Source organism: Scytonema sp. UIC 10036 (assembly GCF_009725235.1).
The window spans coordinates 1-57671 of the sequence record NZ_WJFC01000036.1 but is presented as its reverse complement, the minus strand read 5'-3'; the positions used below and the strand labels follow the sequence as shown (position 1 = coordinate 57671).

Below are 57671 nucleotides of genomic sequence, written 5' to 3'. Positions count from 1 at the left end.
GAGAAATCTCACCGTGAAATGCATTCAACCAATAACGCAGTTCTGATTTCAAGACTTCTGTTTGCGCGTGTTCTAGTAGCCGATTAGCCCAATCTTTGAACGATGTCGTTTTTGCAGGGAGTTGAATGGCTTGACCTGTTTCTAGTTGCTGATACCCTGTGAGCAAATCTTCTAACAATATCCGCCAAGACACACCGTCTACGACTAAGTGGTGAATCACTATGAGTAATCGTGCTGGCACATCATTCCCCAACCAGAAAAAGCCGACAGCCACCAAATTTTCTGACAGATTTAAACTCGCCTGTAATTCATTGACAGTGGTTTCAATGGTAGTTGATAGCTCACTTTGTGGAACTGTGGATAAGTCGAAACGAGAGATAGCAACTTGCTCTGTTGGTTCTGCATGAGTCTGGTGCCAAGTTCCCTCTTCAAGAGTAAATCGCAAGCGCAGGGCATCGTGATGTAAGAGTAATTTCTGCCAGACTTGCTCTAATATCTCTAGCTTGAAATTGGAGGGGACTGTCAGCAGAAATGATTGGTTAAAGTGGTGCTTTTGTGAGAAGTCTTGCTCAAAAAACCACTGTTGAATTGGTGTTAACGGTAATGCCCCACTCACTAATCCTTGATCGATTTCGAGAACTTTTGTTGTGAAAGCAACTGTTGCTAGTTCGGCAATTGTTTGATGGGCAAAGAGTTGTTTGACTGTCAGTTCTATTCCAGCCAGTTTTGCGCGAGTGACGATTTGAATGCTGAGAATAGAATCTCCACCGAGTTCAAAGAAGTTATCGTGTATCCCTACCACCTCTACTCTAAGGACTTGCGCCCAAATCTGTGCCAATTTTTCTTCTATTGGGGTGTGGGGTAGTACTAGATCTTCTTCTATTCCAGTGCGGGATTCTGGTACTGGTAAGGCGCGACGGTCGATTTTGCCGTTGGGGGTGAGTGGTAATGACTCCAAAATGACTATTGCCTTTGGAACCATGTAATCTGGTAGCTTTTCCTTTAAGAACTCACGGACTTGGCTGACTGTGAGTGTCTGCTCTGGTTGCGGTACGATGTAGGCGACTAGGCGCTTATCTTGGGGATTATCTTCACGGGCGATGACCACACATATTTGCACTTGGGAATGTTGGCTCAGACAAGCTTCGATTTCTCCCAATTCAATGCGGAAGCCACGAATCTTCACTTGATTGTCAATGCGCCTCAAGTATTCTATGTCGCCATTCGGTAGATAACGGGTTAAGTCTCCGGTTTTGTAGAGGCGGGAACCAGGGTCAGTGCTGAATGGGTTAGAGATGAATTTCTCTTGTGTCAATTCGGGACGGTTGAGGTAGCCAACAGTCAAGCCAACACCCGCGATGTGTAACTCTCCCGGCACACCAATCGGTACTGGTTGCAGATGAGAGTCTAAAATGTAAACTTTTGTGTTGTCAATTGGGCGACCAATGGTGGGCGAGTTCTGCTTTTGGTTATGCATTACCAACCCAGAAGTTGTAACTACACTATTCTCAGTCGGACCATAATTATTCACTACCTCAAACAGGATTGCATCCGAGCGATAGTGATGAAGCTTATCCCCGCCAGTCAAGATGCAACGCAAAGCTAAACTTTGGGTCGTCCATTCCAAAGACAATAACTCCTGTGCCACTGGCGTTGGCACAAAAGCGATGGTAATTTGATTTTCGATTAACCACTCACGCAGATTGACTGGCGAGGTCAAGAGATCGGATTTGACCAGGTAGATACAAGCACCTGCACTCAGGTACGGCCATAATTCCCAGATCGCCGCGTCAAATGCCGTGCCTGCCATTTGGGTGGCTTTGTCGTTGTTGGTGACGTTAAACGCACGCTGATGCCATTTGACTAAATTTAACAATCCGCGATAGGCGATGGGTACTCCCTTGGGTGTGCCTGTTGAACCAGAAGTATAAATGACATAAGCCAAATCAGTTGCTTGTCTGCTCGTGAGGGGGTTCTCTTGGCTTAACTGAGAAATAAAGTGCCAATCGGTATCTAAACAAACAACTCGTGCCGCATGCTCGGGTAATCTGTCCGCGAGTCTTTGCTGTGTCACGAGCACCTCAAGCCTTGCATCCACAAGCATGAAATTCAGACGCTCAATTGGGTACTCAGGAGCGAGTGGCAAATAAGCACCACCCGCCTTGAGAATGCCAAGTAATCCTACTACCATCTCAATGGAGCGCTCCATGTAAATACCCACCAGCATATCGCCGGACACTCCCAACGACTGTAAGTAATGTGCTAACTGATTGGCACGACTATTCAATTGCTGGTAGGTAAGAAGTTGATTTTCAAACACCACTGCTACTGCATCTGGGTTGCGCTTGACTTGCTCCTCAAATAATTGATGGATACAGAGATCTTGGGGGTAGTCTACTTCAGTGCGATTCCACTCCACCAATAACTGCTGTTGCTCAGATGGTGTCAGTAAAGGCAATTGAGAGATTCGCTCAGTTGGATTCGCCACAATGGCCGAGAGTAAAGTGACAAAATGACCCGCCATCCGCTCAATCGTGCTGCGCTCGAACAAGTCACTGTTGTACTCCCACCCGCCCACAAGTCCGGTGTGAGTATTCTCCATCACTAAGGAGAGGTCAAATTTGGCTGTCGCGCTTTCCATGGGCAAATGAGAGATTGTTAACCCACTTAACTCGACGTTCGACATGGGGGCATTTTGAAGGGCAAACATCACCTGGAACAGTGGCGTATGACTCAGGTTTCGTTCTAGCTGCAATGCTTCTACAAGCATTTCAAACGGTAAGTCTTGATGAGCATAAGCATCAAGTGCCATTTCCCGAATCTGGGGCAGTAGTTCATCAAACTTAGGGTCTCCGGAGACATCAGTACGCAACACTAAAGTATTGACAAAAAAGCCAATTAACCCTTCTATCTCTGAGCGCTCGCGGTTGGCAATGGGCGAACCCACCAAAATGTCTGTTTGTCCCGTGTAGCGGTACAGCAAGATATTAAACGCCGCTAACAGGGTCATGAACAGCGTCACTCCTTGGGACTGACCTAGCTGAGTGAGTTTTTGAGTTAACTCCATTGACAGTTCAAACTCAATATATGCTCCTGCAAAGGTCTGTACCGCAGGTCTGGGTCGGTCTGTGGGTAGGGGCAAGAATGTGGGTGCTGAGGCTAATTGTTCGCGCCAGTAGGAGAGTTGACTTTGCAGGACTTCCCCAAGCAACCACTGTCTTTGCCACAAAGCGAAATCTGCGTACTGAATTGGTAGTGGCACTAAGGGAGAAGGTTGACCTTGAGAGTAAGCATTGTACAGTGCTTTGAATTCAGCAACCAACACTCCCATTGACCAACCATCACTGACAATGTGATGCATACACCCTAATAACAGGTGTTTTGTCTCGGACAGTACGACTAATGTTGCTCTGATTAATGGTTCTGTTGCTAAATTGAATGGTTGAAGTGCTTGTTGTTGCGTTAATAACCCAGAAGTGATTTGTTGTTCTGTGGGTGGCAAATGCTGCAAGTCAACAATTGATACTGTCCAATTTGTTGCAGTATGAATGACTTGTGATGCTTGTCCATCTACTGTGATGAAGTTGGTGCGTAATGCTTCATGACGATGAATGATTTCAATGAAGCTTTGTTGTAGCGCTTCAACTTGGAGTGTTCCTTCTAAGCGCAAAGCAAAGGGAATGTTATATGAAGCTCCTTGAGGCTCGAATTGGTCTAAAAACCACAACCTTTGCTGAGCATAAGACAGTGGGAGTTCTGCATTTGTTTTTCTGGGCTTGATGGGTGGTGCAGAAGCTGAGTCTTGTTGCTGCAACTGTTGAATGTTTTGCGACAAGGAAGCGATCGTTGGTGCCGCAAATAAGCTCCGCAGTGGCAGTTCTACTTTGAAGCTATTACGCACGCGGGAGATCAGTTGCGTTGCGAGTAGCGAGTGTCCCCCCAGTTCAAAAAAGTTGTCGTGTATGCCTACACGCTCGACTTTCAGGACTTGTGTCCAAATCAGTGACAGGATTTCTTCAACCGGAGTCCGTGGGGCAATATATTGGTCAGAGAATTCACGACTGATGTCTGGTGCTGGTAGAGCCAGACGGTCTACTTTGCCGTTGGGGCTGAGCGGTAAGAACTCCAGAATCACTATTGCACTTGGAACCATGTATTCCGGTAACTTTTCCTTCAGGAAGTTACGGACTTGGCTGATTGTCAGTGTCACCTGTGGCTGGGGAGCGATGTAAGCAACGAGACGCCGATCGCCTGGAGTTTCTTCACGGGCGATGACACAAGCGGCTTGCACATCTGCGTGTTGGCTCAGAACTGCTTCAATTTCGCCTAACTCAATCCGGAAACCACGAATTTTTACCTGGTTGTCAATGCGCCCCAAGTATTCGATGTTGCCATCTGGCAGATAACGGGCTAAGTCCCCAGTTTTGTACAGACGTTCTTCACCTCTACTCCCCTGCTCCCCTACTCCCCTGCTTTTCGAGAAGGGGTTGGGGATGAATTTCTCCTGTGTTAACTCCGGTCGGTTAAAGTAGCCCCGTGCTAATCCCGCACCACCAATGTACAATTCTCCCGGTACACCTACGGGTACGGGCTGTAAATTCCCATCCAAAATGTAGATTTGGGTATTGGCAATCGGACGACCAATCGGCGGCAGTAACGGCCAGTTGTCCATTGAATGAGTCAACGAAAAAGTCGTGACAACATGGCTCTCCGATGGACCGTAAAAATTGTGCAAATTACACTCAGTTAGCTGACTCAACCACTGGCGGATGATGGGTGTCATTTGTAATTGTTCGCCACCCGTCATTATCGAGCGCAGACTATGAATCACCGAGCGAGTCCCAACTGCTACCTCAGCTAGCTGCTGTAGACCAACTAACGGCAGAAATAGTCTTTCCACCTTTTGTTCGGTGAGGAAATTTAATAAAGCCAGTGGTTCTCGGCGCAATTCCTCCTCAACCAACAGCAATGTGCCGCCAGCAAACCAGGTAGAAAACATTTCTTGAAAGGAAGCATCAAAGCTAATTGGCGCAAATTGCAGGGTTTTGACTCCACTATGAATGAGTGGATTTTGCAGTTCCCACAAGATGAGATTGCAAAGGGCAAACTGATTCATGGCGATGCCCTTAGGTTGACCTGTAGAACCCGAAGTGTACATGACGTAACCTAAGTTATCCCCTTTGACGCCAGAGATGAGATTCTCCTGACTCCACTGGGAAATTTCTTGCCAATCGCTATCCAACAAAACAACTTGTGCTTGATGTGGAGGTAATTTTTCCACAAGATGCTGTTGAGTGAGCAGCACATTAACCCGTGCATCTTCCACCATAAAGTGCAAACGTTCGGTGGGATACCCAGTGTCAAGTGGCACATAAGCACCACCCGCTTTGAGAATACCAAGGAGTCCCACCACCATCTCAATGGAGCGCTCCGCATAAATACCCACCAGCACATCGCCGGACACTCCTAACGACTGTAGGTAATGCGCTAAAGAGTTGGCACGATTATTTAATTGCTGGTAAGTCAGTTGTTGCTCGTGAAAAATCACTGCGCTCGCATCTGGAGTCCGCTCTACCTGTTGTTCAAATAAGGAATGGATACACAGATCGCGAGCATAGTCTACTTCAGTGCGATTCCACTCAACTAGTAACTGCTGTTGCTCAGATGGTGTCAGTAAAGGCAATTGAGAAATGCGCTCAGTTGGATTCGCCACAATGGCCAAGAGTAAAGTGACAAAATGACCCGTCATCCGCTCAATCGTACTGCGCTCGAACAAGTCACTGTTGTACTCCCACCCGCCCACAAGTCCGGTGCGGGTATTCTCCATCACTAAAGTGAGGTCAAATTTAGCTGTGGCGCTTTCGATGGGCAAATGACCAATTGTTAACCCACTTAACTCGACGTCCGACATCGGCGCATTTTGAAGGGCAAACATCACCTGGAACAGTGGTGTATGACTGAGATCTCTTTCTGGCTGCAATGCTTCCACAAGCATTTCAAACGGTAAGTCTTGATGAGCATAGGCATTGAGCGCCATTTCCCGAATTTGGGGCAGTAGTTCGTCAAAGCTGGGGTCTCCGGAGACATCAGTACGCAACACCAAAGTGTTGACAAAAAAGCCAATTAACCCTTCTATCTCTGAGCGCTCGCGATTGGCAATGGGCGAACCCACCAAAATGTCTGTTTGTCCCGTGTAGCGGTACAGTAAGACCTTAAACGCCGCTAACAGGGTCATGAACAGCGTCACTCCTTGGGACTGACCTAGCTGAGTGAGTTTTTGAGTTAACTCCATTGAGAGTTCAAACTCAATATATGCTCCTGCAAAGGTCTGCACTGCTGGTCTGGGTCGGTCTGTGGGGAGTGGCAAAAATGTGGGCGCATCGGCTAATTGTTCGCGCCAGTAGGAGAGTTGGCTTTGCAGGACTTCCCCAAGCAACCACTGTCTCTGCCACACAGCGAAATCTGCATATTGAATTGGTAGTGGTGTCAACGGACAAGGCTGACCTTGAGAGTAAGCACCGTACAGTGCTTTTAATTCTTCGACCAACACACCTAATGACCAGCCATCACTGACAATGTGGTGCAGACATACTATTAACTGGTATTCTGTCTCGGATAGTACGACTAATGTGGCTCTGATTAATGGTTCTGTTGCTAAGTCAAATGGTTGAAGTGCTTGTTGTTGCGCTAATGACCCAGAAGTGATTTGTTGTTCTGTGGGTGGTAAATGCTGCAAGTCAACAACTGATAATCGCCAATTCGGTGCGGTATGAATGACTTGTGAAGCTTGTCCATCCACGGTCATGAAGTTGGTACGTAATGCTTCATGACGATGAATGATTTCAATGAAGCTTTGTTCTAAGGCGGCTACTTGGAGAGTTCCCTGCAAGCGTAAAGCGCCAGGAATGTTGTAGAACGCACTGTTAGGTTCTAACTGGTTTAAAAACCACAACCTTTGCTGAGCATAAGACAGTGGGAGTTCTGCATTTGTTTTTCTGGGCTTGATGGGTGGTGCAGAAGCTGAGTCTTGTTGCTGCAACTGTTGAATGTTTTGCGACAAGGAAGCGATCGTTGGTGCCGCAAATAAGCTCCGCAGTGGCAGTTCTACTTTGAAGCTATTACGCACGCGGGAGATCAGTTGCGTTGCGAGTAGCGAGTGTCCCCCCAGTTCAAAAAAGTTGTCGTGTATGCCTACACGCTCGACTTTCAGGACTTGTGTCCAAATCAGTGACAGGATTTCTTCAACCGGAGTCCGTGGGGCAATATATTGGTCAGAGAATTCACGACTGATGTCTGGTGCTGGTAGAGCCAGACGGTCTACTTTGCCGTTGGGGCTGAGCGGTAAGAACTCCAGAATCACTATTGCACTTGGAACCATGTATTCCGGTAACTTTTCCTTCAGGAAGTTACGGACTTGGCTGATTGTCAGTGTCACCTGTGGCTGGGGAGCGATGTAAGCAACGAGACGCCGATCGCCTGGAGTTTCTTCACGGGCGATGACACAAGCGGCTTGCACATCTGCGTGTTGGCTCAGAACTGCTTCAATTTCGCCTAACTCAATCCGGAAACCACGAATTTTTACCTGGTTGTCAATGCGCCCCAAGTATTCGATGTTGCCATCTGGCAGATAACGGGCTAAGTCCCCAGTTTTGTACAGACGTTCTTCACCTCTACTCCCCTGCTCCCCTACTCCCCTGCTTTTCGAGAAGGGGTTGGGGATGAATTTCTCCTGTGTTAACTCCGGTCGGTTAAAGTAGCCCCGTGCTAATCCCGCACCACCGATGTACAATTCCCCCGGTACACCCACGGGTACGGGCTGTAAATTCCCATCCAAAATGTAGATTTGCGTGTTAGCAATCGGACGACCAATCGGCGGCAGTAGCGGCCAATTGTCCATTGAATGAGTCAACGAATAAGTCGTGACGACATGGCTCTCCGATGGACCGTAAAAATTGTGCAAACTACACTCAGTTAGCTGACTCAACCACTGCCGGATGGTAGGTGTCATTTGTAATTGTTCGCCACCCGTCATAATCGAGCGCAGACTATGAATCACCGATTGAGTTCCAACCGCTACCTCAGCTAGCTGCTGTAAACCAACTAACGGCAGAAATAGTCTTTCCACCTTTTGTTCGGTGAGGAAATTTAGTAAAGCCAATGGTTCTCGGCGCAATTCCTCCTCAACCAACAGCAATGTGCCGCCAGCAAACCAGGTAGAAAACATTTCTTGAAAAGAAGCATCAAAGCTAATGGGCGCAAATTGCAGGGTTTTGACTCCACTATGAATGAGCGGATTTTGCAGTTCCCACAAGATGAGATTGCAAAGGGCAAACTGATTCATGGCGATGCCCTTAGGTTGACCTGTAGAACCCGAAGTGTACATGACGTACCCCAAGTTATGCCCTTGCACGCCAGAGATAAGATTCTCCTGACTCCACTGGGAAATCTCTTGCCAATCGCTATCCAACAAAACAACTTGTGCTTGATGTGGAGGTAATTTTTCCACGAGATGCTGTTGCGTGAGCAGCACATTAACCTGTGCATCTTCCACCATAAAGCGCAAACGTTCGGTGGGATACTCGGGGTCAAGTGGAACATAAGCACCGCCCGCTTTGAGAATACCAAGGAGTCCCACCACCATCTCAATGGAGCGCTCCGCATAAATACCCACCAATACATCGCTGGAGACTCCCAACGACTGCAGGTAATGCGCTAAAGAGTTGGCACGATTATTTAATTGCTGGTAAGTCAGTTGTTGCTCGTGAAAAATCACTGCGCTCGCATCTGGAGTCCGCTCTACCTGTTGTTCAAATAAGGAATGGATACACAGATCGCGAGCATAGTCTACTTCAGTGCGATTCCACTCAACTAGTAACTGCTGTTGCTCAGATGGTGTCAGTAAAGGCAATTGAGAAATGCGCTCAGTTGGATTCGCCACAATGGCCAAGAGTAAAGTGACAAAATGACCCGTCATCCGCTCAATCGTACTGCGCTCGAACAAGTCACTGTTGTACTCCCACCCGCCCACAAGTCCGGTGCGGGTATTCTCCATCACTAAAGTGAGGTCAAATTTAGCTGTGGCGCTTTCGATGGGCAAATGACCAATTGTTAACCCACTTAACTCGACGTCCGACATCGGCGCATTTTGAAGGGCAAACATCACCTGGAACAGTGGTGTATGACTGAGATCTCTTTCTGGCTGCAATGCTTCCACAAGCATTTCAAACGGTAAGTCTTGATGAGCATAGGCATTGAGCGCCATTTCCCGAATTTGGGGCAGTAGTTCGTCAAAGCTGGGGTCTCCGGAGACATCAGTACGCAACACCAAAGTGTTGACAAAAAAGCCAATTAACCCTTCTATCTCTGAGCGCTCGCGATTGGCAATGGGCGAACCCACCAAAATGTCTGTTTGTCCCGTGTAGCGGTACAGTAAGACCTTAAACGCCGCTAACAGGGTCATGAACAGCGTCACTCCTTGGGACTGACCTAGCTGAGTTAATTTTTGAGTTAACGACCTTGAGAGTTCAAACTCAACATATGCTCCCGCGAAAGTCTGTACTGCTGGTCTGGGTCGGTCTGTGGGTAGGGGCAAGAATGTGGGCGCATCGGCTAATTGTTCGCGCCAGTAGGAGAGTTGGCTTTGCAGGACTTCCCTTTGCAACCACTGTCTCTGCCACAAAGCAAAATCCGCATATTGAATTGGTAGTGGTGTTAAGGGACAAGGCTGACCTTGAGAATAAGCATTGTACAGTGCTTTGAATTCTTCGACCAACACACCTAATGACCAACCATCACTAATAATGTGGTGCAGGCACACTATTAACTGGTATTCTGTCTCGGATAGTACGACTAATGTTGCTCTGATTAATGGTTCTGTTGCTAAGTCAAATGGTTGAAGTGCTTGTTGTTGCGTTAAAAGCTGAGATTGTCTTTCCTTCTCGCTTGTCGATAAATGTTGCAACTCAACAACTGATAATCGCCAATTCGTTGCGGTATGAATGACTTGTGAAGCTTGTCCATCTACGGTAACGAAATTGGTGCGTAATGCTTCATGGCGATGAATAATTTCAATGAAGCTTTGTTCTAAGGCGGCTACTTGAAGCGTTCCTTCCAAGCGTAAAGCGCCAGGAATGTTGTAGAACGCACTGTTAGGTTCTAACTGATCTAAAAACCACAACCTTTGCTGAGCATAAGACAGTGGGAGTTCTGCATCTGTTTGTCTGGGCAAAATGGGCGGTGCAGAAGCTGAGCCTTGTTGCTGCAACTGTTGAATGTTTTGCGACAAGGCAGCGATTGTTGGTGCTGCAAATAAACTCCGCAATGGTAGTTCTACTTTGAAGCTGTTACGCACGCGGGAAATCAGTTGTGTTGCAAGAAGCGAGTGTCCTCCTAGTTCAAAAAAGCGATCGTGAATACCTACACGCTCGACTTTCAGGACTTGCGTCCAAATCAGTGACAGGATTTCTTCAACTGGAGTGCGAGGTGCGACATACTGGTCGGAGAATTCGCGACTGATGTCTGGTGCTGGTAGGGCGCGGCGGTCTACTTTGCCATTGGGGGTTAACGGTAGGGACTCTAAGATGACTATTGCTCTTGGAATCATGTATTCCGGTAACTTGGCAGAAAGGAACTCACGGATTTGGCTGATTTTTGGCGTCTGTTCTGGTGGCGGTACAATGTAGGCGACTAAACGTCGATCGCCTGGATTGTCCTCACGGACAATAACGCAACAGACTTGCACATCAGAGTGTTGGCTCAGGACTGCTTCAACTTCGCCCAACTCAATCCGGAAACCTCGAATTTTTACCTGGTTGTCAATGCGCCCCAAGTATTCAATATTACCATCTGGTAAATAACGGGCTAAGTCCCCGGTTTTATAGAGACGTTCTCCCCCCCTGCTCCCCTGCTCTTCTGCTCCCCTGCTTTTCGAGAAGGGATTGGGGATGAATTTCTCCTGTGTTAACTCCGGTCGGTTGAAGTAGCCCCGTGCTAATCCCGCACCACCAATGTGTAATTCTCCCGGTACTCCAATCGGTACTGGTTGCAAATGAGAGTCGAGGATATAAAATTGCGTGTTGGCGATCGCACGCCCGATGGAAATTACGCTCTGTTCGGATTCGAGTTGATAGACTGATGACCAAATTGTGGTTTCTGTCGGTCCGTAAAGGTTCCAGACACCAGCACTCACACCACGCAATTGCTCGGCTAAATCTTTTGGTAACGCTTCACCCCCGCAAAGTATTTTCAGATTTGGCGATTGGTAAGGGGTTTCTAAAATTAATCTCCAAGTTGCTGGAGTTGCTTGCACCATTGTCGCTTGCGACTTCTCTAATAAATCTACTAACTGTCTTCCATCTTGAGCCTGGTCACGACGGGCGAGCGCTAATTTAGCACCCACAATCAGTGGCAGAAAAATTTCTAATGCCGCAATATCAAAGGCAATAGTCGTGAGTCCAAGGAGCACATCTTGTTGTGTAATTCCTGGTTGCTGTTTCATGGCATAGAGGAAATTACCAACAGACCGATGGGAAATTTGTACACCTTTGGGCTGACCTGTTGAACCGGAAGTATAAATCACATAAGCCAGGTCAGCCGAATCTCTTGTTGTACTCGGATTCTCCTGACTCCACTGAGAAATTTGTTGCCATTGAGTATCCAAACACACAAGTTGTGCGGCACTGGTTGGGAGAAAGTCCACAAGATGCTGTTGTGTGAGTAGCACGCTCACTCGCGCATCTTCTAAGATGAAGCGCAAACGCTCGGTGGGATACTCGGGGTCAAGGGGAACATAAGCCCCTCCCGCCTTGAGAATACCTAGTAGTCCCACGACCATCTCTATTGAGCGCTCAACACAAATCCCAACTAGTACATCGCTGGACACTCCCAATGACAGCAAGTGATGCGCTAACTGATTAGCACGACAGTTCAACTGCTGATATGTCAGTTGTTGGTCTTCAAACACAACAGCCACAGCGTTGGGGGTACGCGCCACCTGCTCTTCAAATAAGTCTGAGATACATTTATCGCTGGGATAGTTTTTGCTCGTATTATTCCACTCAACTAATAACTGCTGTAACTCCAATTCTGTCAGCAAGGGAAGAGAGGAAATGGGTTGCTGTGGATTGGTGACAATTGCCTGTAGCATTGTGACAAAATGCCCCAGCATCCGGCTAATCGTCGAATCCTCAAATCGGCTCTTCTGGTAGCTCAACTTCAGCAACAATTGCTTACCAGAAGTAGCGACAACTGTCAGAGGATAATTTGTTTGTTCGATGACATCAAAATTTGAGATAGAAAAACTGCGATGTTCTTCTAGAACAGCATCATCTACCGGATAATTTCCAAAGATGACAATGCTTTCAAATAAAGACATTCCTCTGGGAACATCACTTAGACCCTGAATTTCTACTAATGAGCTATAAGAAAATTGCTCTGACTCTAACTGTTGCGCTTGTAAATCCTTCAATAAACTCAGCAGTTCAGTCTCTTGAGCGAGCTGCATCCGCACTGGCAGAGTATTAATAAATACTCCTACTATCGACTCTACATCCATAATAGAGGGCGGACGACCGGAGACAGTGACACCAAACACCACATCTGTTTGAGAACTATAGCGCGATAGCAGTAATCCCCAAGTTGCCTGCACCAGATTACTGATGGTCAATTGATGTTGTCGTGCAAAAGACACGACTGCATCTGTTTGTGATACCGTTAACTGAATTTGTTGTTCGCCATAACTTGAATTGTTTTCCCGCATTAACAATGGTTTATCCACAGTCAAAGGTGTGGGGGAAGTGAAAGCAGTCAGTTTTTGTTGCCAAAATTGAGCAGCAAGAGATTTATTTTGTTGCTGTAACCATGCGATGTAGTTGCGGTAGTTGTTGATTCCAAGCTGAGGTAAACTTTCTTCTTGAGAAATTGCTTGATAACACTCCAATAGGTCTTTGAACACCAAAGGTAAAGACCAACCATCCAGTAGTATGTGATGATGACACCAAACAAACTGATAAGTATTCTCATCCATCTGTAGCAGATGTAGGCGCATCAATGGCGCTTCCGACAATTGGAAACCCTGTTGCCTCTCAGAATCAAGAAAAGTCTCTAATTGCTGTTGCTGCTCCACAGTAGATAGCGATCGCCAGTCATAGGTTTCAACCTTCACTTGAACCTGTCGATAAACCACTTGAATTGGCTGGCTTAAAGACTCCCAAACGAAAGCTGTACGGAAGATAGAATGCCTTGCTACCACTTGTTGCCAAGCTTGCTCGAAGGTTTTTACATCTACAGAACCTGTTAAAGTGCAAATTGCCTGCTGAAAATACACCCCTGAATTGGGAGCTAACAAACTTTCAAATAGCATCCCCTCTTGCATTGAAGATAAAGGATAAATATCCTCAATCTTTTGCCAGTTGCTTTGTAGTTGTGGTTTGAATGCAAGACTTGCCAATACTCCATCAAGCTCGGGCTGGTTAAGTTTGATTAATGGAAAATCTGTTGGCGTATAACCTGCATTTTCCGACGTTAAACAATGAGCAATTAAAGAGCGCAACGTGGCGACAAATTCAAGGGCAATATTCTCAATGGTTTTGTGGTGATGGACATTGCTACTGTATTCCCAATCTATCTGTAGCTGTTCGTTTGTGATGATGGCATTAATCTCTACTAGACTAGGGCGTAAATCTTGTAAGCTCTGAGTTTGTCCGCTAGACTCAGTTGCCAATTGAATCACAGATGATGTATTCAGAACTTGAGCAAATTGACCCAAATAATTGAAGGTAATCTCTGGAGTCGGTATTGTCTGCAATTGGTCGCTAATTTGCGGCTCTACATTCAGATAGCGCAATAACCCGTAGCCAATGCCTTTGTTAGGTATTGCCCGTAATTGTTCCTTGACAGATTTTAACGCTTGACCAATATTGTCTAAGCCGCCCTCCACTTTTAGAACTACCGGGAAGAGCGTTGTAAACCAACCAACTGTGCGTGATAAATCTAGACCCTCGACAATATCTTCCCGCCCGTGACCTTCTAAGTTGAACAACACTGACTTAGAGTGAGTCCGTTGACTGAAAACCAGCACTAAAGCTGTTAACAAGACATCATTAATCTGTGTTTTATAAGCTTTGGGAACATCAACTAACAGAGAACGGGTTTCTTGTGAGGTTAATGACACTGATACTGTACTAGCAGAGGCTACTGTGTTTGCTCCTTGTGCTATGTCTACTGGGAGTGGAGCGATTTCAGACTCAGATGCTCTCAACCAATAACTCAGTTCTGACTTCAATTCTTCTGTTTGGGCATATTCCAGCAGCTGGTAAGCCCAATCTTTGAACGATGTCGTTTTTGCTGGTAGTTGAATGGCTTGACCTGTTTCTAGTTGCTGATACCCGGTCAGCAAATCTTCTAACAATATCCGCCAAGACACACCGTCTATAACTAAATGATGGATCGCTATCAGTAATCGTGCTGGTAAGTCATTTCCCAACCAGAAAAAGCCAACAGCTACCAAATTTTCTGACAGATTTAAACTCGCTTGTAATTGATTTGCAGTGGTTTCAATTGCCTTTGTCAACTCGTTCTCTGGAACTGTGGATAAGTCGAAACGAGAAATAATAATCCTATCAGTAGGAGCCTTATGAATCTGCTGCCAAATCCCCTTCTTAAAGGTAAATCGTAAGCGCAAAGCATCGTGATGTAAGAGCAATTTCTGCCAGACTTGCTCCAATCTTTCTAGATTGATATTAGATGGAACTGTCAGTAAAACTGATTGATTAAAGTGGTGTTTTTGTGAGAATTCTTGCTCAAAAAACCACTCTTGAATCGGTGTTAACGGTAATGTCCCACTGACTAATCCTTGATCGATTTCGAGTGCTTTTGTTGTGAAAGTGGCTGCTGCTAAAGAGGCAATTGTTTGATGGGCAAAGAGTTGTTTGACCGTTAGTTCTATTCCGACAAGCTTTGCTCGAGTGATGATTTGAATACCGAGGATGGAATCTCCACCCAGTTCAAAGAAGTTATCGTGTATGCCTACAACCGGAACTCTGAGAACTTGCGCCCAAATCTGTACCAATTTTTCTTCAATCGGGGTACGGGGTGGCACTAAATTATTTTCTATTCCAGTGCGTAATTCTGGTACTGGTAAGGCGCGACGATCTATTTTGCCGTTAGGGGTAAGCGGTAATGACTCCAAAATGACTATTGCCTTTGGAATCATATAATCTGGTAGCTTTTCCTTCAGGAAGCTCCGCAGTTCAGTAATTGAGGGTTTTTGTGGTTGCGGTACAACGTAGGCGACGAGACGCTTATCTCCGGGATTGTCTTCACGGGCGATGACTACAGATGTTTGCACTTGGGAATGTTGGCTCAGACAAGCTTCGATTTCTCCCAATTCGATGCGGAAGCCCCGAATTTTTACCTGATTGTCGATGCGCCCCAAGTATTCTATGTTGCCATTAGGTAGATAACGTGCTAAATCCCCGGTTTTGTAGAGGCGGGAATCTGGGTTAGTGCTGAATGGATTGGGGATAAATTTTTCTTGTGTCAATTCCGGGCGGTTGAGGTAGCCCCGTGCTAATCCTTCTCCACCGATGTGCAATTCTCCTGGTACACCAATTGGTACTGGTTGAAGATATTGGTCGAGGATATAGATTTGCGTGTTTGCGATCGCTCGCCCAATGGTCACTGAGGCAGTTGTCCCTTTTTCGATCGCGCTAAATGTCGAGTAAGTGGTGTCTTCTGAAGGTCCATAGAGATTGAAGACACGCTCTACTTGACTGTGCTGATAGATTTGCTGTACCAGTTGATTTTGCAGAGCTTCCCCTGCTAAATTCACCGTACAGATTTGTTTGGGGAAATTCTTCTCTTGAATTAACTGTGCGATCGCACTAGGAACTGTATTAATGAGAGTGACAGAGTTGGCTGCGGCAATGGTAGGTAAATGCAATGCATTTTGAGCTAAGATGACTGTCCCGCCAGTGCTGAGAGTCACAAACAATTCAAAAACCGAGAGGTCAAAACAAATCGAGGTAGAAGCTAAGACACCTGCGAGCTCGTGGGGTGTAAAAACCGATTGCGCCCAACTCACCAAAGCGACTGGACTGTGATGCTCAATGGCTACCGCTTTTGGTTTTCCTGTAGAACCAGACGTATAAATAATGTAAGCCAGATTACCACCTTGTACGGTAGTCAAAGAATTTCTCTGAGGATACTGAGATATCTTCTGCCAGTCAGTATCCAAACAGACAAGCCGCGCCCCGTGTCCGGGCAGCCTATCAATCAGTGACTGTTGGGTCAACAGCACCGAAACCCCAGAATCTTCGAGCATAAAGCTCAAGCGATCGGTAGGATAATCGGGTTCCAGTGGTACATAAGCACCACCTGCCTTGAGAATTCCCAGTAGTCCTACTACCATGTCCAAAGAACGCTCTACGCAAATTCCTACCAACACTTCCGGACCCACTCCAAGAGTGTGGAGATAATGGGCGAGTTGATTGGCTTTGAGGTTTAACTGAGCATAGCTCAACTGTCGATCCCCAAATATGACCGCCGTTGCATCAGGTGTTCGTTCTACTTGCGCTTCAAACAACTGATGGATGGTTTGGTCGCAAGGGTAATTCGTTTCTGTATTATTCCACTCAACTAATAACTGATGGCGTTGATTTTCATTCAGTAGAGGTAATTCCCTCAAATGTTGTTTTGGTTCAGTGACAACTGCTTCTAGTAAAGTCTGGAAATGGCTCAGCCAACGGTTAATAGTATCTGCATCAAATAAGTCAGTATTGTAATCGCATTCAATGAATAGCTCACCTGCTATTTCTATTACATTTAAATGCAGATCCCGATCCTTAAAATTAACGGCTTGAGGAAATAAGCTAATCTCAAGTTGAAAAAACTCTGGCACAATAGCAGGTGGTTCTAAATTAAAACTGACACTAACCAGAGGAGATCGACTATTGTCTCTTGGTAAATTCAGTTGATTTAACAATTCGGCAAAGGGGTAATCTTGGTGTTCGTAAGCTGACAATAAAACACCCCGCATCTGTTTGAGATATTCTTCAAACGTAGGATTCCCCGATAACTCACTACGTATTGGCAAGAAATGGGTACAGTAACCAACTATCTCCTCACTCCCTGACAGCGATCGCCCAGATGTCGGTAGCCCAATAATAATATCATCCTGTCCGCTAAGGCGGTGAATTAACGTCATGTAAACTGACAGCAAGGTCATTAATAAGGTACAACGCTGTTGGCGACCGAACAGTTTGAGTTTGTTAGTTAATTGAGCATCAAACTTTATAGTTCCCCGACTACCGTTGTATGTTTGGATGGGTGGACGAATGCGGTCAGTAGGTAAGTTTAATACAGGAGGTGCTGTCAATTTCTCCAACCAGTAAGATCGATCGGCTTGCATCTCCTGCGTCTGGCTGCGCTGATCTTGCCACTCTATAAATTCCCGAAACTGTTTGGGAGGATTCATCTGGCAAATTATCCCTTGACACTCAGATGAATACAGAGCACCTAATTCTCGGAGCATCACTCCTATTGACCAGGCATCAACTACTATGTGATGGGCACTCAAAAATAATAAGTGAAGTTCTGGTTCTAATTTGAGAATATACAGACGCAACAGAGGACATTGAGTCAGATCGAAGGGTTTTTGGCTTTGTTCTTCAAACCACTCTGCTAATCGAGCGTTGCGTAGACGCATCCTGCTTTCGGCATCGCCTTCTAAGCTACTGAAGTCTACTACAGGACAATCAATTTTGACTGAGGATAAAACTTCTTGCACATCTCCCTGCGGACTGATTTTTGTCCTTAGTGCCTCGTGACGGTCAACTAATTTCTGTAGCGCCCTGCTCATTGCCGTCACGTTCAAATCACCTTGCAATTGCAAAGTGAGATATTCATTATAGGTAACTGAACGATCTTCTCCCAACTGAGCGATTATCCAGAGTTGCTTTTGGGCTTCAGTTAAAGGAATTGCATAGGTATCAGAAGAGACATGGTTTTCCTTTGTTTGTTGAAAAAACTCTTTGAGAGCATTCAGGTGGGGTAAATTTGCTAAAACCTCTTTTTCATCTATACCAAAGTCAATAAAACAGGCGATTTCGTCAACACCGATCGCTCGCAAATTATCAATAACGCTTACACAAGAAGCGGGAGTACCAATCAAAGCACCTATCTGTACATAACGTTGATAAGCAGAGGAAATGATAAAGTCTCGATCTTCTTCTGTGAGTTTATCAAAATCGACTTGCAAACCTTGGCTTTTAACCATATTCTGCATAAGCCCAAAGGAGGATTTGAGGTAATTGGCAAAAGGCTTTCTTGCTCGTTCGCGGGTTTGCTCTAAATCCTCGCCAACAAAAGTATGCAGTAATACGGTGACATTTCCCGCTTCTGGTGCGTAACCGTGCTTTGCCAAAGATTCACGGTAAAGGGCTATATTCCGGGCTAAATCTTCAACAGTTTGCCCCATGAGATTAGTTAAAATGCCTGCACCGATTTCTCCTGCCCTAATATAGGTATCTGGATTGTTGACGATGGTAATCCAAATCGGTAAATTGGATTGCATCGGCATGGGGTAAGTCTTGACCCTAATATTTTTTCCTGTCCCATCAGGTACTTCAATAGATTCACCTTGCCAAAGCTTTTGGACAGTCTTAATTTCTTGGAACATCAGTTCGCGATGTTTGCCAAAAGACTGGGGAGCAAGGACAAAATCATGGGGATGCCAACCGGAAGCAAAAGAAATACCGACTCTGCCTTGAGAGAGATTATCAACCACTGCCCATTCTTCTGCTACACGAATTGGGTGATGCAGGGGCAAAACTACACTACCAGAGCGTAATTGAATGTGCTGAGTTTCTCGCGCTAAAGCAGCAGCAATTACCGAAGGATTTGGAGAAAAACCGCCAAAGGCATGAAAGTGCCGTTCGGGAATCCAAATTGCAGTAAAACCGTGGCGATCGCCAAACCGAGCGCCTTCAAACAATAGGTCGTACTTATTGGTGCTAAATTCCGCCTCATAGCTACCAAAGTAGTACAAGCTAAATTGTAAAGTTTTTTGACTATTGGAACTGGTTTTGAACTCTACATTAGATGGCGTAAATCGATGTCCTTCCTCAAATCCTTTAGCCGTGTTTTTTGCCACTAAACCCACTTGGGTTGTTGTGTCATACTCTGTGCCATTAGTAGTTTGAGAGGACACCCGAGACTTTTTTGCGGGTAAAAAACCTCCAGAGCGAAGTTCTTCAACGCTATCCTTAACGACTTGGATAAATTGGGAAATATCTGCTTCGGTATGAGCTGTAGAAAGAAAATGCTTGCGCCATTCCCAAACATAAATCCCCTTTTCTACCATGTGATAGAAAAGCAAATCCAAATTTCCAGTTAGATAAAAGCGGAAGAAAGAGCTAAAATGTTCGATTTTAATAGGAACTTCATTCTCAAGAAAATAGGTGTTCAGAGTAGCAGCTAATTTAGAGGTGCGATCGTTTAATTGTTGCTGAAGGCTTGGTCCTTGCGCTTTTAGATGCTTGAGTACAGCCCGTGCTGCGACCATAGCTAGGGGATGTTGACAAAAAGTGCCACCGAAGAAAGTTCTTTCTATTTGAGGATAGGAACTATCTCCATAGTTCCACATACCACCGTCAATACTATCTAGGTATTGAGATTTACCAGCAAGCGCACCGATGGGCATACCACCACCGACCACCTTGCCATAAGTGGCAATATCTGCTTGAACGCCAAATAAAGCCTGCGCCCCGCCGGGATGAGCGCGGAAACCAGTAATCATTTCATCGAAAATTAATGCCGTTCCCGCTTGTGCGGTGATTTGCCTGAGACTGTGCAGAAAATCTTTGGGTTGCAAAATAGGTTGACCGCTTTGCACGGGTTCAACAAGCACCGCAGCCAGTTCGCGAGCATGGATTTGCAAAAACTCTAGGGATTGCTCGCTACCGTAGTCAAGTACAATGACATCTTCAACAACACCCGCAGGCACACCTGCACTGAGAGGCAAAGAACGGTACTCGTTGTTAATAATTTGCTTTCTAGCTAAAGTTCCATCGGCATGTCCGTGGTAAGAACCATCAAACATAGCAATCTTGGTTCGACCAGTCACAGATCTTGCTGCTCTGATTGCTGCCATTACAGCTTCTGTTCCAGAATTACAGAAACAAACTCGCTCCATCCCTGTAAGTTCGGCGAACAATTGAGCCACTTCACCAACTAATGGAGAGCGAGGATTTAGATGGATTCCTTGCTCAATTTGTGCTTCTAGGGCTTCCATAATGAATGGGGGTTTATGCCCGAAGAGAGTTACCCCTTGCCCCATTGTCATATCAATGTATTCGTTGCCATCTACATCCCAAATTCTAGAACCTTGAGATCGTTCGGCAACGATCGGGTAAAGCATTTCTTTTATTGACAAACGAAATCCCACTGAGGCTCTGCTATCAGCTAAGAAAGGACGAGCGCTTTCAACCAGTTTTTTTGAAGTTTTGGTTCGCTGGGTATAACGCTGAATTAAAGCCTCTAAGTGTTGCAGCTGCTGAGGAGTTAGCCCACCAGTGGGAGGCTTTTTCGGTCCCCAAGGTGAAGAAACTGCTGGTGCTATTTGCTTAACTGGGGGAACCGTCTGACCATTTTGGCTAGTTGGGTTCTGGGATGCAGGTAGGACAGGTTGTGGGGGGGTATGTGTATTATTACCATAGTTTGTTGCAGGCAAAGCTGATTTGCCATTTTCTATGACTTCTAATGGTTGGGCAACGTTCTTGTTTTGCAAAACCTCCAACTGTTTAGACATTAATTGGAATTGATACTGGAGTTGTTGACCCATGATTTTTTCCAGCCCTGTTAAGGAGGCTTCTACCTGTGGCTGTGGCTGGTGAACCGTTAAAGGTGGTTCTATTTGTGGTTGGTGTGTAGAAATTTGGGGTTGTACAAAGGTTGGAGGAGTTGCGATCGCTGGAGTTGGTGCTACTTCAGGAGTAGATGGAGGAGTTGCGATCGCTGGAGTTGGTGGTACTTCAGGAGCAGGTAGCGGTGGAGATACCGTCTTGATATGCTGGTCTAGATAAATTGCTAAGGCATCTAGAGTGGCTAACTCTTCAAATAACTGACGAAGAGAAATTTTTAACCCATAAATGTTTTCAATCCGTTGCACCGCCTCAACCATCATAATGGAATCAGCACCCATTTCCAGAAAAGGAGCATGAATATTGACATCTGTTGGTGAAACGTGCAATAACCTTCCGACTAAATCCTGCAATGTTCCTAGAATTTCTTCATGTCTGCTGTCTGTAAGGGCTACATCCATCTGTGTCTTCGGTTCTTTTCCATTCATAATCAAATCTTTTCCATTTATCTTAGTATTTACTGTATCTGCTTGTTGAATCCAATAACTTTGGCGCTGGAATGCATAGGTAGGCAGGGATAATAAACTGCGGGAGTAGTCTTGGTCAAATCCGCGCCAGTGAATATCGACTCCGTGTAAATATAAAGTTGATAAGCTCTTGAGTAATAATAGCCAGTCTGACTGCTGCGGTGCCAAGGAAGAGAGCCAAATTGCATTTTTTTCTTGCTGGGACTGCTGCCCCAACCTAGATAAAGTCGGTTTGGGACTAATTTCCAAAAAGATATCAAAGCCTTTGTCTAAAAGTGTATCGATCCCCGCCATGAACTGTACTGGTTCTCGGGCGTGATTTCGCCAGTAACGGGCATTGAGCATTTCTCCTGGTTGCAGCATCTGACCTGTGAGGTTGGAAATTAGGGGAATTTTCACAGGTTGGTAAGTCATTTTACTTGCCACTCCCTCTAATGAATCCAGTATCGGCTCTATCAAGGGAGAATGAAAGGCATGGGAGACTTTGAGGTTACGGACTTCTATTCCTTCTGCTTGCAGGTTAGCCGTTACTGTGCGGACTACCTCGGCTTTTCCAGAAATTACGATATTTTTAGGACTGTTGATTGCTGCGATCGCTAAGTGTGGAGCATAAGCTTGAATTGCTGCTCTTACCTGACTTTCAGAGGCAAAAACGGCTGCCATTGCCCCATCAGTCGGCAGAGACTGCATGAGTTTTCCTCTCTGGGCAATCAATTTTAGTCCATCTTCCAGGCTTAAAGCTCCTGCAACAGTGGCAGCGACATATTCTCCTACACTGTGACCAATGACTGCTGCGGGTTCGATCCCCCAAGAACGCCATAATTCATATAGGGCATACTCTAGAGCAAATAAAGCGGGTTGAGTATATGCGGTTTCATCTAAGGTTAAAAACTTCCCAGTTTCTTCTGTTGAGGAGGGATAAAGAATTTCAATAAGAGATTTTTCTAAATGGGGTCGAAGAATTTCATCACAGCGTTCGAGCGCTTTACGGAAGGTAGGCTGAGTTTCGCTCAGTTGGCGACCCATATTAACGTACTGCGAACCCTGACCTGCGAATAAAAATGCGATTTTTGGAGACTTTTTCTGGGTTCGATGCAATGAACGTTCCGATGTTTCTCCACTACTTGCAAAAGCCTTCAATTGCTCTTTGAAGCTCTCAACAGATGTAGCCATGATAGCAAGGCGATTGTGAAAGTGCGATCGCCCAGTGTTAGCGGTGTAGCACATATCTGCAATTTTGATATCGGGATGCGATTGCAGATATGCTAGGTACTTTTGAGCGAGTTCCCGCAGAGCCGGATCTGTCTTTGCTGATATGGCGAGCAGATGTAAAGGACGTTCAATACCTCCCCTGCTCCCCTGCTCCTCTACTTCCCTGGTCTTTCTAGAGGGGGCTTGTGCCAACACCACATGAGCATTAGTACCGCTATAGCCAAAAGAACTCACTCCTGCCAAGCGGGGTTTTTCTCCTGTGTGCCACTGAGTTCTTTTTATTGGTACTGTCAGGGGTAAATTCTCCCAGTCAATATGGGGACTGGGATGTTCAAAGTGCAAATGGGGCGCAATTTCCTGGTGCTGAAATTGCAGCACTACTTTGATGAGTCCGGCAATTCCGGCGGCTGATTCTAAATGCCCGATATTGGTTTTCAGCGAACCCACAGTGAGAGGCCGATCTTTGGTACGATTCTTACCAAACACTGCGGCCAAAGCTCCTACTTCTATTGGATCTCCTAAAGCAGTTCCCGTACCATGAGCTTCGATATAGCTAACTTCACTCGCTTCTACCCCGCCATTTTCCAAAGCTTGGCGAATAACCGCTTGCTGTGATGGTCCATTCGGTGCTGTTAAACCACTGCTGCGACCATCTTGGTTGACCGCCGAACCGCGAATCAATGCGAGTATGCGATCGTTATCTTTGATGGCATCAGAGAGTCGCTTGAGGATAATCACCCCGCACCCCTCACTCCGGACGTAGCCATCAGCTTTGGCATCAAAGGTTTTGCATCGCCCATCCGGTGAAAGCATCCTCGCTTTCGATAAATTGATACTAATTTCACTGGAAAGCAGCAAGTTAACCCCGCCTGCTAGAGCGAGATCGCATTCACGATTCCGCAGACTTTGACAAGCTAAATGAACTGCTACCAAAGAGGAGGAGCAAGCAGTATCCACTGCCATGCTAGGTCCAGTTAACCCTAGAAGATAAGACAAGCGACCTGCCGCAATACTATGAGCATTGCCTGTAGCTTGGTAAGCATCTAGCTCTGTTATTTCTCTGGTTAACAAGCGTTGAAAATAATCATTACCAGAAATGCCAACGAACACTCCAGTTCGAGTGTCCAGCAATTGAGCGGGGTTGATGTTGGCATTTTCTAATGCTTCCCAACTCACCTCGAGTAGCATCCGTTGCTGAGGGTCGAGGCTCACCGCTTCTCTAGGGGAAATTCCGAAAAACTGGGCGTCGAATTCTTCTAACTGATTGACAAACCCACCGTAGCGAGTATACATTTTGCCAGGAGTTTCTGGATTGGGGTCATACAAAGCATCAATATCCCAGCGATTCGCTGGCACTTCAGTGACTGCATCTACACCATCTCTCAGAAGTTGCCAGAGGGCTTCTGGGTTAAGTACACCTCCAGGAAATCGACACCCCATACCCACAAGGGCAATTGGTTCTTTTTTGGCTCTTTCCACAGCTTCTAGTTTAGCTTGCAGATGCTCTACAGCTAGAAGCGCTCGCTTAATTGGAGAAGTTGACTGGTCTGCTTGGTTCATAATTCGATTCTTCAAAAATTAATACTTGTTAATTTTTCCATCAGCAAGGCTTCAGCTTCACTCTCGGATAAATCTTCTAGATCGGAGGAGGCGATCGCTGGCTGAGGATTCATAATTTGCGAACCCACATCCAGCTCCACGGCTTCATTCCACTTGAGGACTTCTTGTGCTAGATAATCCGCTAGCTTGGAGACTGTCGGATAGTCAAACATCAAACTAGAAGGCAAAGAGCAAGCCAAACTCTTTTGCAGAGCGTTCCTCAATTCTAGAGCCGTTAAAGAATCCATCCCTAACTCCAAAAATCCTTGCTGGATGTCTAGCTCTAGCGAAAGTTTGTGCCCTAGCACTTTAGTTACTTGCGAGCAAACATGGTCAACTAAAAGCTTTTTGCGATCGCTAAGATCGCAAGTCTCCAGGAAAGTGTAGAACTGAGATTTTTCAGTTTTCTTAACAAAATTAATAAAAAATGGTGATGTGGTCGATTTGCTAAATTGCGACCAGTCAATAGGTATTGCCACCACTTGAGCAGAAGATTGGTTTAACAATTGCTCCAGCACAGTCAATCCTTTCAAAGGAGCAATTGTCCCAATACCTAAGCCTTGTAAACGACTTTGATTGTCACTATCCAAGCTAGTCATCATCCCAAGCGACCAAGGTCCCCAATTAATACTCAATCCGGGTAAACCCAAAGTTTGACGGTAATGAACCAAGCTATCCATAAACGCATTCGCTGCTCCATAATTTCCTTCTCCTCCGGAACACAGCAATGCACTCATCGACGAGAAACACACAAAAAACTCAAGCGGCAAATTTTGGGTCAAGCTATGAAGATTCAATGTTCCTGCTACCTTGGGAGCCATCACCCGCTCAAAGCGCTCTAAAGAGAGTTGCTTTAACACTCCAGCATCTCCTACTCCTGCAGCATGAACAATCCCTCGTAGCGGCGGTAGCTCGGAGCTAATTTTCTTGATGACTTCCTCAACCTGAGTCACTTGAGACACATCCGCTTGTACCACCAGCACCCTCACCCCTAATTGCTCAAACCCTGATATTCGCTCTCGTGCAGCAACAGATGCCTGACTGCGTCCGGTTAGTACCAAGTGTCGCGCTCCTTTTTCTACCAACCACCCAGCCACCTCCATACCCAGCGATCCCAATCCACCAGTAATCCAATAACTCGCATCTGGTTTTACTGATAATTGCCCTTGATTCACCTGCAATAAGTTTGCAGAATCTTTTGCCGATTGTTCTTTGGGAGTGGCTCTATGCCCCACCAGTCGCGCCACATATCGCTGCTCTTGACGGATAGCGATTTGATCTTCTGCATCTCGTGTTGCAGACAACTCCAACAGGAGTGCTTGTAGGTACTGTTGTCGCGTTCCAGTCATCGGTAAATCGACTAACACGCATTGAAATTCTGGATACTCTAAGGCAATAACTCGACCCAATCCCCACAAACTACTGCCAGTGAGTTGCAAAGACTCTGATGTGTTTGGTACTGCTTGGGTTCCCTGGGTCACCAGCCACAGATGCGGTGGGATTTGCTCGGGAAATTCCACTAATGCTTGCACCAAATGCAACACACTCCCACAATTGTGGAGTTCGGCTGTAGGGAGATTGCTCAGAGCCGTTTCATTTGAGGGGAGACTCCACAGGTATACGATCCCCAGTTGTTGTGTGCTCCCAATCTCCAAGAGCAGTTTTTGGAAATGTTCTGGTTGAGTGGGGTCTATTTGATAATGTTTTTGGTCGATTTTCTGATACTTAACACCCGCACAGACTAAAGTGCAATCACCTTCCATCTGCTGTAATTGTTCGGCTAGCTCTTCGCCTATTCCTTGTGAGTCTGTGAAAATCAACCAACTCCCACCCTTAACCATAGTCGATTGTTCTAAGTCCACCGCTTGCCAATCTATTTCGTATAACCAATCTGTACTTTCAAGAGCGTCTGCTAACCAATGGCTGACTTTTTTGGCTGACACGCCGACCATTTCTGCGAGGGACTGTCCCGTGAAGTCAAACAGTTTGATGTCTACTATGAACTCGTCTAAATCAGAGTTCTGCTGCTCTCGTCGCCGTGTATGACACCATAACTCCTGAGTTTGAGGTCGTTGATAAAACCGGAAACTCTCAATTGCCAACGGCACAAAAGTTTCTTCTCCTGAAGAGATCGCGTTCATGACTTGCAAGCACGAGTCAATCAAACCTGGATATAACTGATACTCCTGTTGCTCAGAGCCTACCTCCAACCATTTGATTTTCGCTATGGCTTCTCCTTCCCCACACCAGACGCTATCTAGCCACTGAAAGCTTTCACCCAATTGGATCTGTCGCTGCTTACTAGAATAAATTTCGCTTTTGTCTATTTGTTGCGTACAGCGTGCCAGTATTTCTTCGATGGCTGTGCTTTGTGGTGTCGCGTTCGTGCTGGGCGACATCGCACCTTTGGCGAGGACAAGCCATTGACTTTCTTCAGTGGTGCTGTTAGCTGCATCAAAGCCGATGAGTTGGAACAATTTGCCACTTCCTTGTGGGGAAAGTACTAACTGTACTGTGCGTGCTTCTCCAGTGGGGATCGCTAATGCTTGGGGGAATACTATATTTTCTACTCGACATGCTTGGGTTGAGAAAGTTAAGGAAGCTGCTCCCAAGAGCAAGGAAAGATGACAAGCTCCCGGTACGACAACTTGGTTGTCTACTTTATGTTCTGCTAAGAATGGCTTGGTAGCGATACTGAATTCTGATTCAAAGAAAATATCTTGGCTTAAGGGCGATCGCAGCTTTTGGTCAAGTAATGGGTGTAGTTTTGTTGATTTTTGTCCTCGCCGTGTCGAGGTTGAATTTTCAATCCAATAGCGCTGTCTTTGAAATGGATAGGTCGGTAGTGCTACTTTCTTTCGCAGATAATCCCGCTCAAATCCCGACCAATCTACCTCAACTCCTGCTACATATAACTGGCTCAAACTAGACAGGAGTTGTTCCCATTCTGGCACTCCCGGACGTAGAGACGGCAACCACAATCTCTCGCTCTCTGGGATGCATTCACGTCCCATCCCTAATAAAGTTGGCTTTGGTCCTATCTCTATGAACGCTTCACAATCATGCAATACCTGCATACTGGCGGCAAATTGCACTGTTTGGCACACATGATTCACCCAGTATTTGGCTGTACTCATGTTCTCGTCAGCGAGTTGCCCAGTTACATTGGATACAATTGAAATTTGCGGTTGATTGTAGGTAATACGAGCCGCTACACCTTCAAACTCTTCCAACATTGGAGTCATCAACGGCGAATGGAAGGCGTGCGAGACTTGTAACCGCTTTGTTTTTATTCCCTGTTGTTCTAACTGTTGACAAATCACACCGAGCTCTTCACTGGCTCCAGAAATCACCACACTTTCCAAACCATTGAGCGCCGCCAGCGCCACTGTCCGTACATAAGGTGCGAGCGCAGAGCGCACCACTGACTCTGTTGCCCTCACTGAAACCATCTCGCCTTCGGGCAACTGCTGCATCAACTTTCCTCGATGAGCAATCAGGGTTAGACCATCTTCTAGGCTAAACACACCCGCAACAGTGGCTGCTACGTATTCTCCTACGCTATGCCCCATCACCACATCTGGTTCTATTCCCCACGATTTCCATAGTTTATACAGGGCATATTCCACCGCAAACAATGCCGGTTGAGTATATGCTGTTCGATCTAGTCGCGACGAGCACTGCTCGCTGGGCTCGCTAGGATACAGTACCTCTAATAAGGTTGGCTCCAGATAGGGGCGAAGGATTTCATTGCACTGCTGTAGTGTTTCACGGAATATCGGTTGGGTTTCATACAGTTGCCTTCCCATATTGATGTACTGGGAGCCTTGTCCTGTGAATAAGAAGGCTTTCTTCGGCTGCGAGCCTACACGATGAGTGATGGCAGTCTCTTGACTGGTGAGTTTTTCTAATAACTGCTCCTTAGAGTCAGCGACAATTGCCAGACGGTAGTGAAAATGCGATCGCCCTGTATTTGCCGTATAGCATATATCTGCAATTGAGATTTCCGGATGAGTTTGGATGTAGTTTTGATAGCTAAAAGCTAACTGCTCTAAAGCTGATTGTGTCTTAGCTGATAAAGCGAGCAAATGTATTGGACGTTCGAGTTCTGATGTTGGTTGCGGCTGTTGTGGTGGGGCTTGTGCCAATACTACGTGGGCATTTGTACCGCTAAAGCCAAAAGAACTGACTCCTGCTACACGGGGATTTTCTCTAGACCACTGAGTTCTTTGAGTGGGTACTGTGAGGGGCAAATTCTCCCAGTTAATATGAGGACTGGGATGTTCAAAGTGCAAATGGGGTGCAATTTCTTGGTGCTGAAATTGCAGCATTACTTTGATGAGTCCGGCAATTCCGGCGGCTGCTTCTAAATGCCCGATATTGGTTTTCAACGAACCCACAGTGAGAGGCTGGTCTTGGGAGCGATTCTTACCAAACACGGCGGTCAAAGCTTCCACTTCAATTGGATCTCCTAAAGCAGTTCCCGTACCATGAGCTTCGATATAGCTAACTTCACTCGCTTCTACCCCGCCATTTTTCAAAGCTTGACGAATGACTGCTTGCTGCATTGAACCGTTGGGTACTGTCAAACCACTGCTGCGACCATCTTGGTTGACTGCACTGCCGCGAATTAATGCGAGTATGCGATCGTTGTCTTTGATTGCGTCAGAAAGGCGCTTGAGGATAATCACCCCGCACCCTTCACCCCGGACGTAGCCGTCAGCTTTGGCATCAAAGGTTTTGCATCGCCCATCCGGTGAAAGCATCCTCGCTTTCGAGAAATTGATACTAATTTCACTGGAAAGCAGCAAGTTAACCCCGCCTGCTAGAGCTAAATTACACTCATGATTCCGCAGGCTTTGACAAGCTAAATGAACTGCTACCAAAGAGGAGGAGCAGGCCGTATCCACTGCTATGCTTGGCCCTGTCAGACCCAGAATATAAGACAAGCGACCTGCCGCAATACTGTGAGCATTACCTGTAGCATGGTAAGCATCGAACTCTGTTGCTTCTCTGGTCAACAAGCGGTGCAAATAATCAATAGCAGAAATGCCAATGAACACCCCGGTTTGAGAACCCAGCAATTGAGCGGGGCTGATGTTGGCACTTTCTATTGCTTCCCAACTGACCTCCAACAGCATCCGTTGCTGAGGGTCGAGGCTCACCGCTTCTCTGGGGGCAATCCCGAAAAACTGAGCGTCGAAGTCCTCCAACTGACTGATAAACCCACCGTAGCGAGTATACATTTTGCCGGGAGTTTCCGGATTGGGGTCATACAAAGCATTAATATCCCAGCGATTCGCTGGCACTTCAGTGACTGCATCTACACCGTCGCGCAGTAGTTGCCAGAATGCTTCTGGGTTGAGTACGCCGCCCGGAAATCGGCACCCCACGCCCACGAGCGCTATTGGTTCTTTTTTAGTCCTTTCCACAGCTTCTAGCTGAGATTTCATCTCCTTAAGTTCCAGGAGTGCTTTCTTCATCAAGGACTGACGGTCTGTGTTCACTGAATTTTCGGTCATTGACCCTTACTTTCCTCAATAACGGCTAGTTCTTGTGCGAGCAGCTTTTCGATTTCGCTTTCGGATAGCTTATCGAGAGTGGTTGATAAATCTGAGCGATCGCTTGCTTGTTGTTCAATCCCAGATGGTTCTATTGAAAGTACTTCTTTACTTAAATAATCAGCTAACAGTGTGACTGTTGGATAATCAAAAGTCAAGCTAGAAGGTAAAGAACATCCCAGAGAGTTTTGCAATCGATTTCGTAATTCCACAGATGTCAGAGAATCCATCCCTAACTCGAAAAACCCTTGCTGGAGGTTTCGGGTTGAAAGGTTTATCCCCAGTACTTTAGTTAGATGTAAGCAAATGTGGTCGATTAAAAGCTTTTTGCGTTCGCTGGCTTTAGCTGCTGCTAATCGGGTGCGGAACTCAGATTGCTCAACTGTCTTGGTTGAGGTCTGAGTGAAGTTAGCAAAAAACGCTGATGCCATTGATTCGCTGATAAATTGCGACCAGTTAATGGGTATTACCGCCACTTGAGCTGAATATTGGTTTAACAATTGCTCCAGCACAGTCAATCCCTTTAAGGTCGAAATTGTTCCAATACCTGCCCCTTGAATGCGATTTTGGTTGCCACTATCCAAGCTAGCTGCCATCCCCACCTGCGACCAAGGTCCCCAATTAATACTCAATCCGGGCAAACCCAAAGTCTGACGGTAATGAGCCAAGCTATCCATAAACGCATTTGCTGCTCCATAATTACCTTGTCCTCCAGAGCCAAACACCGAACTTATTGACGAGAAACACACAAAAAACTCTATCGGCAAATGTTGGGTCAAGTTATGGAGATTCCATGCCCCTGCCACCTTAGGAGCCATCACCTGCTCAAAGCGCTCTTGAGATTGCTGCTTTAACACTCCATCATCCAATACTCCTGCCGCATGAATTATACCCCGTAGTGGCGGTAGCTCGGAGCTAATTTTCTTTATAACTTCCTCAACCTGAGTCACTTGAGACACATCTGCTTTGACAACCAGTACCCTCACCCCTAATTGCTCAAATTCTGATATTCGCTCTTTTGTGGCAACAGATCCCTGACTGCGTCCAGTCAATACCAAATTTCGCGCTCCTTTTTCTACTAGCCACCCAGCCACTTCTAAACCCAGTGCTCCTAATCCACCAGTAATCCAATAACTTACATCTGGTTTGACTGATAATCGATCCCCATTCACCTTAGGTTTTATGGGTGGCATCGATATCACCACTTTGCCAATATGTTTGGCTGTTGCCATGTACCGGAAAGCATTCACGACTTGCTCCAGTGGAAATACAGTCTGAGGTAAAGGTTTTAAAGTACCTGTGTGCAATTGTGCCATCAACTGCTGCAACATGGAAGGAATTAAATCCGGCTGCTTTTGCTGAACTTCCCCTAAATCAAAAGCAAAATATGAAACATCTTCTCTTATGTCTCTGACTTGGCTTTCATCCCAAATACCAATTTTGCCGATTTCAACAAATCTTCCTCGATTGGAAAGCACCTGTAAGTTTTTGGGGATGAACTCACCATTAAAGCTATTGAGAACAACGTCTACCCCTTGTCCTTGGGTCAAACTCATTACCTCGTCGGCAAAATCTAAACTGCGGGAGTTCATTACGTGCTTAACTCCCATTGATTTGAGAAATTCCCACTTGTGAATCGAAGCGGTAGCGAATACCTCCGCGCCAGCATTCAGCGCTATCTGCACCGCTGCTTGACCCACACCTCCAGCCGCCGCATGAATCAAAACTCGTTCTCCTGGCTGGAGTTGAGCCAATGTATGCAATCCATACTGGGCTGTTAAGAATGCTAAAGGTGTTGTCGCTGCTTGTTGGAAACTCAAATTTGTCGGCTTTTTCACCACCGTCGTTGCGGCTAAGGTGACAAAACTACTCAAAGCATCGTGAGTTGTCACCCATGCTACAACTTCATCCCCTACTTGCAGGTGGGAAACATTTTCTCCTACGGTGGCGATAATTCCCGCACATTCAAATCCAAAAGTCAAGTGACTCGCTTGGGTAATCCCCATCTTTTCGGCATAATACTCTTTAAGCATTCCTAAAGCATTGAGTACATCTCGGAAATTCACTGTGCTTGCTTGCACTTGAATTTCTACCTCATCCATTTGTGGTAAGCGACGCTTCATCTCTAGGAGGGAAAGATTATCTAATAAGCCATATTCAGAGATTTTTAATTGCACTGGCTGGCGTTGCATATTTGCGGGATGAATTTTGTCTTTTTGTGGGATAGGTATCTCGCCCTTCCCTTGTATCTTTGGAGCAGGCATCTTGCCCTCCGTTCCACAAGAATCATCCCTAGATTCTGCAACACCCATCGGCTCATCTGTTGTCAGTTGTTTCTGAGGATAACTGGCAGTATGCCGCACCAGTCGGGCTACGTATCGCTTATCGTCACGGTAGGCAATTTGAGCTTCTGCATATCGGGAAGCTGATAACTCCCACAGTATTGCTTGTGTGTGCTGTTGTCGCGTTCCAGCCACAGGTAAATCTACGAGCACGCATTGAAATTCTGGATACTCTAAAGCAATCACTCGACCCAATCCCCACAAACTACTGCCTGTGAGTCGCAATGGCTCTGATGTTAATGATACTGCTTGGGTTCCCTGCGTTACTAACCATAGATGCGGTGGTCTTTGCTCTCTTATTTGCGCCAATGCTTGCACTAAATGCAAGACACTCCCACAATTGTGGAGTTCGGCTGTGGGGAGATCGCTCAGAGCCGTTTCATCTGGAGCGATACTCCACAAGTGAACGATCCCCAGTGGTTGTGTGCTATCAATCTCCAAGAGCAGTTTTTGGAAGTGTTCTGGTTGAGAGGGGTCTATTTGATAATGCTGTCGATCTCTTTTTTCATACTTCACACCCGCAGAGACTAAGATGCAATCACCCTCAAGCTGTTGTAATTTTTCTGCTAGCTGTTGGCCGATTCCTTGTGAGTCTGTAAATATCAACCAACTCCCACCCTTGGCCTGAGTCGATTGTTCTAAGTCCAATGCTTGCCAGTCTATTTCGTATAGCCAGTCTGTAACATCTAGATTGTGGGAAGGCAGCAACAACTGACGAGTGACTTTTTTGGCTTCCATGCCAATCATCTCTGCAATCAACTGTCCTGTAAAGTCAAACAGTTTGATATCTGCTATGAACTTGTTTATATTAGAGTTTTGTTGCTCTCGTAGCCGTGTATAGCACCATAACTGCTGAGTTTGGGGTCTTTGCTCAAACCGGAAACTCTCAATTGCAAACGGTACAAACGTATCTTCTTGAGGTAACATCATGCCAGTGAGTTGCAAGCACGAGTCGATTAAACCTGGATATAACTGATACTCCTGTTGCTCATCTCCTAGGTCAAGCCATTTAATTTTTGCTAGGGCTTCTCCTTCCCCACACCAGACAATATCTAGCCCCTGGAAGCTGGCACCAAATTGAATTTGCCGCTTTTGTCTACTAGAGTAAATTTCGCTTTTGTCTATTTGTTGCGTACACCGTGCAAGTATTTCTTCGATGGCTATGGTTTGTGGTGTCGTGTTCATGCTAGGCGAGATAAAACCTGTGGCATGAACTAGCAATTTACTTACCTGATTGCTGCTGTCTGTTGCTGCATCAAAGCTAATGAGTTGGAACGATTTGGCACTTCCTTGTGGGGAAAGTACCAATTGCACTGTGCGTGCTTCTCCAGAGGGGATCGCTAATGCCTGGGGGAATACTATATTTTCTAATCGACACGCTTGGGTTGAGAAAGTTAAGGAAGCTGCTCCTAAGAGTAACGAAAGATAAGCTGCTCCTGGTACGACAACTTGGTCGTATACTTTATGTTCTGCTAAGAATGGCTTGGTAGAGGTACTAAATTCTGATTCAAATACAATGTCTTGGCTTAAGGGCAATTGCAGCTTTTTATCGAGTAACGGGTGCAGTTTTGTTGATTTTTGTCCTCGTCTAGCCGGGGAAGAATTCTCAATCCAATAACGCTGTCTTTGAAATGGATAGGTAGGGAGCGCCACTTTCTTTCGGGCATAGCCTCTCTCAAATCCCGACCAATCTACCTCAACTCCGGCTACATACAACTGACTCAAACTCGACAGGAGTTGTTTCCATTCTGCCACTCCCGGACGTAGAGACGGCAGCCACAATCTCTCCCTCTCCGGTATGCATTCACGTCCCATCCCCAATAAAATTGGCTTTGGTCCTATCTCTAAGAACACTTCATAATCCTGCAATGCCTGCATACTGCTGGCAAATTGCACTGTTTGGCACACATGATTCACCCAGTAGTCGGCTGTAGCGATGTTCTCGTTTGCTAGAAGTCCTGTGACATTGGATACTAGCGGTATCTGGGGTTGATTGTAGGCGACACCATTAGCTACACGCTCAAACTCCTTCAACATTGGTGTCATCAACGGCGAATGGAAGGCATGAGATACTTGTAAGCGCTTTGTTTTGATTCCCTGTTGTTCTAACTGTTGACAAATCCCGCTCACATCTTCTCTGGCTCCAGAAATCACCACACTTTCTGAACCATTGATAGCGGCGAGCGCTACATCCTCCTGTGCCAACCCCATTGTGTTTCGCCTTTGTGCTATGATTTCCGCTACCTGCTGTTGTGATGCTTTCACCGAAACCATCTCACCTCCAGGCAACTCCTGCATTAATCGTCCCCGTTGGGCGATGAGTTTCAGACCATCTTCTAGGCTAAACACTCCAGCAACTGTTGCCGCTACGTACTCCCCGACGCTATGCCCCATCACGACATCTGGTTCTATCCCCCAAGACTTCCATAGTTGATACAGAGCATATTCAACCGCAAACAATGCCGGTTGGGTATAAGCTGTTTGATCTAGTAGCGACGAGCGCTGGTGGTCACTTAACTCGGTAGGATAGAGTACCTCTAGTAAGGTAGGCTTTAAATAGGGGCGAAGGATTTCATTGCACTGCTGTAGTGTTTCACGGAATATCGGTTGCGTTTCGTAAAGTTGCCGTCCCATGTTGATGTACTGGGAGCCTTGTCCGCTGAATAAGAAAGCTATTGTTAACTGAGAGCCTACACCATTGGTGATGGTCGTGTCTGGGCTGGTGAGTTGTTCTACTAACTGCTCCCTAGAGTCAGCGACCATCGCCAGACGGTAGTGAAAATGCGATCGCCCTGTATTTGCCGTGTAGCATATATCTGCTATCGATATTTCAGTCTGAGTTTGGATGTAGTTTTGATAGCTAAAAGCTAACTGTTCTAAAGCTGATGGTGTCTTTGCTGATAGGGTAAGCAGATGGAAAGGACGTTCGACTTCAGATGTTGGTTGAGGCTTTTGTGTTGGGGGTTGTGCCAATATCACATGGGCATTTGTACCGCTAAAGCCGAAAGAACTCACTCCTGCTAAACGGGGATTTTCTCCTGTGTGCCACTGAGTTCTTTGAGTGGGAACTATGAGGGGCAAATTCTCCCAGTCAATATAGGGACTGGGATGTTGGAAGTGCAAATGCGGTGCAATTTCCTGGTGCTGAAATTGCAGCACCACCTTGATGAGTCCGGCAATTCCAGCTGCAGACTCTAAATGTCCAATATTGGTTTTTAGCGAACCTACAGTTAGGGGCTGGTCTTTGGCGCGATTGTTGCCAAACACTGCTGCCAAAGCTTCCACTTCAATTGGATCTCCTAAAGCAGTCCCCGTACCATGAGCTTCAATATAACTAACTTCACTCGGTTCTACCCCACCATTTTCCAACGCTTGGCGAATGACTGCTTGCTGCATTAAACCGTTAGGTGCTGTCAAACCACTGCTGCGACCATCTTGGTTGACTGCACTGCCGCGAATCAATGCGAGTATGAGATCGTTGTCTTTGACTGCATCAGAGAGTCGTTTGAGGATAATCACCCCGCACCCCTCACTCCGGACGTAGCCGTCAGCTTTAGCATCAAAGGTTTTGCATCGCCCATCCGGTGAAAGCATCCTCGCTTTCGATAAATTGATACTAATTTCACTGGAAAGCAGCAAGTTAACCCCGCCTGCTAGAGCTAAATTACACTCATGATTCCGCAGGCTTTGACAAGCTAAATGAACTGCTACCAAAGAGGAGGAGCAGGCCGTATCCAATGCTATGCTTGGCCCGGTTAACCCTAAAAGATAAGACAAGCGACCTGCCGCAATACTATGAACAGTGCCTGTACCTTGGTAAGCATCAATCTCTGTTGCTTCTCTACTCACCAAGCGGTGCAAATAATCATTAGCAGAAATGCCAACGAACACCCCGGTTTGAGAACCTAGCAATTGAGCGGGGCTGATGTTGGCACTTTCTATTGCTTCCCAACTGACCTCCAACAGCATCCGTTGCTGAGGGTCGAGGCTCACCGCTTCTCTGGGGGCAATCCCGAAAAACTGAGCGTCGAAGTCCTCCAACTGACTGATAAACCCACCGTAGCGAGTATACATTTTGCCGGGAGTTTCCGGATTGGGGTCATACAAAGCATTAATATCCCAGCGATTCGCTGGCACTTCAGTGACTGCATCTACACCGTCGCGCAGTAGTTGCCAGAGGGCTTCTGGATTGAGTACACCGCCCGGAAATCGACACCCCATGCCCACGAGCGCTATTGGTTCTTTTTTAGCTGTTTCCACAGCTTCTAGCTTGGCTTGCATATGCTCTACAGCTAGAAGCGCTCGCTTAATTGGAGAAATTGACTGGTCTGCTTGGCTCATAATTTGGTTCTTCAAAAATTAATACTTGTTAATTTTTCCATCAGCAAAGCTTCAGCTTCACGCTCGGATAAATTTTCAACATCGGACTTAGCGAGCGCTGGTTGATGATTAATAATTTGTGAACCTACATCCAACTCCACGGGTTCATTCCACTTGAGTACTTTTTGAGCTAGATAATCAGCTAACTTTGTGACTGTCGGATAGGCAAACGTCAAGCCAGAAGGCAAAGAGCAAGCCAAACTCTTTTGCAGAGAATTTGTCAGCTCTATAGCTGTCAGAGAATCCATCCCTAATTCAAAAAATCCTTGCTGGAGGTCTAGTGTTGGCGAAAGTTTGTGCCCTAACACTTTAGTCACCTGCGAGCAAACATGGTCAATTAAAAGTTTTTTGCGCTCCCTAGGATGAGATGTCTCTAGGAGAGTGTAGAATTGAGATTTCTCAGTTTTCTTAACAAAAGTACCAATATTAGCGAAAAGGCGTGGTACGAAAGCCGATTTACTAATAAATTCCGACCATTTGATAGGTATTACTGTCACTTGCGTAGGAGATTGGTTTAGCAATTGCTCCAGCACAGCCAATCCCTTTAAGGTCGAAATTTTCCCAATACCTACCCACTGCATACGATTTTGGTCGGCACTCTCCAAGTTAGCTATCATTCCCACCTGCGACCAAGGTCCCCAATTAATACTCATTCCCGGCAAACCCAAAGTCTTACGGTAATGAACCAAGCTATCCATAAACGCATTAGCCGCCGCATAATTACCTTGTCCCCCATAGCCAAACACTGAACTCATCGACGAGAAACAAACAAAAAACTCAAGCGGCAAATGTTGGGTCAAGTTGTGAAGATTCAATGTTCCTGCCACCTTGGGAGCCATCACCCGCTCAAAGCGCTCCTGAGATTGCTGCTTTAACACTCCACCATCCACTACTCCTGCAGCATGAACAATCCCCCGCAACGGCGGTAGCTCGGAGTTGATTTTTTCTAGGACTTCCTCAACTTGAGTCACTTGGGCGATATCGGCTTGTACCACCAGCACCCTCACCCCTAATTGCTCAAATCCTGATATTCGCTCTAATGCTGCAACAGTTCCTTGGCTGCGTCCTGTTAATACCAAATTTCGCGCTCCCTTTTCTACCAACCACTCAGCCACCTCCAAACCCAGTGCCCCTAATCCACCAGTAATCAAATAACTCGCATCTGCTTTGACTGATAATTGCTCTTGATTCACCTGTACTGGCTCGGCGCAATCCGTTACCAGTTGTTCTTTGGGAGTGGCAGTATGCCGCACCAGTCGAGCTACGTATCGCTTATCGTCACGGTAGGCAATTTGAGCTTCTGCATATCGGGAAGCTGATAACTCCAATAGTATTGCTTGTGTGTGCTGTTGTCGCGTTCCAGCCACAGGTAAATCTACGAGCACGCATTGGAATTCTGGATACTCTAAAGCAATCACTCGACCCAATCCCCACAAACTACTGCCTGTGAGTTGCAATGGCTCTGATGTGAATGGCACTGCTTGTGTTCCCTGCGTCACTAGCCACAGATGCGCTGTTCTTTGCTCAGAGAATTGCACTAATGCTTGCACTAAATGCAAGACACTCCCACAATTGTGGAGTTCGGCTGTGGGGACATTGCTCAGAGCCGTTTCATCTGGAGCGATACTCCACAAGTGAACGATCCCCAGTGGTTGTTTGCTACCAATCTCCAAGAGCAGTTTTTGGAAGTGTTCTGGTTGAGAGGGGTCTATTTGATAATGTTGTCGATCTCTTTTTTCATACTTCACACCCGCAGAGACTAAGATGCAATCACCCTCAAGCTGTTGTAATTTTTCTGCTAGCTGTTGGCCGATTCCTTGTGAGTCTGTAAATATCAACCAACTCCCACCCTTGGCCTGAGTCGATTGTTCTAAGTCCAATGCTTGCCAATCTATTTCGTATAACCAGTCTGTAGTTTCAAGAGTGTCGGGCAACCACTGGCTGACTTTTTTGGCTGACACGCCGTCCATCTCTGCAATCATCTGTCCCTTGACATCCAACAGTTTGATATCTGCTATGAAGTCGCCATCTGAATCCTGCTGCTCTCTTCGCCTTGCATGACACCATAACTGCTGAGTTTCGGGTCTTTGCTCAAACCGGAAACTCTCAATTGCCAATGGCACAAAAGTTTCTTCCCCCGAAAAGACTATGTTCATCAGTTGCCAGCATGAGTCAATCAAACCCGGATATAACTCATACTCTTGTTGCTCATCTCCTAGTAGGTCCTGCCATTTGATTTTCGCTATGGCTTCTCCTTCCCCACACCAGACGCTATCCAGCCACTGAAAGCTTTCGCCCAATTGGATTTGTCTGTGCCTATTAGGAGAAATTTCGCTCTCGTGTATTTGTTGCGTACACCGTGCAAGTATTTCTTCGATGGCTATGGTTTGCGAACCCGTGTTCGTCATCGGCCAGAGCACGCCTGTGGCGAGGACAAGCCATTGACTTTGAGCACTGCTGTCTGTGGCTGCATCAAAGCTGATGAGTTGGAAAGATTTACCACTTCCTTGTGGGGAAAGTACCAATTGCACTGTGCGTGCTTCTCCAGAGGGGATCGCTAATGCCTGGGGGAATACTATATTTTCTAATCGACACGCTTGGGTTGAGAAAGTTAAGGAAGCTGCTCCTAAGAGTAACGCCAGATGACAGGCTCCTGGTACGACAACTTGGTCGTATACTTTATATTCTGCTAATAACGGCTTGGTAGAGGTACTAAATTCTGATTCAAAGAAAACATCTTGACTTAAGGGTGATTGCAGCTTTTTATCGAGTAACGGGTGCAGTTTTGTTGATTTTTGTCCTCGCACACTCAATGATTGATTCTCAATCCAATAACGCTGTCTTTGAAATGGATAGGTAGGCAGTGTCACTTTCTTTCGGGCATAGCCTCTCTCAAATCCCGACCAATCTACCTCAACTCCGGCTACATACAACTGACTCAAACTCGACAGGAGTTGTTTCCATTCTGCCACTCCCGGACGTAGAGACGGCAGCCACAATCTCTCCCTCTCCGGTATGCATTCACGTCCCATCCCCAATAAAATTGGCTTTGGTCCTATCTCTAAGAACACTTCATAATCCTGCAATGCCTGCATACTGCTGGCAAATTGCACTGTTTGGCACACATGATTCACCCAGTAGTCGGCTGTAGCGATGTTCTCGTTTGCTAGAAGTCCTGTGACATTGGATACTAGCGGTATCTGGGGTTGATTGTAGGCGACACCATTAGCTACACGCTCAAACTCCTTCAACATTGGTGTCATCAACGGCGAATGGAAGGCATGAGATACTTGTAAGCGCTTTGTTTTGATTCCCTGTTGTTCTAACTGTTGACAAATCCCGCTCACATCTTCTCTGGCTCCAGAAATCACCACACTTTCTGAACCATTGATAGCGGCGAGCGCCACTGTCCGTGCGTAAGGTGCCATCGCTTCCCTCACCCTCGATTCTGTTGCCATGAGCGCAACCATTTCACCTCCAGGCAACTGCTGCATCAACTTTCCTCGATGAACCATTAGGGCTAGTCCATCTTCCAAGCTAAACACTCCAGCTACAGTGGCAGCAACATACTCGCCGACACTGTGCCCCATCACGACATCTGGTTCTATCCCCCAAGACTTCCATAGTTGATACAGAGCATATTCAACCGCAAACAATGCCGGTTGGGTATAGGCTGTTCGATCCAGCTTAGAATATGAGGCTTGCTCAAGAGCTTTGAGAGGATAGAGTACCTCTAATAACGAATCTTCCAGATAAGGGCGCAAGATTTCATCGCACTGCTGCAAAGTTTGGCGGAAAATGGGCTGAGTGTCGTAAATTTCGCGACCCATGTTGATGTACTGCGAACCTTGACCAGTGAACAAGAAAGCTTTCTTAAGTGGCTTTTTGCTTGCTTGACCACTCATTAAACCTGCTGTGTTCCCAGATGCCACACTGAGTTGCTCAACTAAGTGCTTTCTGGAGTTGGCCATAATAGCAAGGCGGTATTCAAAATGCGATCGCCCAGTATTAGCCGTGTAACAAATATCTTCTAGGGGTATCTTGAGTTCGGAGCTTAAATAAATTTGATATTTCTTTGCCAGTTCCTTTAGAGCGTTCTCAGTTTTCGCCGAAAGTGTCATCAAGTGACTTGGACGCTCGATTTTTGTAGTCACTATTTCTTCTGGTACTGACAACTCTTCCAGGATTACGTGAGCATTAACACCCCCAAAACCAAAGGAACTTACCCCAGCCCGTCTGGGAATAATTTTTCCTTCTTGTGTTTTTAAATGTTGCCAGTTTTTTGTTTCTTTAACTATATAAAAGGGACTACCATCTAACTTGATTCGAGGATTTAATTGCTGAAAGTTATTCATTCTTGGCAATTTTTTATATTTCATTGCCAATAATACTTTTACGATCCCGGCAATACCGGCTGCTGATTCCAAATGTCCAATATTCGTTTTTACTGAACCTAATCCACAATAGCTTTCTGCGGGTAGTTCAATACCATAATGCTGATATAGCTGTGTATATGCTCGTTTTAAAGCATTGATTTCAATTGGGTCGCCTAACGGCGTACCTGTTCCATGAGCTTCTATATAAGATATTGTATCAGGTGTAATATTTGCCCTTATACATGCAGTTCTCACAACTTGTGATTGAGAGTAAGCATTGGGAGAGGTTAAAGTGCGGGCATGACCCCCATGATTTATGGCACTCCCTTTAACTATTCCATAAATATAATTTTTATCCTCTACTGCTTTTCTCAAAGGTTTTAATAAAATGATCCCTGCCCCTTCACCACGCACATAGCCGTTTGCTTCAGCGTCAAAGGTTTTACATTTACCCTCAGGTGATAACATACCCAACTTACTGAAAGAGATATAACTAGTCGGTGTACATAATACGCTAACACCACCAACTAATGCCATCTCACATTCATTTTGATTGAGTGCATTCACTGCTTGATGAATGGCTACAAGCGAACTGGAACAAGCTGTGTCTATAGGAATACTAGGTCCATGAAAATTAAAAAAATAGGAGATTCGATTTGGAATAAGACAAGTATATGTACCTGTAGAATTATGTCCTTCTATAACTTCGCCTTTATCTTGTAATTCTTTATAATCGAAATTACAAACACCAATAAAAACACCTATATTCTTTCCTGATAATTCTAATGGTGAATATCCAGCATCTTCTATGCATGACCAACTCAGTTCTAGTACTATCCTTTGTTGAGGGTCCATTCGCTGAGCTTCTCGATCCGATATCTGAAAAAATTTGGCGTCAAATTTATCTATATCTTCGATAAATCCTCCCCACCTACTAGTACTTGTATTGGGTTCACCATTTAAAGAATAAAAATTATCAACATCCCATCGCTTTTTAGGTATCTCCGTTATACTATCTATCCCTTTCTCTAGATTTTCCCAAAATTCGTTATAACTGTTTGCTCCTGGAAATCTACACCCTATACCAATAACGGCGATCGCCTCTGAATCCGTGTTAATTTGCCACAAATTATTATCCAGTTCCCCTGTAATTTCTGTTTTCTTGTTCATAATTCTTAAGAATTCGGAGTTAAATGTAAGGCATTAAAAATCGCACTAACTTGTACAGGCGAACCATCTCTTTTCTAGCTTTCTCAAAATTACGGATTGTATATTAATTCATAATATATATATCGCTATGTCAACTTCTTTGCAGCAAAAACGTTAAGCCTGGATTCATATAGATTGATGGTTATCATGAACATAGCGAACTTACAGGCTACATTTACAAACATTACTTTATTTTCAAATCATAATAACACATTTTCTTACTATTGATAACCACTTTTCAATTAACAAATGTTACTGCTCACTGGGCGGTAGTAGGTTTCATCTAGTTGAAAATATTAGCGATATTTACCATAATTAAGTACTTGGACAAGTGCTATTGTTAGTGAGCCAATTGCACTTATGCAAGTACTTAATCTGCCCATAATCTAAGTCAAACCATAACAATTGCTTCAAGCTGATTAAGCAACTGTTCTAGTTGCTTAGTTTTGTGTTTGTCACTCCAAAGCATTTGGTTTTTCTTTGCCATCTGGACAGTATTAGTCAAGCGTTGCTTGAGGCTGACCGGTTCTGCGGGTGCTTTGAGCAGATCGTTCAATGCTTTAACCCGTTGTTTAATTTCAGAAAGGCTCAGAGAATCGCTAATTGCATCTTCGAGCAGATTTTGTCTGTGAGTTTCGTCTTTGACACCAGCAATCACGATCCCTTTAGTATACTGAATTTTGCCCAAACGAATTGCATTTAATATCTCTACTGGTTTTTTGCATAAAGGAAGTCGAGTGGTAACGAACGATTGCCAGGTAATTCGCCCCAATGAATCAAATACCTGTTGCACAAGTTCAGCTTCTTTGCTAACCAAAACGTTTTGGTTAGTGTTTCCTTTTGTGGCGTTATTCATCCGGTAGAGAAAACTAACAACTTCTTCTGTGTCATATTCCAGTTTAATTTCCAGTAATCGCAGAGTATTATCTAACTCTTCTAAAGCACTGAAATTTTGACGATTTGTATTTGAAGATATTGCAGCGTGGAAAGCGCTAAGGTCATCCCAATTAAAAACCTTGACTGGAACAGCATCTAGTCCTAAAATCACTGCCGCTTTCAATCGCCGCAGTCCCGCAACCAACTCATATTGTCCTGGTACACTCGGATGGTGACGAACCCATAGAGGGGAAAGAATTCCGTTAAGCTTAATATCTGAGAAAGCCCATTCTTGTAGCTCTTGTGGATCGTAATAATGTCGGAGTGGCTTGCGATCGGGGACAAATGTAAATGAGCAAACTATTTTGTCACCTTTAATGACTTGTTCGATTGAATCTACTATTATTGGCGTCACCCCAAAATGTTCTATCTTCTGGATTTCAACATCTTTGATACTATACATAATCATTGATTTCCCAAAAGCATCCAAGTAATAATTATTACATCTTTTATTAAAGTTAGTGCAAAAAATTTCTGTTTTTACAGGTATTGTCTGATAAAAAATCATATATACTATCCGTGCAACTACCCCCAAATGGTCTATGGTTTGTATGAACATCTTTTCGAAATTCAGATAACTACAAAATTCTCCTAAGCAATTCTGTCTCAATTTTCCATACTCCTTTTGAGAAAACTTAAAATTTTCTATTTCTTTTATTTTTGTCCAAAGTTTAATGATATTGCTTATTAATTACTGGATTTTTGTTGACTCTTCTATAATTTTGATATTGTCCTGAAGATATCAAATTTGTCAATACCTCCCAAACCTGAATCCTTACGTTTACACATACCGCTGATTCCTCATAAAGATAGAGAATATACATAATTATTGATGTGAAAATCAGCGATTTTATATTAAGTGCAAGATGTGAGATTGGTTAAGTATAGACTACCTCTTACTTGGTATCTCCAATTCAATTGTTGATAGCTGTTTTTGAAAATAAGCCCAGTAGAGTTTGCAACGAGGTAAAATGCGATCGCCCTCAAAGCGAATTAATCCCAAACTTTCCAGTTTGTAAGCTTCAATAGGATTAAGAAATATATCTTGCTGGGAAGCCAAAATTTTAGCGTAGGTCTTTGCCAAGCCAGGGTTTTCTTGCAGTTTTATGGAGTATCGCCATAAATGATAGCGATAAATGCCACCATTTGCGATCGCATCCTGTATCAGTTCTTGCATGGTTATTTCTTGACAGCAAAGATAGTAAAAACTCATCTGAATCAGCGCTGGATGTCCCCCTACTAGGGATATCAGTTGCTCAATATCTCTAGGTTTACACAGATTGAACCTATAACGTCTAGCTAAATCTTCTACTTGTGTTTGGGTAAATTCGTTCAAACGAATAGGTAGACCTATATTAAAAGGAGAGAGGTTAATATCTAGAGAGACGTACTCTTCCATTGAGTAAACCATGACTAACCTTAACTTTTGCCAGTTGCGATTGTGTCGTGCTTCCTCACACCACGAGCGCAACAAGGCAAAAAAATCTTGACAAATGTGAGGAGATTCAAAAAAACGGTCAATTTCATTCAATACCAAAACGACTGGTTTTTGACATTGATTGAGTAAATAGTTTTCTAAATAAAAGCTGCTACTCAAGTTATAACCAATATCTTCATCCCATTTTTCCTTGATGTTGGGAGCAATTCCTAATTCTGTTGCAATTCGCCAGCAAAGACGACGCAATAGCTTATTTATATCGGTTAGGCACTCACTGTCAAATTGAAAACAATTCAGATTCACCGTATGATATCCTTGCGTCTGTGCAAAGGCTAACAGTCGCAACACCAAAGAACTTTTACCCATCTGTTTGGGAGCCCGAATCCGAATCACACAACCTGGTTGAGCGACTTCTTGATAAACGCGTTTCTCTAGTGGGGGACGGTCAATATAAAAGGGAGAACCTAGAGGTAAAGGACCATCTGGGTAGGGTCCAAAATTTTCCATCTCTTCAGCTTGTTTGTAATATTTTTGTGCAAAAGAGTTGAATTCGGAAAATTGAGAAGGCTCTTCTATGTATGAATTTTCGGATAAAAATTCCAATGTTTGATTTTCCGCAGATTCACTCACCTCAGTGTAGTCTTCTCTTTGTAATTCCAAATTAAAAGCACTAAAGCAAAGCTTCAATGTTTTTTGGTCTACACCTGCATTTGAAGACCATAATTTACTCACAGTTTTAGTGGAAATACTAATGCGATCGCTTAGCTGTTCCAGGCTCAAGCGATCGCCTTTGTTTTCCGTCATTTCTACGTAAACAATTGCTTCCTGTAACCGTTTAATCCCTATGGAAGTTAATACAACTCCTCGTCTTCTCCTGAGTTTAGATTGTTTTAACATCATAATTTGATACACTTCCATTTGATTTTCTTATGGAATTCATCAAAACTTTATTAAATTACACTACATTAACTTGATAGTAGATGCCTCTTATAAAATTTTCTATTAACTTTGTATAAAATTTTTGATGAATTCTTATTACTTCTGTTACTTTTCCGGCTTTTCCTACTTTTCCTACTTTTCTTACTTTTTGAGTTTTGATGGTTATGTTGCACAGATTTTTTAAAGAAACAATAAAACCTTTGTTTTTATATTTTTATAACAATATAACTAAGCAAGAATATAGCTAAGTTTTCTAAATGAAGTTGTTTGTAGAACTTATGCATTGTCTAAAAATCATCTATGTGTATTGAGCCAACTTTTCGATTTGAACTATTTTTCAAATGCATGACTTCCGTCTCAATGAGAGTTTCAAGTCGAGCCTACATATAAAATGTGAGAAACTAGTGAAGATTTTGTAAAATATTCTCAGTTCGTTGCAAGGCATTACTCAGTAGTTCAACTTCTAAAATGTTCGTAGTTGCGCTTTAGCTCTAAAGCGCAACTACAAGCATAGAAGCATTTTTCATTTAATTTTAGGGCTTACGCAGCATCAACGCTACTTTGGGTGTTGTACACGTTGTCGATCCCTCCAATCCCCCTTTTTAAGGGGGATATTTCTTACACTGGTGAACTTACAATTAACTATCTGCCAAACCCAACCTATCTAAAACAAAGGCGTATTCAAAAGCGAGTTCCTTCAAGCTTTCATAACGCCCGGATGCGCCGCTATGCCCTGCACCCATATTGGTTCTTAGCAGAAGAATGTTACTGTCTGTTTTGAGTTCTCGCAGTTTTGCCGTCCATTTTGCTGGTTCCCAATATTTGACACGAGAGTCATTTAACCCCGCCAAAATTAGCGTATCTGGGTAATCCTTGGCTTCAACATTGTCATAGGGAGAGTAGGATTTTATGTAGTCGTAATAAACTTTATCGTTTGGATTACCCCATTCTTCCCACTCTGTTACTGAGAGGGGTAAGGAAGTATCCAATATGGTTGTCACTACGTCTACAAATGGAACATCCGCAATAACGGCTTTAAAAAGATCGGGGCGCATATTCATGACTGCGCCCATCAATAAGCCACCTGCACTTCCACCAGAGATCGCGAGGCGATCGCTTGATGTCCATTTTTCGCCAATCAAGTACTCAGCACAAGCAATAAAATCGGTAAAGGTGTTCTTTTTCTTCAAAAATTTGCCATCTTCATACCACTTCCTTCCCATTTCACCACCACCACGAATATGGGCAATCGCGAAGACAACTCCACGGTCTAATAATGAAAGTAGATTGGAAGAAAATGAAGAAGATGAAGGATAACCATAAGAACCATATCCTGTTAAGAATAAAGCATTTTTACCATTTTTTTGAATGCCCTTTTTGTAAACAATAGATATGGGAACTTTTGTCCCATTAGCAGAGGTAGCAACTAACCATTCACTTTGGTACTGACTGCGATCGTATCCACCCAGAACTTCTATCTCTTTTTTCAACTCTCGCTGATTTGTTTCCATGTCATAGTCAAATACAGAATGGGGAGTGGTGAAGGAGGTGTAATTAAAACGCAAGGTTGTTGTATGAAATTCAGGGTTACTACTTTCGTAAAAATCGTAAGTTGGTTCTGGAAAGGAAATTTGATAGATGTTTCCTGTCGATAAATTTTGTACTCGTCCTACAGGTAACCCACCTTGCCTTTCATAAATCACCATATGGTTGGCAAACAAGCTAATGCCCGAAAGCATAATATCTTCTCGATGGGGAATAACAGTTTGCCAATGTTCTTTTGCTGGTGAGGCGACAAGAGTTTTCAGGAGTTTAAAGTTAATTCCTTCTTCATTAGTGACAATGTAAAAGGAATCGCTGTGATGGTCAATATCGTATAATACACCTGTCTTTCGTGGGAGAAAAATTTGAAAATTTCCATTGGGCTCGTTGGCATCTAAGTAATGAATTTCTGATGTAATTTGGCTACCCAAACTCATCAAAATGTATGCTTCGCTTCTCGTTTTACCAACTTCTAAAAAGAAAGCATCATCTGGTTCGTGAAAAATGAGCACGTCTTCATCTACAGAAGTTCCTAAAGTATGTCTAAAAAGTTGATATGGACGATTTGCAGAATCAATTTTGGTATAGAATACCGTTTTATTATCATTTGCCCAGGCAAAAGAATAATAAGTTTCAGGGATAGTTTCTGGGTATAGCTTGTTTGTGGTTAGATCGAGAAAGAAAAGCGTGTATTGCTCGGCTCCACTCGTATCAACTGAGTAAGCTAGAATTTTGTGATTGGGGCTAACATTCAAGACGCCCAAACTAAAAAATTCGTGCTCTAGTGCTAATTCGTTTTGGTCTAACAGCACTTCTTCAGGGGCAACAAGGCTACCTCGTTTGCGACAGTGTATTGGATACGCCTTACCTTCTTCAGTACGTGAATAATAATAATAATTATTTTTGCGATAGGGTACTGATAAGTCCGTTTCTTTGATGCGAGCTAGCATTTCCTCATAAAGCTTTGTTTGCAATGCTTCTGTATGCTGCATCATAGCCTCAGTGTAAGCGTTTTCAGCTTCCAAATAAGCGATCGTGTCTGGATTATCAATCTCGCGCATCCAAAAGTAATTATCAATACGACGATCGCCGTGTAACTCTAAGACATGAGGTTTCTTGGACGCAGTGGGTGGAGTGAGTGTTGTTTGCAAAGCATTGTCTTTAGTCATCTTCGTCAATCTGTATCCGGTGTTTTGTTTTTAGGGTACAAAAGCCAATAGCTGGGATAATTCCCAGAATAATAGCTGTAAATCCCTGTCCGCTCAAATACACTACCCGATCTCGGCTCGGTGCTGGAATAAAATCTTGTACAAAAGACAGCAATCCTACCACAAAACTAATCAGTAAAAATGAAACTGAAGGTAAAAAATTCCACCACCAAGCACCTGATGCGTATCGGCGCAGAACGAGCCATTGAAACAGCCCAAGCCAAATCCCCGATAAAATGTACGCAGTCGTTGACAAAATTCCAAAAATCACAGCTTCTTGAAAAGTGAGAGTTCTGTTTAAGGATGCGGCAATAGATGAAATGTAGTCAATCCAAGCTGTAGAAACATTAGTGGAAACCAGCCAGCCCAAACTTGTTGCTATCATCCACAGCCAACCAGATGTATATTGTCTGACCACTAGTGCTTGATCGATCCCATAGATAAGCGCAAACACACAAGTACTGATGTACCTCCCAAAGGCGTTCCATCTTGGTTGCTGAAGAATCTCAGGTGATAGTATTTCTCCCAGGATCTTTTCTATCGCTATACTAGCTATTCCGCCCACAACCCACCCCAAGACAGTCATGAAACAGAATAGTAGGAAAAATTTCTGGCGTTGCGATCGAGCTATCAAATACCTTTGTCCGTTGTCATTTGTCATTTGTCAAAAGTCCTTTGTCAAAAGTCCGTTGTCATTTGTCATTTGTCAAAAGTCCTTTGTAAACAATTTAAAACTAATAACCAATGACACTTGACACTTGACCAATGACACTTGACCAATGACACTTGACCAATGACACTTGACCAATAACTAATGACCAAGTTAAAAATTGTCAAGATTTCCTTCTTAAAACTTTGCATTTGGTCAATAATTTTATAAGAAGTTTTGCGAACAGCCCCAAAAGGTATTTCTCTTGGAAAAAGGACAAACCGGGAATGATAAGCTAAACAATGACAAAAAAGAGTTTAGGATGAATTGTTAAATGGGTGTTTCCTCTAACGATCCATTTCTCCTTAGGGCAGCTCGTGGTGAAGTTTTAGATCGTCCTCCCGTGTGGATGATGCGGCAAGCAGGACGGTACATGAAAGCTTATCGAGATTTAAGGGAGAAGTACCCTTCTTTTCGCGATCGCTCGGAAATACCGGAAGTAGCGATTGAAATATCTTTGCAACCGTGGAAAGCTTTTCAGCCAGATGGGGTGATTTTGTTCTCTGACATTGTCACACCGCTTCCTGGAATAGGCATTGATATGGATATTGCGGAAGGCAAAGGTCCTATTATTTACTCGCCCATCCGTACATCTGAGCAAATTGATAACCTGCATCCTCTAGAACCAGAAGAATCCCTGCCGTTTATTAAACCAATATTAACGGCGTTGCGGCAGGAAGTCGGCAACAAATCAACAGTTTTGGGCTTTGTGGGTGCTCCCTGGACATTGGCAGCTTATGCTGTGGAAGGAAAAGGTTCTAAAACCTACTCCATAATTAAAAATATGGCGTTCTCAGACCCAATCATCCTGCATCAACTGCTAGGAAAATTGGCAGACTCCATCGCCACCTATGTCCGCTACCAAATTGACTGTGGTGCTCAAGTAGTACAAATGTTTGATTCTTGGGCAGGTCAGTTAAGCCCTCAAGATTACGAAGTCTTTGCTCTCCCCTACCAGCAAAGAGTTTTCCAGCAAGTTAAGGCAACTCATCCAGAGACCCCCTTAATTCTGCTAGTCACCGGTAGCGCTGGTTTGCTCGAAAGAATGGCACACTCGGGTGCAGATATAATCAGTGTAGACTGGACAGTAGACATGGCAGATGCACGGGAAAGATTGGGCAGGCAAATGAAAGTGCAAGGCAATCTTGACCCAGGTGTGCTGTTCGGTTCTAAGGAGTTTATTCGCGATCGCATTCTCGATACCGTTCGCAAAGCAGGTAACAAAGGACACATTCTTAACCTCGGTCACGGTGTTTTGCCAGAAACACCAGAGGAAAACGTAGCTTTCTTCTTTGAGACAGCAAAAAATCTTAATGCAGTAGCTGTGTGAGTAAATTATGAAGTTTAAATTATGAATTATGAAACTTTTTTACCATTTATACTTCATAATTCATAATTCATAATTCATAATTTCCTTATGAGTCATAAAAAGATTTTTGTGACTGGTGCAAGCGGTTGTATCGGTCATTATATAAGCGAAACTTTAATACAACACACAAACCACGAGCTGTATCTATTGGTCAGAAATCCAAAAAAACTGCAAGTTGATACGCAAGCACGTCCTGGTATCACTGTACTACAAGGTGATATGCAAGAAATAGGGCAATTTGCTGACTTGTTGAAAACAGTAGATGTTGCCGTTTTAACAGCAACGGCTTGGGGCGGAGAAGGAACATATGAAATTAATGTATCCAAAACTTTAGAATTGCTCAACTTGTTAGATCCACAAAAATGCGAACAAGTTATCTATTTTTCCACGGCTAGTGTTTTAGATAGTAACAACCAACCATTAAAAGAAGCAGGGGAATTAGGGACAGATTATATCCGTTCTAAATATGATTGCTTGCAAAAGATACCAGAGTTAGCGATCGCACATTCAGTTACTTCTGTATTTCCAACTTTAGTATTGGGTGGCGATAGCAAAAAACCTTACTCTCATGCAACATCTGGTATTCCAGAAATAACAAAATATATAAATCTAATCCGCTTTTTGAGTGCTGATGGCAGCTTTCACTTTATTCACGGGCAAGACATTGCCACTGTCGTGAAATACTTGATAGATAATCCTCCAAAAGAAGAAAAAACACGCCGATTTGTGTTAGGTCAGAAGCAGATAACTGCAGACCAAGCTATTCAAGAGGTTTGCAGCTATCTTGGTAAAAAAATTTACTTTCGCATCCCTTTGTCTGTATCGTTAGCCAACTTAATTATTGTTTTGTTCCGAATCCAGATGGCTGCTTGGGATAGGTACTGCATGAACTACCGACATTTTACCTACAACACTGTTGTTAATCCTGCAAGTTTTGCATTACCAAATTACTGCGAAACCATGAGTGATGTTTTGAAAATTAGCTTGGCTAGTACTCCACTGCATTAATTCTGAAAGGAATACCACTAACAGTTGTATAACCAACTAAGAGGATGTTTGAAAAGTGGTTGGCTGTCATTTTAATCACATTATTACCCCCCTTATAAAGGGGGGTAATAAGAAAAATCGAGTTCTCTCCCTTTTATAATTGGAAAACTATGTTCCCGATAGTGTGACGATTTGGTTTTCTGGTAGTGCCTGTGTAAATGGTTTACTCCAACTACCCGCCAGTGCTACCAAAGCAGATCGCGATCGCCTTTTTGCTACGGTTTCCTTGTCTAAAGCAACAGATAAACCGATGTTCGTCGTTTACGTTGTGAACTCTGGGCGTTGTGACATCAGTAGTTTCGGAATGCTCGAGCAATAATAAACATTACTTCGTATTTTTAGCCAAAACCTACGCAGTATTGGGTCTAAAATAATATTTTTGTTTTATTCTTATCAAATTATTGTCAGCAAGTTTTTTAAAAACACAATTAATAATATTTCATAAGCCTAATCTAAATAAATACGCAGTTTTCTTAACCAAACACGTATATTTTTTAACAAATTTTTAACAAAAATTTAATGCATTTCCCCTAAAGTTCCACAAAGAACAGTGTTTTTACATAGGGGATATTGTCAATGAAATTTCTCAAATCTCGTTCTGCCAAAATGCTTGTTAACCTAGCAACGACTTGTGCGATCTTTGTATTTCAAACAAAAGCACAGGCACTTAAAATTATGGTGGTCAATGATGATGGCTATCAAGCAGAAGGGATTGCAGTTTTATTTGATACCTTACAAGCAGCAGGACATGAAGTCACGATAGTTGCCCCAAAACAAGACCAAAGCGGTATTGGCACATCAATTAATGCATCTCGCATTCTCCAACCAACTGAAGTTGTCAATTATGACACTCATCGTTGGTATGTAGATGCAACTCCAACCGTGACAACATGGGCTGGTTTGGATTACATTCTTAAAGACAATAAACCCGATTTGGTTGTATCCGGAATTAATCAAGGTGAAAACGTTGGATTGTTTGCCGTTTCTTCTGGAACTGTCAGTGCCGCAGTGGCAGCCCTCAATCGCGGTGTTCCGGCGATCGCAATCAGTGCTGGGATAAATCAAGCAGAGAGCGCTACAGGTTACCGCAGTACTCGTCAAGCGTATAAAACCGGAGCAAACTTTATCGTTGCACTTCTCAAAGAACTTGAAGCCAAGAAAAAGCCAAATTCGACAATATTACCACCAGGAATTGGCTTAAATATCAATATTCCCGTGCGATTTCCAGATGGCATCTCCACAATTCAAGGAGTTGCGTTAACCCGCTTTGATAGTATCACACCTTTCGACGTTACGTTTGGTGAACTACCTACAGGTACTGGAGTTGGTTTGAAGTTTGAGCCTGTGAATTTATCATCAAACACAACTTCCAACCCAGACTCGGAAGGAAGCCAGTTCCTTTCTGGATTTATCACCGTCACTCCTATTGATGGTGACTGGAGCAGTTTAACGTACAAAGATTGGGCGCAACTACGCCATCAACTTCCCCTGTTACCTAGTGTTACCCCAAAACTTTTGTCTGTGCCGGGAACTCCATAAATCAGTACCAGTTGGCACAGAACGCATCCAAACAATATAGCAATCCTATTTGAGATCCAAACAAGGGAGACAAGGAAGACAAGGAGGACAAGGAAGACAAGGAAGAGGTGTTTGTAAATCATTTAGGACTGCTATAGTAGCATTCGTCATTGGTCAATAGTAGGAGACAAAGCACAAAAAAAGTCCCCAAATTTTCATTCGTACTAAACCAATCAATAACCAAGTTGCCATCCACATTGCTGATAATGGACTGGGTATGACTAAAAATATTCGTCAGCGAATTTTCAATCCCTTTTTTACAACAAAGCCTGTGGGTAAAGGAACTGAAATGGGTTTGTCCATTAGCTACTAAATTGTGGCAGAAAAACATGGTGGCTCACTTTACTGTATTTCAAAACCCGATTTAGGAACAGAGTTTGTCGTTAAAATTCTTTTGAAGCAGAATTAAATTACTGAGAAGAGGGATGTAAATTAAAAAGTTTTTAATTTACATCCCTCTTTAGATATAATTATTGATTTATCGAAATTATAGTAATAGGTGTAGTGAATTGGAAATAGAGCGCGTTAAGATGTATGTAGAAAAAGTTAATTAATGAAAAAAATTTGTTCATTAGGGTGTTTCATAAAACAAATGTCTAGTCCTTCTACAAGTTTAGAAGGAGTAAATGCAGAGTCATATTTTATGAAATACAAAAACTTAAAAGTTATCAGAGTACTGGAGCAATCTACAAGAATAATGACAATTTTAGGGGTGTTAGGGGTTTTAGGGCTGATAGTTGGACAAGTATTTTTCTTAGCAGGAGCGACAGGAAAAATCGCTATTAAGATGGAAACAACTCTAAAAGCCCAAGAAACTTTACTTAAGAAAGCTATCAGACTTGGCGGAGTTTCAATAGGAGTGGCGATAATTTTAATGAGTTCTTCTCGCAGAACTTGTCAGGAAAAAGCAGAGTCAGAACTACACAGAGAGGAAGTTTTGACGGCTACAATGGCAACTCCAATAGCTTGTGAAGGATGCAAGCAATATCATGGAATTCTTTATAATAATGTACCTTTTGTTTGTGCCATGTATCCTTATGGACATCAAGACAATGAATGTCCGGATTGGGAAGAGAAAAGCTAATTGCATACTTAAATTTTTTAAATTTTTTTACCTCCAGTCAAGAACAAGAACAACACAATCAATTAATATTGCTTGTATTTTTGTCAACTATCCAAAGATAGAATTATTTATACCTATTTTGGTAGCTGCAATCACAGGAAAAATTCACAAACATTGTGTTAACTCTTGTGTGTCTTATAGAATTTGGTTTAATGAATAGCAGGCTTTTTATATCACTTCAGGAGAAAGAGAAACTGTACCATGCAGAATTAGTAAGATATGGTGTGGATTTAAGAATAGCAGCGAAAGCCGCTAAGATTTTAGCTTTTGGGAATTCCAACGAGCTTTTGAGTTTTGAAGAAAAAAAACTTGTTACGGATGCTTGTAAATTGTGGGTAGAAAACCGCAATCGCCGTTTGACTAAGTGACCGAATATCGGGATGAAACAGGGTACAATGGGGGGAAACAGACATCCACCCCATAACTAATTGCCATCCCGAATTAACTTGGCTTTTAGAGTTTTCGTCACGTCTGTTGCGAACCTTTAGCATCGCACTCTTTAGCGAAACACCGTTCTAAAAGCTCAACTCTGTAGTGACGGGCAAAGCGCCGGGGATCTAACACAAGTTTAACTTTGGGGTTCATGACAGGTTGATTGAGATACTGCCACAAGGGGAATTTAGGATTGTTAGCGTCTGAAGTCATATATACAAAGAAAATAAGACAACACAATAGCAGGCTCAGTATTGAACATTTGGTATAAATTATGCTTATTACCGTTCCTTAGTTCAACCTTACAAAATATACATACGATTGTCCTGCGGGCAAACGCGGAAAATTTTAGAGATTACTCCTGCAGATAGTTAAAAAAATCCGTTGAATCAACTATTGCCAAATGCAGTCACTTGAAACCCAATACTGCATAGGTTTTGCATAAAAATACGAAATTACGTAGGTTGGGGAGCCAGCCCTGAACCGTGTGCGTGGCGCGAATGCGCCATAGGAGGGTTTCCCTCTGCACCTTTACTGGCGTTTGAGGAACGAAACCCAACATCTAGAAGCATTTGTTGGGTTTCGTTCCTCAACCCAACCTACAATTTCCAAGATCCCTTGCAGTATTGGCTCTGCATCTTCCCAAATCCCTACCCATATTGGTTTTGAGGCTCATAGTGCTCAAGAAAAAATCAAGCTGTGTAATGAAACGTAAAATATCGCAACCAGCACCTTATGGGAAACCAAGCCTTGGTTACTGGTTAGGTGCTCACTGCAATGTTAAATGCTCACTTTTATTTTAATGCCAAGCGTATATTATGCCACTGCAAATAAATGGCGAGAACAGTTAGTAGTGAGTAGTGAGACATTAGTTGCGTTCCCACTAATCACTAACCACTAACCATTAACCATCACTTATTAAGGAATAGAAAATGAAGATTGCCTTCATGACAACTGACAGAGTTAATGTCAACGCTCATTTTGGTTCGGCGCAAGAGGTTGATGTTTATGAAGTCTCAGAAACTGGATACAAGTTTGTCGAAACGCTTCTTTTTGAAAAGCCATCTAAAAAAGCTGCAAAAATGACTGAAACCAGTGAAGGTGGTTGCAAACATGGTAAACCTGATTGCAAAAAAGGTCAAGATGCTTCTCAAGAAGCTGAAGGTAGCTCAAAAAAAGATAAAGATGGTGAAAGTGATGATAAAGTGGCACGCAAACTAGAAGTGTTGACTGATTGTACCATTGTCTATGTCGCCTCAATTGGTGGTACTGCGGCTGCTAAGTTAATCAAAAACGGTATGATGCCAGTTAAACCGCGATCGGATGAAGAAAATATTGCTTACATTTTGAATAGGCTGGTGGAGGCTCTCAAAGGAAATCCTCCTCCTTGGTTGCGTAAAGCTTTACAGGGAAAAGCAAACAATAATTCCTAATTCATCATTCGTAATTCGTAATTAATCAATTCTTAATTACGAATTAATAAATTTGAGATACAAGCTCTACGTTTTTATATTTTATCCTTCATCCTCTATACTTTCTTCAATTATGATTGTATCTTCATTAGCTTCTCTTGGGCTGGCAATTATTTTTCTGTTTGTCAGTTCAAAAGTTCTACATCAAATCTTGCAGTTGCTAACTTTCTTGATAGCTATCTTTTGGTTGTGTTCAAGCTGGTTTTTTTCCATTGTTCCAAGTGAATTTTTCATTGCGATCGCTTTTCTCCTCATCACACAAAAAATGCACGCTTTGGAACGAGAGTAGTAGCACGTCCAATACTGCGTAGGTTTTGGGAAATTGTAGAAATTGTAGGTTGGGTAGAGCGATAGCGTTACCCAACAAATGCCGATAAATGTTGGGTTTCGTTCCTCAACCCAACCTACTTTTACCAACTTTATATAAAGATAAATAATTTTACGCTGGATTTTTTGTATTTTAAACTACAAAAAATCCAGCTTTATACCAATATTATTGGCAATCTGGGATATTATCTTGGTACAATCCTACCAACCACAATTTCCCAGTAGGTGAATCTCTGTCAGTAAAATTCTTTATGAAAAGAAGACAACTTTTTGCCTTCATCAGCATAGCTATTGCTACCCTATCCCTGGCACTTGGCTTGCGATTGTTGGATGCATCTCCTGTTAGAGCACAATCTAACGCCCAACTCCTTGTTTCTGCAGCGGCTAGCCTTAAAGATGTTATGGGGGAAATCAACACCCTGTACCAAAAAGGTAATCCAAATGTCAAAATTAGCTATAATTTCGGTGCTTCAGGTGCTTTACAGCAACAGATTGAGCAAGGCGCACCTGCAGATATTTTTATCTCGGCGGCACAAAAACAAATGGATGCCTTGGAGCAAAAAGGGTTATTGCTTGCTGGAACTCGCACTAACTTGGCAAACAATAGTTTAGTTCTGGTTGTCCCTAACAAGTCTACTGGGATTACTAACTTCAACGCTTTGGCTGATGCAAAGGTGAAAAAGATTGCGATAGGCGAACCCAGAAGTGTTCCGGCTGGGCAGTATGGCGAGCAAGTTCTGCAAAAATTGGGCGTTTTTGATAAAGTGAAACCCAAGCTAGTTTACGCAAACAATGTGCGTCAAGTTTTAGCATCTGTAGAAAGTGGTAATGCTGATGCGGGTTTGGTTTACGCTACTGATGCCAAAATCTCTAAAAATGTAACAGTTGTTGCTACAGCTGCTGAAAATACTCATTCTCCCATTATTTACCCTATGGCGGTACTTAAGAGCAGTAAAAATCCTAAGGCTGCTGGAGATTTTGTTAAGTTCCTATCCAGTCAGCCTGCTCAGGGAATATTGCAAAAGTACGGGTTTATCGTACCGTAATTAATACCATTTTGGATTTTAGATTTTAGATTTTGGATTGAGATAGTCTTGACTGAATTAAATCTCACCCAACTATCTGTTACATCCTTTTTTCAAATTAGTATCGGCTGTTGCGCTTTAAATTGACACAACAGAGTGGTTAGTGGTTAGTGGTTAGTGGTTAGTAGTTAGTGGTTAGTGGTTAGTGGTTAGTGGTTAGTGGTTAGTAGTTAGTGATTGGTGGTCATTAACCTCAACGGGGAAACCTCTGCAACAAACTGCTCTCCACTATATAAGAATCGGTAACTTTAGAGCCGTAAAGGAGTAGTTGAGCATAAGTCTAAGCAAAACTTATTCAATCCAAAATCCAAAATCCAAAATCCAAAATCCAAAATCCAAAATCCAAAATACAAAATCCAAAATCCAAAATCAAAAATCAAAAATCAAAAATAAAAAAAAAAA

At 43.9% G+C, this 57671-nt stretch carries 19 protein-coding genes (1 of these 19 running past the window's edge); 10 read left to right on the top strand and 9 right to left on the bottom strand.

Features of this window, described 5'->3' with window-relative positions; translation table 11 throughout:
• The 8 genes from F7734_RS63585 to F7734_RS18600 all read right to left on the bottom strand — a co-directional run.
• Positions 1–24157, bottom strand: partial view of a non-ribosomal peptide synthase/polyketide synthase gene (locus F7734_RS63585; RefSeq protein WP_166481987.1) — the 5' portion only. Its footprint begins 797 nt before the window's first position; the window shows 24157 of its 24954 coding nt (coding positions 1–24157); its start codon is at positions 24155–24157; the stop codon falls past the left edge of the window.
• 11 nt (positions 24158–24168) lie between these two features.
• Complete coding sequence (locus F7734_RS18630; RefSeq protein ID WP_155746080.1) at positions 24169–29718, bottom strand: type I polyketide synthase; 5550 nt, start codon at positions 29716–29718, stop codon at positions 24169–24171.
• Positions 29715–36440, bottom strand: a complete 6726-nt coding sequence (locus F7734_RS18625; protein ID WP_155746079.1) for a type I polyketide synthase — start codon at positions 36438–36440, stop codon at positions 29715–29717. Before F7734_RS18625 ends, F7734_RS18630 begins: the two co-directional genes overlap by 4 nt.
• 11 nt (positions 36441–36451) lie before the next feature.
• On the bottom strand, positions 36452–42025 hold the full coding sequence (locus tag F7734_RS18620; RefSeq protein WP_155746078.1) for a type I polyketide synthase: 5574 nt from the start codon (positions 42023–42025) through the stop codon (positions 36452–36454).
• Between the two features lie 430 nt (positions 42026–42455).
• Positions 42456–43403 (bottom strand): ParB/RepB/Spo0J family partition protein, encoded by a 948-nt coding sequence (locus F7734_RS18615; RefSeq protein WP_243146958.1) that lies wholly within the window; start codon positions 43401–43403, stop codon positions 42456–42458.
• A 486-nt stretch (positions 43404–43889) separates the two neighbouring features.
• Positions 43890–45356 carry an AAA-like domain-containing protein gene (locus F7734_RS18610; protein ID WP_243146957.1) on the bottom strand — a complete coding sequence of 489 codons (1467 nt, stop codon included), beginning with the start codon at positions 45354–45356 and terminating at the stop codon, positions 43890–43892.
• Positions 45357–46015: 659 nt separating this feature from the next.
• Positions 46016–48088, bottom strand: coding sequence for a S9 family peptidase (locus tag F7734_RS18605; protein ID WP_155746076.1), 2073 nt, complete (start codon positions 48086–48088; stop codon positions 46016–46018).
• Complete coding sequence (locus F7734_RS18600) at positions 48081–48713, bottom strand: hypothetical protein (protein ID WP_155746084.1); 633 nt, start codon at positions 48711–48713, stop codon at positions 48081–48083. Before F7734_RS18600 ends, F7734_RS18605 begins: the two co-directional genes overlap by 8 nt.
• 397 nt (positions 48714–49110) lie before the next feature.
• Between F7734_RS18600 and hemE the strand changes: the two genes are divergently transcribed.
• The 7 genes from hemE (at position 49111) to F7734_RS18565 (ending at position 54321) form a co-directional block, all read left to right on the top strand.
• Positions 49111–50166 carry a uroporphyrinogen decarboxylase gene (hemE, locus tag F7734_RS18595; protein WP_155746075.1) on the top strand — a complete coding sequence of 352 codons (1056 nt, stop codon included), beginning with the start codon at positions 49111–49113 and terminating at the stop codon, positions 50164–50166.
• 87 nt (positions 50167–50253) lie between these two features.
• Positions 50254–51213, top strand: coding sequence for an NAD(P)-dependent oxidoreductase (locus F7734_RS18590; RefSeq protein ID WP_155746074.1), 960 nt, complete (start codon positions 50254–50256; stop codon positions 51211–51213).
• A 139-nt stretch (positions 51214–51352) separates the two neighbouring features.
• Positions 51353–51571, top strand: coding sequence for a hypothetical protein (locus tag F7734_RS18585; protein WP_155746073.1), 219 nt, complete (start codon positions 51353–51355; stop codon positions 51569–51571).
• A gap of 257 nt (positions 51572–51828) precedes the next feature.
• Positions 51829–52791, top strand: coding sequence for a 5'/3'-nucleotidase SurE (gene surE / locus F7734_RS18580; protein WP_155746072.1), 963 nt, complete (start codon positions 51829–51831; stop codon positions 52789–52791).
• A 190-nt stretch (positions 52792–52981) separates the two neighbouring features.
• On the top strand, positions 52982–53143 hold the full coding sequence (locus tag F7734_RS66135; protein WP_347566227.1) for an ATP-binding protein: 162 nt from the start codon (positions 52982–52984) through the stop codon (positions 53141–53143).
• 240 nt (positions 53144–53383) lie between these two features.
• Complete coding sequence (locus tag F7734_RS18570) at positions 53384–53914, top strand: hypothetical protein (RefSeq protein ID WP_243146956.1); 531 nt, start codon at positions 53384–53386, stop codon at positions 53912–53914.
• Between the two features lie 191 nt (positions 53915–54105).
• Positions 54106–54321 carry a hypothetical protein gene (locus tag F7734_RS18565; protein ID WP_155746071.1) on the top strand — a complete coding sequence of 72 codons (216 nt, stop codon included), beginning with the start codon at positions 54106–54108 and terminating at the stop codon, positions 54319–54321.
• Between the two features lie 97 nt (positions 54322–54418).
• Here F7734_RS18565 and F7734_RS18560 read toward each other — a convergent pair whose 3' ends face one another.
• The gene (locus F7734_RS18560; RefSeq protein ID WP_155746070.1) at positions 54419–54598 is read right to left on the bottom strand and encodes a hypothetical protein; all 180 of its coding nucleotides are present in this window, start codon (positions 54596–54598) and stop codon (positions 54419–54421) included.
• A 719-nt stretch (positions 54599–55317) separates the two neighbouring features.
• Here F7734_RS18560 and F7734_RS18555 point away from each other — a divergent pair.
• The 3 genes from F7734_RS18555 (at position 55318) to modA (ending at position 57230) form a co-directional block, all read left to right on the top strand.
• Entirely contained in the window at positions 55318–55818 is a 501-nt protein-coding gene (locus F7734_RS18555; protein WP_155746069.1) for a NifB/NifX family molybdenum-iron cluster-binding protein, read from the top strand.
• Between the two features lie 112 nt (positions 55819–55930).
• Positions 55931–56146, top strand: coding sequence for a hypothetical protein (locus F7734_RS18550; RefSeq protein WP_155746068.1), 216 nt, complete (start codon positions 55931–55933; stop codon positions 56144–56146).
• A 289-nt stretch (positions 56147–56435) separates the two neighbouring features.
• Positions 56436–57230: a molybdate ABC transporter substrate-binding protein gene (modA, locus tag F7734_RS18545; RefSeq protein ID WP_155746067.1), complete on the top strand. Its 795-nt coding sequence runs from the start codon at positions 56436–56438 to the stop codon at positions 57228–57230.
• Positions 57231–57671 lie beyond the last annotated feature (441 nt).

Bases quoted from the DNA above. Each gene is read 5' to 3' on its own strand.
- F7734_RS18570 (WP_243146956.1), top strand. From the start codon at position 53,384: ATGAAAAAAATTTGTTCATTAGGGTGTTTCATAAAACAAATGTCTAGT.
- F7734_RS18620 (WP_155746078.1), bottom strand. From the start codon at position 42,025: ATGAACAAGAAAACAGAAATTACAGGGGAACTGGATAATAATTTGTGG.
- F7734_RS18560 (WP_155746070.1), bottom strand. From the start codon at position 54,598: ATGACTTCAGACGCTAACAATCCTAAATTCCCCTTGTGGCAGTATCTC.
- F7734_RS18605 (WP_155746076.1), bottom strand. From the start codon at position 48,088: ATGACTAAAGACAATGCTTTGCAAACAACACTCACTCCACCCACTGCG.
- F7734_RS18625 (WP_155746079.1), bottom strand. From the start codon at position 36,440: ATGAGCCAAGCAGACCAGTCAATTTCTCCAATTAAGCGAGCGCTTCTA.
- modA (WP_155746067.1), top strand. From the start codon at position 56,436: ATGAAAAGAAGACAACTTTTTGCCTTCATCAGCATAGCTATTGCTACC.
- F7734_RS18615 (WP_243146958.1), bottom strand. From the start codon at position 43,403: ATGTATAGTATCAAAGATGTTGAAATCCAGAAGATAGAACATTTTGGG.
- F7734_RS18610 (WP_243146957.1), bottom strand. From the start codon at position 45,356: ATGGAAGTGTATCAAATTATGATGTTAAAACAATCTAAACTCAGGAGA.
- F7734_RS18590 (WP_155746074.1), top strand. From the start codon at position 50,254: ATGAGTCATAAAAAGATTTTTGTGACTGGTGCAAGCGGTTGTATCGGT.
- F7734_RS18600 (WP_155746084.1), bottom strand. From the start codon at position 48,713: ATGACTGTCTTGGGGTGGGTTGTGGGCGGAATAGCTAGTATAGCGATA.
- F7734_RS18565 (WP_155746071.1), top strand. From the start codon at position 54,106: ATGAATAGCAGGCTTTTTATATCACTTCAGGAGAAAGAGAAACTGTAC.
- hemE (WP_155746075.1), top strand. From the start codon at position 49,111: ATGGGTGTTTCCTCTAACGATCCATTTCTCCTTAGGGCAGCTCGTGGT.
- surE (WP_155746072.1), top strand. From the start codon at position 51,829: ATGAAATTTCTCAAATCTCGTTCTGCCAAAATGCTTGTTAACCTAGCA.
- F7734_RS18550 (WP_155746068.1), top strand. From the start codon at position 55,931: ATGATTGTATCTTCATTAGCTTCTCTTGGGCTGGCAATTATTTTTCTG.
- F7734_RS18630 (WP_155746080.1), bottom strand. From the start codon at position 29,718: ATGACCGAAAATTCAGTGAACACAGACCGTCAGTCCTTGATGAAGAAA.
- F7734_RS18555 (WP_155746069.1), top strand. From the start codon at position 55,318: ATGAAGATTGCCTTCATGACAACTGACAGAGTTAATGTCAACGCTCAT.